At 35.0% G+C, this 57,671-nt stretch carries 48 protein-coding genes and 1 pseudogene (1 of these 49 running past the window's edge); 15 read left to right on the top strand and 34 right to left on the bottom strand.

The window, feature by feature from the left end; all coding sequences use genetic code 11:
* Positions 1–467: 467 nt before the first annotated feature.
* Positions 468–926, top strand: coding sequence for a hypothetical protein (locus FD26_RS00005; RefSeq protein ID WP_057866399.1), 459 nt, complete (start codon positions 468–470; stop codon positions 924–926).
* Positions 927–1,097: 171 nt separating this feature from the next.
* Positions 1,098–1,919 carry an SLAP domain-containing protein gene (locus FD26_RS00010; protein ID WP_057866400.1) on the top strand — a complete coding sequence of 274 codons (822 nt, stop codon included), beginning with the start codon at positions 1,098–1,100 and terminating at the stop codon, positions 1,917–1,919.
* A gap of 298 nt (positions 1,920–2,217) precedes the next feature.
* Here the strand turns inward: FD26_RS00010 and FD26_RS00015 are convergent, their stop codons facing one another.
* The 4 genes from FD26_RS00015 to FD26_RS00030 form a co-directional block, all read right to left on the bottom strand.
* Positions 2,218–2,466 carry a P8 family protein gene (locus FD26_RS00015; protein WP_057866401.1) on the bottom strand — a complete coding sequence of 83 codons (249 nt, stop codon included), beginning with the start codon at positions 2,464–2,466 and terminating at the stop codon, positions 2,218–2,220.
* Positions 2,467–2,821: 355 nt separating this feature from the next.
* A complete protein-coding gene (locus FD26_RS00020) occupies positions 2,822–4,243 on the bottom strand; it encodes a hypothetical protein (RefSeq protein ID WP_057866402.1) in 1,422 nt (473 codons plus the stop codon).
* Between the two features lie 81 nt (positions 4,244–4,324).
* Positions 4,325–5,764, bottom strand: a complete 1,440-nt coding sequence (locus FD26_RS00025) for an APC family permease (RefSeq protein ID WP_057866403.1) — start codon at positions 5,762–5,764, stop codon at positions 4,325–4,327.
* A 21-nt stretch (positions 5,765–5,785) separates the two neighbouring features.
* Positions 5,786–7,150 (bottom strand): aspartate aminotransferase family protein, encoded by a 1,365-nt coding sequence (locus tag FD26_RS00030; protein WP_057866404.1) that lies wholly within the window; start codon positions 7,148–7,150, stop codon positions 5,786–5,788.
* A 537-nt stretch (positions 7,151–7,687) separates the two neighbouring features.
* Here FD26_RS00030 and FD26_RS00035 point away from each other — a divergent pair.
* The gene (locus tag FD26_RS00035; RefSeq protein ID WP_057866405.1) at positions 7,688–11,494 is read left to right on the top strand and encodes a BspA family leucine-rich repeat surface protein; all 3,807 of its coding nucleotides are present in this window, start codon (positions 7,688–7,690) and stop codon (positions 11,492–11,494) included.
* Positions 11,495–11,595: 101 nt separating this feature from the next.
* Here the strand turns inward: FD26_RS00035 and FD26_RS00040 are convergent, their stop codons facing one another.
* Positions 11,596–13,317, bottom strand: a complete 1,722-nt coding sequence (locus FD26_RS00040) for a pyruvate oxidase (RefSeq protein WP_057866406.1) — start codon at positions 13,315–13,317, stop codon at positions 11,596–11,598.
* 195 nt (positions 13,318–13,512) lie between these two features.
* On the opposite strand from FD26_RS00040, the gene FD26_RS00045 reads away from it, so the two are divergent.
* On the top strand, positions 13,513–14,034 hold the full coding sequence (locus FD26_RS00045; protein WP_057866407.1) for a DUF308 domain-containing protein: 522 nt from the start codon (positions 13,513–13,515) through the stop codon (positions 14,032–14,034).
* Here the strand turns inward: FD26_RS00045 and FD26_RS00050 are convergent, their stop codons facing one another.
* Positions 14,035–14,403 (bottom strand): hotdog family protein, encoded by a 369-nt coding sequence (locus FD26_RS00050; protein ID WP_057866408.1) that lies wholly within the window; start codon positions 14,401–14,403, stop codon positions 14,035–14,037.
* A 112-nt stretch (positions 14,404–14,515) separates the two neighbouring features.
* Here FD26_RS00050 and FD26_RS00055 point away from each other — a divergent pair, with 112 nt between their 5' ends.
* The 3 genes from FD26_RS00055 to FD26_RS00065 all read left to right on the top strand — a co-directional run bounded on the left by FD26_RS00055 (position 14,516) and on the right by FD26_RS00065 (position 18,562).
* The gene (locus tag FD26_RS00055) at positions 14,516–15,973 is read left to right on the top strand and encodes an AMP-binding protein (protein WP_057866409.1); all 1,458 of its coding nucleotides are present in this window, start codon (positions 14,516–14,518) and stop codon (positions 15,971–15,973) included.
* Between the two features lie 775 nt (positions 15,974–16,748).
* The gene (locus tag FD26_RS00060; protein WP_057866410.1) at positions 16,749–17,174 is read left to right on the top strand and encodes a MarR family winged helix-turn-helix transcriptional regulator; all 426 of its coding nucleotides are present in this window, start codon (positions 16,749–16,751) and stop codon (positions 17,172–17,174) included.
* Positions 17,171–18,562, top strand: a complete 1,392-nt coding sequence (locus tag FD26_RS00065; protein WP_371862039.1) for an MDR family MFS transporter — start codon at positions 17,171–17,173, stop codon at positions 18,560–18,562. The genes FD26_RS00060 and FD26_RS00065 overlap by 4 nt, the downstream gene beginning before the upstream one ends.
* Here FD26_RS00065 and FD26_RS00070 read toward each other — a convergent pair.
* Positions 18,550–19,302, bottom strand: coding sequence for an alpha/beta fold hydrolase (locus FD26_RS00070; RefSeq protein ID WP_057866412.1), 753 nt, complete (start codon positions 19,300–19,302; stop codon positions 18,550–18,552). The genes FD26_RS00065 and FD26_RS00070 overlap by 13 nt on opposite strands.
* A 73-nt stretch (positions 19,303–19,375) precedes the next feature.
* Positions 19,376–19,651: a hypothetical protein gene (locus tag FD26_RS00075; RefSeq protein ID WP_057866413.1), complete on the bottom strand. Its 276-nt coding sequence runs from the start codon at positions 19,649–19,651 to the stop codon at positions 19,376–19,378.
* A gap of 597 nt (positions 19,652–20,248) precedes the next feature.
* On the opposite strand from FD26_RS00075, the gene FD26_RS00080 reads away from it, so the two are divergent.
* Together FD26_RS00080 and FD26_RS00085 are read left to right on the top strand one after the other, a co-directional pair.
* Positions 20,249–20,869, top strand: coding sequence for a hypothetical protein (locus FD26_RS00080; RefSeq protein WP_057866414.1), 621 nt, complete (start codon positions 20,249–20,251; stop codon positions 20,867–20,869).
* A gap of 35 nt (positions 20,870–20,904) precedes the next feature.
* Positions 20,905–21,702, top strand: a complete 798-nt coding sequence (locus tag FD26_RS00085) for a hypothetical protein (RefSeq protein WP_057866415.1) — start codon at positions 20,905–20,907, stop codon at positions 21,700–21,702.
* A 307-nt stretch (positions 21,703–22,009) separates the two neighbouring features.
* Here the strand turns inward: FD26_RS00085 and FD26_RS00090 are convergent, their stop codons facing one another.
* Positions 22,010–22,300: a hypothetical protein gene (locus tag FD26_RS00090; RefSeq protein ID WP_057866416.1), complete on the bottom strand. Its 291-nt coding sequence runs from the start codon at positions 22,298–22,300 to the stop codon at positions 22,010–22,012.
* A gap of 614 nt (positions 22,301–22,914) precedes the next feature.
* On the opposite strand from FD26_RS00090, the gene proB reads away from it, so the two are divergent.
* The 4 genes from proB (at position 22,915) to FD26_RS00110 (ending at position 26,050) form a co-directional block, all read left to right on the top strand.
* On the top strand, positions 22,915–23,724 hold the full coding sequence (proB, locus tag FD26_RS00095; RefSeq protein ID WP_057866417.1) for a glutamate 5-kinase: 810 nt from the start codon (positions 22,915–22,917) through the stop codon (positions 23,722–23,724).
* A gap of 24 nt (positions 23,725–23,748) precedes the next feature.
* Entirely contained in the window at positions 23,749–24,171 is a 423-nt protein-coding gene (locus FD26_RS00100; protein WP_057866418.1) for a MarR family winged helix-turn-helix transcriptional regulator, read from the top strand.
* A 183-nt stretch (positions 24,172–24,354) separates the two neighbouring features.
* Positions 24,355–25,602, top strand: coding sequence for a glutamate-5-semialdehyde dehydrogenase (locus tag FD26_RS00105; RefSeq protein ID WP_057866419.1), 1,248 nt, complete (start codon positions 24,355–24,357; stop codon positions 25,600–25,602).
* Complete coding sequence (locus FD26_RS00110; protein ID WP_057866420.1) at positions 25,583–26,050, top strand: GNAT family N-acetyltransferase; 468 nt, start codon at positions 25,583–25,585, stop codon at positions 26,048–26,050. Before FD26_RS00105 ends, FD26_RS00110 begins: the two co-directional genes overlap by 20 nt.
* Before the next feature lie 87 nt (positions 26,051–26,137).
* Here FD26_RS00110 and FD26_RS00115 read toward each other — a convergent pair whose 3' ends face one another.
* Both FD26_RS00115 and FD26_RS00120 read right to left on the bottom strand, forming a co-directional pair.
* The gene (locus tag FD26_RS00115; protein ID WP_147000165.1) at positions 26,138–26,473 is read right to left on the bottom strand and encodes a hypothetical protein; all 336 of its coding nucleotides are present in this window, start codon (positions 26,471–26,473) and stop codon (positions 26,138–26,140) included.
* A gap of 207 nt (positions 26,474–26,680) precedes the next feature.
* Positions 26,681–27,625, bottom strand: coding sequence for a D-2-hydroxyacid dehydrogenase (locus FD26_RS00120; protein ID WP_057866422.1), 945 nt, complete (start codon positions 27,623–27,625; stop codon positions 26,681–26,683).
* 336 nt (positions 27,626–27,961) lie between these two features.
* On the opposite strand from FD26_RS00120, the gene FD26_RS00125 reads away from it, so the two are divergent.
* Positions 27,962–28,681 (top strand): MIP/aquaporin family protein, encoded by a 720-nt coding sequence (locus FD26_RS00125; RefSeq protein ID WP_057866423.1) that lies wholly within the window; start codon positions 27,962–27,964, stop codon positions 28,679–28,681.
* Between the two features lie 531 nt (positions 28,682–29,212).
* On the opposite strand, the gene FD26_RS00130 is transcribed toward FD26_RS00125, so the two are convergent.
* The 3 genes from FD26_RS00130 to FD26_RS00140 all read right to left on the bottom strand — a co-directional run bounded on the left by FD26_RS00130 (position 29,213) and on the right by FD26_RS00140 (position 34,363).
* Positions 29,213–32,128, bottom strand: a complete 2,916-nt coding sequence (locus FD26_RS00130; RefSeq protein WP_057866424.1) for a glycoside hydrolase family 84 protein — start codon at positions 32,126–32,128, stop codon at positions 29,213–29,215.
* Positions 32,129–32,250: 122 nt separating this feature from the next.
* Entirely contained in the window at positions 32,251–33,474 is a 1,224-nt protein-coding gene (locus FD26_RS00135; protein WP_057866425.1) for an ABC transporter permease, read from the bottom strand.
* The gene (locus FD26_RS00140) at positions 33,467–34,363 is read right to left on the bottom strand and encodes an ABC transporter ATP-binding protein (RefSeq protein WP_057866426.1); all 897 of its coding nucleotides are present in this window, start codon (positions 34,361–34,363) and stop codon (positions 33,467–33,469) included. Before FD26_RS00140 ends, FD26_RS00135 begins: the two co-directional genes overlap by 8 nt.
* A 120-nt stretch (positions 34,364–34,483) precedes the next feature.
* On the opposite strand from FD26_RS00140, the gene FD26_RS00145 reads away from it, so the two are divergent.
* Positions 34,484–35,401, top strand: coding sequence for a DMT family transporter (locus FD26_RS00145; RefSeq protein ID WP_057866427.1), 918 nt, complete (start codon positions 34,484–34,486; stop codon positions 35,399–35,401).
* Positions 35,402–35,468: 67 nt separating this feature from the next.
* Here the strand turns inward: FD26_RS00145 and FD26_RS00150 are convergent, their stop codons facing one another.
* The 20 genes and pseudogenes from FD26_RS00150 to FD26_RS00240 form a co-directional block, all read right to left on the bottom strand.
* Entirely contained in the window at positions 35,469–36,821 is a 1,353-nt protein-coding gene (locus tag FD26_RS00150) for an ABC transporter substrate-binding protein (RefSeq protein ID WP_057866428.1), read from the bottom strand.
* Positions 36,821–37,651: a carbohydrate ABC transporter permease gene (locus tag FD26_RS00155; protein WP_057866429.1), complete on the bottom strand. Its 831-nt coding sequence runs from the start codon at positions 37,649–37,651 to the stop codon at positions 36,821–36,823. Before FD26_RS00155 ends, FD26_RS00150 begins: the two co-directional genes overlap by 1 nt.
* Positions 37,651–38,592: a carbohydrate ABC transporter permease gene (locus tag FD26_RS00160; protein WP_082596199.1), complete on the bottom strand. Its 942-nt coding sequence runs from the start codon at positions 38,590–38,592 to the stop codon at positions 37,651–37,653. Before FD26_RS00160 ends, FD26_RS00155 begins: the two co-directional genes overlap by 1 nt.
* Positions 38,585–39,673, bottom strand: a complete 1,089-nt coding sequence (locus tag FD26_RS00165; RefSeq protein ID WP_057866431.1) for an ABC transporter ATP-binding protein — start codon at positions 39,671–39,673, stop codon at positions 38,585–38,587. The genes FD26_RS00160 and FD26_RS00165 overlap by 8 nt, the downstream gene beginning before the upstream one ends.
* A 164-nt stretch (positions 39,674–39,837) precedes the next feature.
* Entirely contained in the window at positions 39,838–40,578 is a 741-nt protein-coding gene (locus FD26_RS00170) for an SDR family oxidoreductase (RefSeq protein WP_057866432.1), read from the bottom strand.
* A 17-nt stretch (positions 40,579–40,595) separates the two neighbouring features.
* The gene (locus FD26_RS00175; RefSeq protein WP_057866433.1) at positions 40,596–41,006 is read right to left on the bottom strand and encodes a cupin domain-containing protein; all 411 of its coding nucleotides are present in this window, start codon (positions 41,004–41,006) and stop codon (positions 40,596–40,598) included.
* Between the two features lie 17 nt (positions 41,007–41,023).
* Complete coding sequence (locus FD26_RS00180) at positions 41,024–41,311, bottom strand: carboxymuconolactone decarboxylase family protein (RefSeq protein ID WP_418235947.1); 288 nt, start codon at positions 41,309–41,311, stop codon at positions 41,024–41,026.
* Entirely contained in the window at positions 41,271–41,372 is a 102-nt protein-coding gene (locus FD26_RS11425; RefSeq protein WP_418235937.1) for a hypothetical protein, read from the bottom strand. The genes FD26_RS00180 and FD26_RS11425 overlap by 41 nt, the downstream gene beginning before the upstream one ends.
* Positions 41,373–41,557: 185 nt before the next feature.
* Positions 41,558–42,004 (bottom strand): MerR family transcriptional regulator, encoded by a 447-nt coding sequence (locus tag FD26_RS00185; RefSeq protein WP_057866435.1) that lies wholly within the window; start codon positions 42,002–42,004, stop codon positions 41,558–41,560.
* Positions 42,005–42,047: 43 nt separating this feature from the next.
* Positions 42,048–42,752 carry an SDR family oxidoreductase gene (locus tag FD26_RS00190; protein WP_057866436.1) on the bottom strand — a complete coding sequence of 235 codons (705 nt, stop codon included), beginning with the start codon at positions 42,750–42,752 and terminating at the stop codon, positions 42,048–42,050.
* Between the two features lie 15 nt (positions 42,753–42,767).
* Positions 42,768–45,283: pseudogene (locus FD26_RS00195) on the bottom strand (ABC transporter permease).
* Between the two features lie 10 nt (positions 45,284–45,293).
* The gene (locus FD26_RS00200) at positions 45,294–45,995 is read right to left on the bottom strand and encodes an ABC transporter ATP-binding protein (RefSeq protein WP_057866437.1); all 702 of its coding nucleotides are present in this window, start codon (positions 45,993–45,995) and stop codon (positions 45,294–45,296) included.
* Positions 45,996–46,244: 249 nt separating this feature from the next.
* Positions 46,245–48,179 carry a M13 family metallopeptidase gene (locus FD26_RS00205; protein ID WP_057866438.1) on the bottom strand — a complete coding sequence of 645 codons (1,935 nt, stop codon included), beginning with the start codon at positions 48,177–48,179 and terminating at the stop codon, positions 46,245–46,247.
* An 85-nt stretch (positions 48,180–48,264) separates the two neighbouring features.
* Positions 48,265–50,202, bottom strand: coding sequence for a M13 family metallopeptidase (locus FD26_RS00210; RefSeq protein WP_103429328.1), 1,938 nt, complete (start codon positions 50,200–50,202; stop codon positions 48,265–48,267).
* Between the two features lie 248 nt (positions 50,203–50,450).
* Complete coding sequence (locus FD26_RS00215; protein ID WP_057866439.1) at positions 50,451–50,915, bottom strand: universal stress protein; 465 nt, start codon at positions 50,913–50,915, stop codon at positions 50,451–50,453.
* An 18-nt stretch (positions 50,916–50,933) separates the two neighbouring features.
* Entirely contained in the window at positions 50,934–52,154 is a 1,221-nt protein-coding gene (locus FD26_RS00220; RefSeq protein ID WP_057866517.1) for a carboxylate--amine ligase, read from the bottom strand.
* Positions 52,155–52,505: 351 nt separating this feature from the next.
* On the bottom strand, positions 52,506–53,669 hold the full coding sequence (locus FD26_RS00225) for a BspA family leucine-rich repeat surface protein (RefSeq protein ID WP_057866440.1): 1,164 nt from the start codon (positions 53,667–53,669) through the stop codon (positions 52,506–52,508).
* 664 nt (positions 53,670–54,333) lie between these two features.
* Positions 54,334–56,244, bottom strand: coding sequence for an asparagine synthase (glutamine-hydrolyzing) (asnB, locus tag FD26_RS00230; RefSeq protein WP_057866441.1), 1,911 nt, complete (start codon positions 56,242–56,244; stop codon positions 54,334–54,336).
* A gap of 14 nt (positions 56,245–56,258) precedes the next feature.
* Entirely contained in the window at positions 56,259–57,428 is a 1,170-nt protein-coding gene (locus FD26_RS00235) for a metallophosphoesterase family protein (RefSeq protein WP_057866442.1), read from the bottom strand.
* A gap of 118 nt (positions 57,429–57,546) precedes the next feature.
* Positions 57,547–57,671, bottom strand: partial view of a GNAT family N-acetyltransferase gene (locus tag FD26_RS00240; RefSeq protein ID WP_057866443.1) — the 3' end only. Its footprint extends 400 nt past the window's final position; only the last 125 of its 525 coding nucleotides appear in the window; its start codon lies off the right edge, out of view — the gene reads right to left on this strand; the stop codon is at positions 57,547–57,549.

Consider the following 57,671-nt stretch of genomic DNA (forward strand, 5'->3'; position numbering starts at 1 on the left):
ATTCGGATTAAATTTGCAATCTACCTTATGATTAAGAATATTTTCTTTCATGGCTTCTTTTAAAGAAAAATACATAACCTTTTGTAATTGAAGATTAGTTATCGATAAATTATTGTCATTAGCAACAGCAATAATATGGTGTGCAAATTCATTCATTGACATAACTAATAAAGCCTCCTTTTTACTCATTCTATCACGTGAGATTACTTAGATGGTATAAAACCACACATTAAAATAGTATATATCCACCAAAATAAGTATATCATCTTTCACAAACGTATGTTCGATAGAAGCCGTTTTTAAAATAAAAAGTCGAACTTACATTATATTTGACCTTTTCATCGGTTTCTCTCACGGACAAATAATAACATGTTTAAATTTTTAAAGAAACCAGATCATCATTTATTCTAACGGCTAATAACGGCTATAATATTAGGGTTGAACAAAAATAACGAAGGGAAGTAATTATGTCTGAGGACAAACTAAAAAAACATACAACTCGTGCCATTTGGATTGCCTGTATTTTAATCTTGTTACTAGCTTTTGGCATTCCTCAAGTCTATCGCAATTATCATTCTGCCCCCTACTGCTATTCTTCGGGCAGCCAAATCACACTAGAAAATGATGACACTCACAAATTAAATAAATACCAAAAACAACAGTTTACCAAAATTGCTAAAATGGCTGTCGATCAAAAAGACGGTCCTTTCAACTGGAAAAACTATCGTAAGGTCTCTCTAGACGTCTACAAGATGAAGAAACCTTCTGAATATGGTTTAATTTACAAAATCAAACCTGTCATTCGTTCCAGACAGCACACCATAACTACTTCAATCATCGTCAAACTAAACAATCGAAATCTCAAAAGCTATCACAAGTTCACCATTAAGGGCTATTCTTCTGACTTTTCCAATTTCCTTGATTAATCAAAACTTCTTCATCGTTTTTTCATAGTTCTGAAATAAACTAAAATAGTAAAAATTTAATTCTAAAGAATTGATAATGTTTCTATTAACTGTTTCTTAAACCTATTGCGCAAATTGCTATTGCATTATAGGTTTACTATGAACCGCAAAATAAGACGAGGAGGTAAAACGATGAAAAAGAGAAAAGTTTTAATCGGCTCAGCATTAGCACTTTTAATTGCTCCAACCGTTCTGTCTAATTTGTCGCCTCAGACCGTAAGTGCGGCAGATACAACAGAAGTTTCTCTAGTAGGGACTGTTAATGGCAGTGGTGTTTTGGTCGATGACCAAGGTCAAGCTATTACCAGTACTTTTCTTCCAAACAATAGTGCTTGGAAACTTGGCAGCACAAAACAAATCAATGGCGTAACTTATTATCAAGTTGGTGCCAATGAATGGATTGCTGCTAATAATTTGAATATCACTAGTCAACAGGCACAGACTCAAGCTCAAGATACAACTTATAACAATCAAATTGCTAATTCTGGACAAACTGGAGTTGCTAAATGGAATGCTGCAGTTGTGAATAGTCAGGGACAAACTATTACTGGCGTAACCTTGCCAACTGGTAGTTCTTGGAACATTGGTTCAACCGTTACTATCAATGGTTCAAGTTACGTTCAAATCGCTACTGACGAATATGTTGCTACAAGCGACTTGACTATTGGCTCAACTGCCGCTGCCACAGAGCAAGCAGAACAACCAGTTGTTGGAACCATTGTTAATGGTCCAGCTAATGTCTACGATACTTCAATGGATTCTTTCTCAGGCCGTCAATTACAAGATGGCTCCCAATGGAAAGTTGGCCAAATGGTTCAAAATAAATATGGCTACACTTTCTATCAAGTTTCTAATAATGAGTGGACTCAAAGTTCCAATATGCAATTGAACCAAGCTGATGCTCAAAACAATGTTCAAAGCGAACCAGAATTTGCAACATCAGTCACTCAATAATTAGGTAGGTTGAGCTTTTTGTTGGTAGATTTCACATTTTCTTCACATTTACCTACTATTATATAAGTTGGTAAACAAGGATATGAAGTTTTACTAATATATAATAAACAAACTAAGACAATCTTCCTCCCTAATCACAGAAGATACTCGATCCCTCTAAAGTTAAACTTTAGAGGGATTTTTATATGGTCATAATTATTATCATGATATACATTTAATAAAGCTATTTATTTTAAAAAATTGCATAAAAAAAATCCTTTAGACGCCACAACTCGGAGTCTAAAGGAAAATTAAAGATTTATTTTTTAAGGTTTTTTTCGATAAAGTCGCGTACTTCTTCATCCTTCATATCGAGGAATGGTTTTTCAGCTTCTTCAGTCTTAACTGTATCGTGATTGTTGTTCTCCATGAAATAATCCCAGATTGCGTCACGAACAACTGTATCATCATCGCTCCAGTCGAAAGCCTCACTCATCTTTAGGTTTAATACTTCTGGTTCTTTTGCAATGGCTGCATCAGCCATCTTTGATGGATCTACTTCTGCCATAATTCAACAACCTCCTTAGTTACAAGACCTATTATAGTTCTAATCTGAAAAAGTGACACACTAAATGCCTATAATTTTTATCATTTTATTAATTGGCATCATCTTTTCACTAATAAAAGCCAATATCATCAAGATTTATAAATAAATAATACTTTTTATACAAAATGTACTACAAATTCGATTGAAATTTGAGTTTATTACTTGACAATATCATGATATACTTAGGACTCGCAACTGAATATAACTTATATTGTTAGTTTTCTCCTTACAATTGAGCTAACAATAAAGGGCCGCTATCTACTTTGATAGTGGTCCTTTTTTATTGTAATTTGCAAGAAACTATTTTTGTTTTCTTCTACTTATCTGCAATAACAAATTCATTTGTTGCCACACGGTAAGCTTTAATTGGATCTTTATAGCTTCCTAAGTATGCTACACGATCTACCTTCCAGTTTGTATTCGCAGCTAGAGCCCGATTTTTTACTGGTTCATTTTCTGAATTTACTAAGCTGGTTAATTTGGTTGTCTTATAAGTATCTGAATCTTTTTCATAGACGTAAGCATCACTAGCTTTGGCCCATTCATTTGTTGCTACTCGATAGTAACGTTTGCCATTAAAATTCAACATTTGATCCGTGAACCAATTACTATTTGGTGCCAACGCACGATTGGATATTTCTGTTAAACTGTTGTTTTCAAACTTATACAGTTTAACCGCCGGTTGATTTGGATGCGTCGAAATTGTTTGTTCAAGATAACCATAGCCTATATTGGTTTCACCACTAGACGTGGTACCGCCATTGCTATGCGTCTGATTTTTAGTATAGGTTACTTTTTGGTCAGGGTTTACGGTAATACCATCTCTAGTAGCTGTCGCTAAAACTGTCTTTTTATCCGCAGTATATCCCGAAACTTCGGGAACATTCACAGACACAGCAGTATCCCCAATTGTTCCTGTCACATCTTTTGCTACTTCATTGCCAAGATTAGAATCAATTGTTACATCTGCTGTTATTTTATCCTTGGAAGCAACTTCCCTTCCATCTATCGCTGATTCCACATATTCTCCATCCAAGTTGCTGCCTACATAATTAGAATCTTTCACAGGCCAGTCCAAGTCCTGTATCGACACATATTGAATAGATATATTATCATAATCTTGAGAGAGCCATTCATTATCTTTTTCAGACAAGCAAAAAAAATATTTTCCTGTTGACAAATCTCCTTGATTTGGCGACCTTGCAATATAGTTAATTCTCTGGCCAACGCCATACGTAACTTTACGACCTGAATCAGTAAAACTTGTTCCATTATAATTATAGGTTTCAAGGTTTTCACCACCAGACGTTGTAAACGAAGGGATTGCTCCTAGTTTTATTTCTGATGGAATTGTTATTTTAATTAAAGGAGCGCTTTTATACTTTCCTTCCTTATCTTCCTCTACTTTTGCCATAACTGTATCGCCAAGATCTCCAGAATAACTATATGTAAACACACCAAACTTAGTTGTAACTTCCAGCTTTCCTAATAAATTCATTCTTTCTACAGAAAAGTTTTTATTAAGTTCAATATCATATTTAACATCATTATCCAAAGTATAGCCTTTTATAATTTGTTTATAATCATCGTTACTGGAGGATGAAGTATCGTCATCTACCGCAACAGTTGACTGTGTTGCAGCCTGTACATTCATCTCATTACTTAATGACAGATTTCCAACAAATCCCAAAGCACAGGCGGCAACCAACAATCCCAAATACTTTTTTTCAACTTTCATTAATTTCCTCCTCAATAACTTCCATTAATTTAATAATAATACAAAAAAACACTTCTTATAAAAAAGAAGTGTTTTTTTGTATTATTTTTTAAATTTTTTGCCCAAGCTCGAATGATGCATGCCATAAGTGAAGTAAACAACTAAACCAATAGCAAACCAAATCCCAGCATACATTTTAGCCTGAATATCCAAGCCCCAGAAAATTACCAATGATCCAACAAATCCTAACGCTGGCAAAATTGGATAAAATGGAACTTTGAAATCTGGCATAGCAATATCTTTTCCTTCGCGTTTTCTCAACGGATAAATTCCTAAGGAAACAAACATGAAAGCAATTAAGGTACCTGCTGAAATCAACTGAGCTAAGAAAGCAAATGGGCAAAATGCACCAATTAAAATACCAACAACGGTTAAAACAAATAATGCATGATTAGGCAAACCTTTACTATTCAATTTACCTAGCCAACTTGGTAACATTCCATCGCGTCCAAATGAATAAACCAATCTAGAACCAGCCAACATCATTCCGATTAAAGCAGTAAACATCCCAACAACCGCAATGGCTTGAATCACGCTAGCAACAATCGGATGTCCTGCATGTCTCAAAGCCCAGCCAACTGGTTCGGCGTTATTAGCATATGATGAATATTTGAACATCCCCACAAGTACTAACGCTACGGCCACGAATAAAACTACGGCAATTAAAAGTGATCCTAAAATTCCTCGGGGCATTGTCTTACCTGGATTTTTAGCTTCAGCTGAATTAGCAGCAATAGAATCAAATCCAATATAAGATAGAAAAATCATTGATACACCGGCGTAGATACCTTGCCAACCGCCAAAGGCTGTTCCATCAGGATTAACATGATATTTAGGAATAAATGGTACATAATTCTCAATATGAATGGCCGTTAGACCAACAACAATAAATGTTAAAATTGCTACAACTTTTAAAACAACTAAAATATTTTCAACTTTAGCAGCTCCACTGGCACCATGAGAAATTAGCCACGCCACAGCTGCAATAACTAAAACTGCAACAATATCGACAATTCCACCATTATCGCCAAAGGTATTGGCAATTGCATTAGGAAAATTAATTCCCAAGGGTTGCAACAAACCTCGGAAGTTTGCTGACAACCCTGAACCAACAAAAGCTAAGGCAATGAAATATTCAGCTAACAAAGCCCAACCGGCGACCCAGCCAAAGAACTCGCCAAACATTACGTTGATCCATGAATACGCAGATCCAGCGAAAGGCATGGCGGCAGCCATTTCAGCGTAGGCAAAGGCTACTAAACCAGCGACGATCGCTGCAACAATAAATGAAAATACTACTGACGGTCCCGTATGTTGAGCGGCAACTACCCCTGGCAAAGTAAAGATTGATGTGGAAACAATCGTCCCAACACCTAATGCCAAGAAATCTTTAACAGTTAAAACTCTTACTAAATGTGAATCTTTATCTTCATAAATACTCGGATCTTCCTTTAAGGTTAAACGTTTAAAAAAATCACTCATAAAAAATACACTCCCCTTGATTTACCAACCAATTTTTTCGTTACTTGGAATAATTACTTGATTATTTTCTGCTGCGGCAAAAGCGTCATCCAATATATTCAACGCTTTGTCTAATTCATCACGTGTTATGACTAGTGGCGGCTGAAATCTTAAAATATTTCCCTTTAGCGTAATCATAACGACCCCATGCTGAAACGCATAATAAATAACTTTATTGGCAAAATCAGGATTAGGTTCTTTGGTTTGACGATCTTTTACTAATTCAATTCCACCATCAAGCCCATACATTCTCACATCCCCAATTTCTGGGTAATGTTTTTGCATTTCCAAGAATTTTTGCTCAGCATATGCGCCATCAATCGTCGATTTCTCAAGCAGATTTTCTTCTTTTAAAACATCCAATGTGGCTAGCGACGCTGCACAGCAAACCGGATTTCCTGCAGTCGTAAAAGTATGTGCTGGCGAATCTAGACTTTCCATAATTTCTTTTTTACCAATCGTAGCACTCAAGGGCATTCCAGAAGCTAAGGACTTACCAACGGACATCAAGTCGGGTTCGATGTCATTGAATTGTTGATAGCTCCACATTTTACCAGTTCGCCCCATCCCCTGATTAATTTCATCAACTGCAAAGAGGATTCCATTTTGATGACAGAATTCATAAACCAATTGCATAAATTCTTCCGGAGCTTTGCGAATTCCACCATCACCTTGAATTGGTTCAATTAAGACACAAGCCACTTCATCAGCTGGCAGGAAACTTTCGAATGGCTGTTTGAATTCATCAAAATATCTTAATGCGACATCATGTTCTGTTTCATGAGGATACTTTCGATACAAATCAGGATATGGAACATGTACAACTCCTGGTAACAAAGGGCCCATTTTTCGGGTCATATTCAAGCTAACGCCTGAAAGAGTCATTGAGCCAAAAGTCGAGCCGTGATATGAATCCATAAACGAAACGATATATGGACGTTCTGTATATGCTCTAGCAAATTTAATAATAGCATCATTTGCTTCAGAACCAGAGTTAGAAAAAGCCACTTGTTTATCCACCCCAGGAACTGACTTAGCTAAACGTTCAGCCAATTTTTGTCCAGGGCGATGATGAAAATAGGCCGGTGTGTAATGAATCAGTTCTTCGGCCTGCTCTTGAATAGCTCTGACAACTTTTTCATTCGTATGACCAACGTTAATAGCAGATGCACTAGCCAACAAATCAATATACTCATTTCCGTCAGCATCGACCAATGTCGAATCGTGAGCTGACTCTATAACGAGATCATAATAATTGATTCTTGAAGCACTTGCGTAGTACTTATTTTCATGCTTAATCAATCGATGATCCACCTCGTGATCATGATCTACTTTGTACGTCGTCATAACAACACCTCCTAAAATTATTTTATTAGTTGAAATATTGATATTCTAATTGTTTTTTAATTTAGTTGCAAGAACTTTTATTTGATTTCAATGTATACGAATAAGCAATTTACTTGAATAACAGCATTTGAAATCGCTATCTAAAAAGTCTAAAAATTAAATTGTTTTTAATTTTGCATACTACTATGAAACTGGAGGTAGAAAGTACACCACTAAAGAACCCTGTTCTCTATAATTATTTTCAAAACAAACAGCCAAGTCTCAACAATTGAGACTTGGCTGTTTTATGGAATTAAATTCAAATAATTGCTTAAAAATTAATTTAAAAATTAACTAAATTAACAGTATTTTTCATATTTATAACGATATTTATGGCATTATCACTTTCTAATAAATTCTATATTTAGAAAAAGAATGTTTTGCATTTTGAACCATTTCTAGAAAATATTGCTTATCATATCTGAAAAAGTCTCTCTTAAATCAATATTATAATTTTGATGTAATCATTATTGTATATGAGAGGATAGAGGAATAATTATGAGATTTGAACAGCTTAAGAAAAATTCTAATGTCATCGTTAGAAAAAAACTCGTTAAATCAAAAAAGAATTGGATCATCGTTTCAAGTTTATCAATTGTTGGAGGGCTCATGCTTTTAGGGTCAACTACCACTGACGTTTCGGCCGCTACTACCACATCGACCACTATTGAAAAAAGCGTTAATACTTCACCATCTGCATTAGCCACCCAAGATAGCAACAATAAAAAAAGCACTCCAGCATCAACTAATAATTCAACCACGGAGACATTACCAGCAACTTCTACAAACACCACAAACACTTCAACTACTACAGCCAAAACAACTTCCACAGTTCCAACTGAAACAACAACTGGCTCTACTACGGACACACCTAGCTCAGAAACAAACGTTAATAATTCAGCTCCAACAAATCCTACTTTGAATGACAGCGGACAAGCTGGCTTCACTAACTGGAACTTTGACAAAGGTAATTTATCAATCGACGGTGGCACTCTTCCCGAGGGCACTGGTAAGCCCGATGACACTCGCTGGGGTGGACATTCTCAAGATATCAGTTCTATTCAAATAACTAGTCCAGTTAAAGCCGCTAAGGACTCATCTTATTTATTTGCCAATATGCCTAAGCTCACTACTATCTCCGGCTTAGAAAATCTTGACACTTCAAGTACTACTAATATGGAAGGAATATTCAAAAACGACACTTCATTAGATTCTGTCGATTTTTCAAAGAACAATGTTCATTCCGTAAAAAATTTCAGTAAAGCTTTCGAAAACGACTCTAAATTAAAAAAAGTCATTTTTCCATCTGACAGTCACGCCAATGCTGCTCTAGTAAATGATACTAGACATATGTTTGCTAACGATAAAAGTCTTATTGATCCTGGTGTTAAAGATTGGCAAGTTCATCTATTATTATTCACAGCGGGAATGTTTAAGAACGACGATCAAATCCCCACTTTCGATATCGGAGGGTGGTTAATGAATACTTCTGTCAATACTGGTAATTCCTCAATTGGTGAGGGTATGTTTGATGGAACTAATTTCCAATCGATTATTTTCAATAATTACGCCGTTTTTTCTCCAGAAACAGCTTTAACATCTCAACGGGGCAACATCTGGACCTCTGTTGAACCCGCCTACACTGATGGCTCTGTCGCACATTTTTCCGGTATTCCCAATTCCTCAAGCGACAAAGGATTAGGGTCTTTATATAAACAAACCAATAATAATCTACAAAACTCTAAAACTTTTGTAACCAATAATCATCTTACCAAGTTAACTTACAATCCTACTGTAGATGACTCTACAACTAACATCCCTAATTTGATTACACTTCCTACTAATGTTGGCGATCAATCATTCGTCGCTATCGGTACTGTCGGCATAACTAGTTCAGTAGATGTTCCTCAAACTATCATCGTTGATGGGCACAAATACAAAACAGATACTAAGACCGTGACTGCCAAATTTGGTCAAACCACAGCAACCGCTGATCAAACGGTTACCTACACTAACGTTAAAGTTGCCGGCGGAACAGTTGAAATACCTACCAATAACGGTTCATCTGTTTCCCTAACTGTGCCAGATGGAAATGATGGCGATACAATTGACATCGACGTTCCAGTAGACCAAATTCCTAAGGGATATCACAGTATTCCTACTAAGGTAACGATTAAATATAGCGACGATTCAAGCAATCATTTACTACCAGATACTAAGGAAATTCAAATCTCCGGTGACAAAGCTCAAGGTGGCCCATATACTATTCCCACTTCAACTGCTAACAAAACAATTTCAGTTGTCATTCCTAATGGGGTCGTAGGTGGTTCTGTAACCATCAAATTACCTGATAAAACGGGCTATAAACCTGTGGACAATAAAGGCAATGAAAAAACCGAACTCACTGGTACTTTCGACGCCGATGGTACTTTTAAGCCTGATCAAAGTATTATCTATATGGGTCAGCCCGCTAAAGACACTACCGTTCATTTTAAATTGCCTAATGGCAACGATATTATCTCAACTCTTCCCAGCAACAGTAAAGTCGGCGATAAAGTTACGGTCAAAGTCCCTTCAGTACCTGGCTACGTTGCAGATGATGGCACCAACCAAAATATTACTGAGGTAACTGGTACGATTGATAACAATGGTAATTTTGCTCCTGACAAAAATATCACGTATACTGGCAAGCATCTAAATTCGATAAAAATTTCTGATACCAAAACTGACACTAATAAAGTTGAAGTTCAGTCAGTAGACGTTAAAGATAACGCTGCTATTAAGGTTGGCGATAAAGTCACTATTGCAGCTCCTAAAATTACCGGTTATAAACCTAATATTCAACAAATTAGCGGGACTTTACAAGCAGATGGTACTCTCGCCGATGCAACCAATTTAACTTATACACCTATCGAGAATAAGGCTATAACTCTGACCGTCAAAAAGCCTGATGGTACTACGACACAACTTACAGTTCCTGCTGGTCATTATAATGAAGATACAACCGGTAAAATTATCAGTCCTGATGAAATTAAAGGCTATGACAAAACTTCAATCTCTTATGTTTATGGAGCAGACGGCACGCCAATTTTAACTGATCTTCAAACCAATCAAACGATAACTTCTGACCAAACGCTAGAATATACGGCCAAAACAATTCCCACTAAGGTCATCTCTTTGCCATCTAATAGTCAAGGTAACCAAACACTAAAAATCCCTACTGGCAAAGTTGGCACTACTTCACAATTAGACGTTCCATCTATTCCCGGTTATACCGCCAAGAAAGTTAAAGTTAATTATTTGCCAGATGGACCAGTCGTTACCGACCTTAATGGCAAGGAAATTAGTGCTTCTAATCCTATTATTTATACTGGTGATCCAGTGCCCTCACAAACAATTTCGTTACCAAGTAGTCATGGTGAAAAAACTATTACAGTTCCAGATGGAGCGGTCGGCGATACTTTAGATACAATAGCTTTGCCTGATATTCCTGGATACGTTACTCCCAAAATAAAAGTTCACTACACCGTTGATGGTCCAATTATCCTAGATTCTGACAACAAGCAAATCTCCCAAGATCATCAATTGCAATATCTTGGCGTTGATAATCCAGCTTCAACTATTACCATTAAAAATCCCGATGGAACTACAACTAACATTACGATTCCAGACGGACATTACGGTGATAAAGATATTACTATTACCGCTCCTAAAATTCCTGGTTATAACGCCCCTACCCTTCAAGTTTCCTTTGGCAAGGATGGCAAACCAATTATTACTGATTCAAAGAAACACCAAGTAACAGCTAACGAACAAATCAGTTACACTCATATCAGCTCAGGTGGTCATTCAAGCAATACTAAGCCTTCTACAAATAACATTTCTAATAAGTTAGAACAGCAAAATATCACTATTGCCACATATAGCGATCAACCAGCAGTTAAATTATATGCCTTCAATAATTCAACTATGAGCATCGTTAAGAATCGTAAACTGGCTTCTCAATCAGATTGGTATAGTGATGAGAGCTTAACTTTAGATGGCATTGAATACTTCCGTGTTGCCACAAACGAATGGGTCAAAGCCAGCCAAGTTTATATCTATCAAGCAATCCAAAGAACAATTAGAACTTATCCTCAAGCCAATAAAATCTTGTACAAAGCCGAGGGAACTTCTATTTCTTATCGGGAGATCTCAGCCAATTCGGACTGGTACACTGATCAGATTGCTTACATAAACGGAGAAAAGTATTATCGAGTCGCTACTAATGAGTTCGTTAAAGTTAATGATGCTCATTTACTTTAAAATTTAATTATCGATTTTCAAAAAAATAAGGAACTGAAAAATTTGAGTATCAAAACTCATTTTTTCAGTTCCTTATTTAATTACTCTTAAAAATTATTATCTTATAGGAATGAACGAAGAATTTCCTTCATTGGTGGCAAGGCTGGTAGGGACTTTTTATCAATTACGTGACCCAAACCAAACTTAGCATATCCTTGTGCTTCATCCATCATGATCTTACCAGGAAGTGGTGCTTCGTCTGTTACCGCTACATCCAACAAAACTGGTTTGTCAGGATGACGATATTTAGTAATAGCCTCTTTGAATTCAGCATCTGTCGTGATTCTTTCGCCAATTCCGCCACAAGCCTCAGCAACTTTAGCAAAATCAATCTCTGGCAAACTAATACCGTAGTTTTGTTGACCAGCTGACTGTTGTTCATATTCAATAAAGGCTAACAGTTTGTTATTTAAAACGATATAAAGCATTGGCAAGTTATACTTCACAGCTGTAGCAAAGTCTTGCATGACCATTGATGTAGCTCCATCGCCGGCAATCGCATAAACTGGACGATCAGGGAAAGCATTCTTAGCCGCAATAGCTCCTGGCAATGCACAACCCATCGTTCCTAACCAAGCTGAAATTGTATAGTCTTGACTAGCCTTGGCAGTTAAAAATCTAGCACCAAAGGCTGTTGAAGTACCGACATCAATTGACCAAATTGTATCGCTAGGAGCAATTTCACTAATATTATGGAACATTAATGATGGCAAGACACCGTCGTGTTTCTTAGTATAAACATCATGCATCCAGCTACGCCATTGTCCCATCTTGGAAACAGCTGTATCTAAGAAGTGCCGTTCAGCTACAGGTTCGCCTAATTCATTTAAACGAGTTAAAACTTCCTTAGCATCTGCTTGCACAGCAATGTTTACATGACGACGTTTGCCTAGTCTGTCCGCATTAATATCAATTTGAATTGCATCAACTTTTTTATTCAAATATGGAGCATAAGGATAATCCGTTCCAATCATAATAACTAAATCAGCTTTTTGCATCATTTCAAACGCTGGCTTAGTTCCCAACTTACCTAATTGGCCCAAATTGTAAGGATGATTATCATCAACTAAACCTTTAGCAGGCATTGTTAAAATAACTGGCAACTTATACTTTTCAATAAACTCTTTGGTTTCTTTTTTAGCATCTTTGATACCCACGCCAGCCAAGACAATTGGATTTGAGTGAATCTTCATCATATCCAAAATTGCTTTGATTTTGGTATCGTCTATTTGATAACTTTCTTTTTCAATATCATTGTTTGGTGTGAAGTTATCCTTAATCATATGATCAGGAATATCATCCGGAATCGTCAAAACTGCTACGCCCTTTTTGGCAATGGCAGTTCTAATAGCTTCATCCATAATTCTTGGCAAAGATTGTGGGTCCATAATTATTTTGTTATAAACTGCCACATCGTCAAACAAAACATGAGTATCGACTTCTTGGAAATAATCCGTATTAAGCAATTTAGATTGTACCTGACCCAAAATTGCTAGAACTGGCGCATGATCCATCTTGGCATCATAAAGACCATTTAATAAATGAATTGCACCCGGTCCACCGATAGATAAACAAACGCCTAATTTTCCAGTTAATTTAGCATGAGCTGAGGCTGCTAAAGCAGCAACTTCTTCATGCAAGACATGGGTAAACTTTATCTTATTTTGAACCCGATATAACGCATCAATTGTTGTATCGACTGAATCCCCGGGCAATCCATAAATATTATCTACACCCCATTTATTCAAAACCTCTACCATTTTATCAGAAGCACGAACAGACATAATAATCCCTCCTAGTATCGTTTACTTATAACGTACCACACCCATTTCACAATTAAAGTATTTTGCTCATTAGCGATATCAGTGTGCGCTTATATCTTGATAAATAATTTTGTGAAATAATCGTTTATGATTAATTCTATTTATTGTTATTTCTGTTATCATTATATTATAGATTATTTAGGGGGAGCAAAAATAATGGTTCGACAGTTTCAACTGTATCGATGGTTACGTTTCATTTTTTTACTGGTAGCTGGGACTTTAATAGTTATTGCACCAATTAAAAGTTTGAATATTATCATCTATATTGTTTCTAGCTACATCGCCATTTATGGAATACTTTCTATTTTTGATGGTTTAAGCATTCGAAAAAGCACTGGAGAGAATAGTATTACTATTGGTTTGGGAATTGGCGCATTATTCTTAGCCTTGGGCGTACTGCTCTTCGCTAAATTTTTTGTTACCTTAGTCCCTCCAGTCTTAGGTATCATTTTATTAGTTAATGGAATTAACCAATTTCGTGATTCTCATGAGATGTCAAAAAGGGTTCATATTCGACCATACCTGGATTACTTTTACTCAGCACTCTTAATGCTGGCAGGTATCGTCTTCATATTGAACCCTTCTAAGACAATTATTTTTATTTATCAGTTATTCGGATTAAGCCTCGTAGTCCTAGCCTTTTTCGAAATTTTAAACTCCAGAATCTATCGCAATTAACTAGATCTGGATTTTTTTTAACGTTACAGTACTTAAACTGTTAGTAATTGCACTCTTTTCGTAGTGCGTTGTTGTTTGCCAGGTTTGAACATTCTCACCATTTCTTACAGAAATAGCCTCTACAATCAAGCAACCTAATTTGAGCGTATTCAAATTATGTAAGGAGACACCTAAAATTGCAGCCGAATTATTTTCGGTAAGATTTAAATTAGCACCAATACTTGCTGCAGTCTCTGAAAGCATCGCATTGATAATTCCTGTTTTATTTTTTTCCATTTGCAGATGTTCTTGGGTTAGATCCATTTGCAAAACCACTTTATGTCTACCCTGTTCAACTACTTCTATCCCCATATCTTTTAACAAGCTCATTTTATACCTCAATTTTTTTCAATAATTAGTATCTTTATCTTAAATAAATGTTTTACAATTTATATATGCTGTTTTAAGCGTATCAAATTTTTCAAAGAAAAGGGGTCAAATTTTGGAAAACTGGTTGGTCAAACGTGCAAAACTTAATCCTAACAAAATTGCACTCATTTTAGAGCATGCCGATTTCACCTTTGGAGAATTAAATTCAACCGTCCAATTATTTGCTAGTAAATTGTTTACCAGTGGCATTCGAAAAAATGACCCTGTAGCATTATTTTCTGACAACTGTTTTAATGGCTACGTTGCCATTCTAGCACTTCAACAGTTAGGAGCACGAACAATCTTCTTGGATACTGAATTATCCGAGAAAACTTTGAACTATCAAATTAACGACTGTCATCCTAAAACAATTCTAATTAGTGATTCGGCTAACGATAAGGAACTCAAAAACATTCCTGGAAATAAACTTCTTATGTCCGAAGTTTTAAGTCTTGAACCAGCTAAAGACTATCATTTTATTTCTGAATTTAATAGCAGCCAAATTGCTTCTATTTTTTACACGCCAAGCGCCGACCACAATGACACGGGAGTTATGTTAACCTATGGAAATTACTTTTACTCTGCCATGGGTACAACCTTAAATCTAGGTATCAATCGTCAAGATGCTTGGGTACTGACTTTGCCAATCTTCAATGTTCCGGGATTCTCTATCATCATGCGTTCTCTAATTTATGGTATTGGCGTTTATCTAATTGATGGATTCGACATTGAACAAATCAACAAAGTTTTAATCAATGAACGGGCTACAATTATTTCCTTAACTCCTCCTCTATTACGAGCCTTATTGAATACACTTCCCCAAGGAAAAAAGTATAACGATAATTTCCGGTGTGTCTTTTTAGGCACTGGACTGATTGATAATTGGACTTTGCTAAGATGCAACATGCTAGAAATCCCCGTATTGCATTCCTATGGCATGACTGAAACAACCTCTAATATTTCAGCCCTAAGCTTCAATGATGCCGAAATTAAAGCTGGATCTTGCGGACAGCCATTCTTCACGGAACAAATTCGAATAACTAATATTAATCAAGACAACATTGGTTCTATTGAAGTAAAATCTCCAACCATTGCTATCGGTTATTTAAATAAGCGTCCTCTCTATTTATCACGTTTTACCAAAGATGGTTTCTTTAAAACCGGCGATGTTGGCTACTTAGATGATGATAACTTTTTATATTTAAAGGGACGTCAAGCTGATTTAATTTATTCAGGCGATAAAATAATCTATCCTGAAGAAATTGAAAATATTTACCGAAGCGTGAATGGTATTTTGGATATTTGTATTGTCGGAATTACTGGGCCAGGAAAGAAACAGTTGCCTGTAGCCTACTTAACTGTAAAGGATAACGCCTTTTTAACCGGAGCTGACCTGAAAGAATTCGGCCAGCATAATTTGGTTAACTATCAAGTACCTATAGAGTATCGTCTGATTTCCGAATTTCCAAAGACTACTGGCGGAAAAATCATGCGTAATCGCCTATTTAATTTAAAGTACAAATTAATATAATAAAACCTACTAACACTTGAATGAATTTCAATCAAAGCTTAGTTATAGCGTGAATATACATAATTGATGTGGTTGAAATATGCCATCGTCCGCAAAAAATCTGTGGGCCACTGGAACGTGGTGGACACGACTTAGAGCTAATAATTCTACACTTCGTGTATAATTATGGATCTCTAAGCTCGGTCTTCTACTAACCTTGCTTCGCAAGCTAAGTAGAATATCACCACTGAGGGCCCACAGATTTTTTACTACCGATTAAGTCCTTGGTTCTAATATTATTGAATAAATTTGCAGTGTAGGGATTTTTGTCTCTGTATATATAGAAACTTTAAATAAAAAAACTGCCACTATTAGGTATTCCAGACATACAATTATGCTTGGATTCCTTAATAGTGGCAGTTTTTATTTGTTATTTAAAATTTACAATAATTAATGAATAAAGTAGGAGTCAGTCCGGAGCAAAAATTGGGAATGCGTTCAGCTATGAGATCATTGTTAGTGGCTTTGCCGGTTACAATGAGGCCGAGTTTGGAAATCCATTATTTTGCACAAAGTGTAAAATAATTAGTTTCAAACCGGCCCATAGCGTTCCAACAGCATTCCCAATTTTTGCGGAGGACGGGAATTTAAAATACTCATGCTATAACCAAACTTGAGAAAGAACCATTTTGTTCAAATATCAGCAGCTTTTTTATTTTTACTTGAAATCCAATTTTTTTCGGTGTAGCATAGTTAATCGTTAGTCAACTAACAATTTTTCAAAAGGGAGCTTTACATGGCAAAAAAATATACTAATACATTACTAAAAATAGCTTCCAATCGTATCTCTAAAAAATTCGATAATTTTGCTAAAGAATTCGATACGACTTGGATGCAAATGTCAGTTATTGATTACTTAAGCCGTCGTGGCGATCAAGAAACATGGCAAAGAGATATTGAAACTGAATTTTTCATTCAGCGATCTACTACAACCGTTCTTCTGCAACGAATGGAAAAAAAGGAACTCCTATATCGCACAGCTTCTACCCTTGATGCCCGTCAAAAATCCGTTCATTTAACTGATAAGGCTTTACAACTTGAAACTAAAATTAACGATTACATGAAACAGCAACAAGAAATACTGGAAGCTAATTTTTCAGGTGAAGATATTCAAACCTTTGAAAAAATTCTTAACTTCTATATTGATGGAGGTAACAAATAATGTCTCAACAGGAAAAAATCCCTTTAAAAGTACTACTGGCAGTCATTGCTACCGGATTGATGTCATTTTGCGGCGTTATCGTTGAAACATCAATGAATATTTCCTTCCCAACTTTAATGAAGGAATTCAACGTTACAACTTCAACCGTTCAATGGATGACTACAATTTATTTGTTAATTGTTGCCATTATTGTTCCGTTGTCATCTTTCTTCAAACGAAATTTTAAAACCAAAAGCTTATTTATCTGTGCCAATTTATTTTTTATTTTAGGTATTCTAATCGATGCCATTGCTCCAGCCTTTCCAATTTTATTACTTGGACGAGTAATCCAAGGCCTCGGAACTGGAATTGCTTTGCCATTGATGTTCAATATTATCTTGGAAAATGTTCCTGATAGTAAAATTGGTCTCATGATGGGAATTGGAACTTTAATTACCGCAGTCGCTCCAGCCATTGGACCTACTTTTGGCGGTCTAATTGTTAGTTCTATGGGCTGGCGCTATATTTTTGTAATTCTTCTGCCTATTTTAATTATTTCATTCTTCCTAGGTACTAAAAATATTCAACAAAAAAGTCAAATTCAAAAATCTAAATTTGACCTCCTAAGTTTAATTTATTTAATTTTTACATTTAGTGGTCTCATTTTTGGTTTCAGTAATATGAGCCAGTTTAATCTAGTAACTGCTTTGGCATTTATCGTCGGAATTATTGGTCTAATTGGTTTTATTCTTCGTTCTAACAAAATCGACAGTCCTATCATTAACCTAAAAGTTCTGAAAAATCATACTTTTAGCAGTCACGTATTGAGCTTTTTCCTTTTTCAAATTCTCTCATTAGGTTTTGCCTTTATTTTGCCTAACTATATTCAATTAGTTAATGGAGATTCAGCCACCATTGCCGGTTTAGCAGTCTTTCCTGCTGGAGTTATTGGTGCCATTTTAGCTCCCTTGGGTGGTAAAATTCTTGACGAAATGGGCGCTCGCAAACCAATTCTCTTTGGCGTAACTTGTGCCGATTTATCGTTAATTATTTTTACTATCTTTAGTTTGAAATTAAGCAATACTTTGATTATTTTTGTCTATATTCTCTATATGTTTGGAATGGGAATGTCCTTTGGAAATATTATGACCAATGGTTTGAAATACTTGCCTAACCAAAATCAAGCTGACGGCAATGCTCTTTTCAATACTTTGCAACAATTTGCAGGTGCAACAGGGACTTCGATCGTTTCCGCTATCATTGCCCAAAGTCAAACCAATTCACACCTTAGCACTAAGGTCTCTACAGCAATTGGTAGTCAACATGCCTTCATTGTTTTAACAATTTTAGGCCTTATTAATTTGCTTATTTTATTCAAAGCAATTCCTAAGGAAAATCATTCTAAATAGTATTCAAAAAAATTAGCAATTTTATCCATTAGTCTGGTTTCAACTAAATGACCTGCTTTATACCCGGTTATAAAGGCCACTTGTTGGGCATAGTCCTCCCCATGAACTCGATCAAAAAATCCTTTCGACATTGTATATGGAATTCGACAATCATTAGTTCCATGCCAAAATAACAGTGGCCGACCAGCGATCTTTTCAGGCTGCAAGCTTAAATCATAATTAGCAATCCAACTAGTCAATCGTTCTAAATCATCCGGTATATAAATATTTCGTTGCAAGGCATTAGTTCTAACAAGTCGGGCGTAACCACTCAAATCGGGTGTACCCATAATAATTGTGGCAGCTGTTATTTCTGGATGGGCAGTCAACAAAGCTCCAGTTGTCATGCCTCCCATTGAATAGCCGCCTACTCCAATCTTTTGGTCTTTAATCAATTTTTGAACATTATAATAATCTCTAATTAAAGCAAATTCTGCTAGATTTCCCTGAATACTATCCCAAAAGGTAAATGAAGGGATAGAAGAAATATCCGTCAATCTTTGGCCATGATTCATAGCATCGGGCAAGATTACACGGATATTTTTTTGTGCTAATTTACGTGCTTGAGTTAAAACTAACTCTTTACTAGAACGCCAACCGTGATAAAAGATAACCAACGGTAACGGTTTGTGAATTCCATTATTGGAAACCACTTCCAAAATAGGAACATCTTGTATTAAATGTTGATAAATTTTCACCATATTTCCACCTCATGCCAATAATATCATCACTTCCACAAAAAAAAGCAGGAATTAAAAATATTCCTACTTTATATTAAATATATGGAAGATTACGATTTTTGATTTTAAAAAGCAATTCTTCAACATCACGATTGTAGCGATGTCCTGTATTCATATCAAATTCGACTAACTCTTTTCGAAATTTAATCAATTCAGACTCTAAATTCTCATTATATTCTAGTAATTTTAAATGCTTAAAAACTAAATTAATTAGCGACCTTTCAGAACCCAAATTGAAAGACCCAACCGATTCTTCGACTGAGCGAATAAAGTTATCTCGCTCGACATCTGAAACTTTAACCTGTTTCAAAATGTTACCACCCTTCTATTTTTCTAACATCTACCCAATATGCATTTTTTTCTCATTTGTTACTGCTTATTATGTACCCTGGAGCTACAATTGTGGTTCCAGCTTTATATAAAATATTTATAGTTTTTTGAATTTGTAGTATACAAATAGCTATAAGTTTATTCTTAAATTATGACACGATAAATATTGCCTGTCATGCTTCTTCACAAAGTCAACAAAATAATATATTTATTAATCATCAAGTTTTTAATATCTTGCTATTTTAATCAAAATATTTTTTATTAATTATAGAAATGTTTTTGAATAGGCTTTATAATTAATTTGGTTATATAAGCGAGATGTATTAACCTAACAATATTTTCATTGTTATCCTTTTTAAAGTAGTACTCCTTCTCAACTGCTTAGGAATCAGAGTTAGTGGTAGGCTTTGATTTTAATTTCTCGCAAAATAAAGGCTAGTGGTAGGCCTTTATTTTTTTGTCACATTATGTCCTTAAATAGAAAAATATTCTTTAATCATGGAAAGAAACATAAACTTATGCTACACTATTGAACTTGTTAAGCATTCATTATCAATAAGTTTATATCGGGGGACATATGTTCAATAAATTCAATCAACAAGCAAAGAAGCCGATCACAATCATTGCATTTGTTGCTTCTTTTATTTATTTTGGCTTTTTTAGATTTTGGATGATTCCATCCGGGGACGACTATTTTTGGTGGGGCAACCAGGGAACTTACTTGCTTTACCACGGTTTCTACGGGCCGCAAGCCACTTATGGCGGCAGCAGCAATGGCCGTTATTTTGGAAATCTTCTGGAAATCATCACCATGCATCGACTTACCTTAGCGGTTTTAGCTTACGCTATTGGCTGGACATTATTAATCTGGTGTATTTGGAAACTATCAGGTAAAACTATTGCCTCATTGCTGCTTTCCCTTTTATTTGTTTTTACACTTCAAGGCGGATTCATTAACAATGTTTTAGCTTGGAATGCAGGTTTCGTAAATTATGTACCACCAATGATTTTAGTATTACTTTACCTAATTGTTCTAGAATGGGACATCCCTAGTAAAGTTAAACTTTTTATTCCAATCTTAACTTTATTATTAGCCTTTTCTGCCGGTCTGTTTGATGAAAATATGACAATTGCCTCAGTTATTTTGGCAATACTAGTCATTCTTTATTATCGTAAAAAACTAAAGCACTTCATATAACATACTTAATTGGTGCAATTCTATCAGCTGTCATCATGTTCATCCATCGTGGATATCATGAAGCTAGCATTTATCGGGTAACCACCTTTAATCCCAATAAAATTTGGCAAGATTACGGTACTGTAACTCACTTTTGGCTAGTAACTTTTAATATTGCACTAATCGTTGCTATCCTCTTAGCTATTTTTAGCTTAACTGTAAAATCAAATTTACCAGTCATCAGAAAATGGTTAACCGCTATCGTTGCCGCAATTTTTTTAGTCTATTACATTTTCATCAATATCTATTTAAAAACCATTCCATTAAATGACGGCTATAGCTACAACGCTTTGGATCCTAAACTGTGGAATCGTGAAGGAATAATTAGTGTAATTTTTATATTATTTATTGCTTACGCTATCTTTACCTTCTTTAAAACTGATCCTAAGATGTGGCTCTATGTCCTTTTGATCGGTGCTATCGCAGGACAATTATTATTCGTGGAATCACCAGTTAATCCTCGAGGTTATTTCTTAACTTATATCTTCATGTATTTAATAGCTATGAAGTTTGTCCTTAAAGCCCTAGATGCAATTAAAGTTAATCAGTACGTTATTAATCTTGCACTGTTACTTGCCCTAATCTTTATGGGCGGAAACTATCAAATTAAAGTTCATACCAATTATGTTGCCAATTTAGAACGAGTAAATCATCCTCAATTTTATAAACGTGGCGTTCTCTTTAGCAAACATATTCCCTATCGAGAATTTGTTTGGACCAATGATCTAACCAATCAGCAGAGTCCTACCTACTGGAACCTTTATTTAACAAAACACCATCTTATAAAAAACTAAAGTTACTCCCTTGTTCAATCGTATTTTACGGTTGAACTTTTTTAGTAGCCAAAATTAAAAACTATATCTTGATAAGAAAAGGGGCAAAACGAATCAAAGGGAGTTGGTTCATTTCGTACTATGCAGTTATCCTACCATTCACAATAATATATTCTTTTAGATGTCTATACATATCATATACATTAAAAGTTATTTACCAAAAATGATTTTTTCATTAATAATGTTTAAACATATTTTTAGAGAAAATTATATATAAAAATACAGAATAATTAAAATAAATTAGCTTATTCAATCATTCTGTATTTATTTATTCTTTATTTTCATTATTATTATATTCAGGGTCGTCCAGATCTTCAGCAATGTCGACGCCGTACAAATTATTGACTGCAGCATCCTTATCAGCTGGGTGAACAACAACGATGGCGATAGCACCCTTGCTGCTAACATATCCTACGAAAGTCGTTACCTCTTCAACATAGTATGGCAATCCATCGGAATGGATAATATATTGCCCTGCGACTGGCATGCTTTCGATGTAAACTTTGTTCATTCGGATATAATCGTCGCCGTCATGAAGCATAATTAATATTTTGTACATGAAATACACCCTTTTCTTATTCTACCTATTGTTCTATCGTAATAGTATTGGAAAATAATTACCACTTTAAAAATCATGGTTCTTAGAAAAGTTCGGTTACAACTAAAATTAACTAAGTAGTTTAAGAATGCCGTCGTCCGTGAAAGCTCTGTGGACGCTGGAACGTGGTGGGCACAGATTTAAGCCGATTGAAGTTCATAATCGTCTTAAATACTGGCCTTGTTCTAAGTGGTTGCACCACCAAGAACAATTTCACCACTGAGCATCCACAGAGTTTTCACTACCAACTAGTTTTTATTTTCTAACATTGCTAAGTAAAATTGTAGTATCTGGAATTCTTATAATTCTATATTAATTAAAATTTTATTATCCAGACTCAAAGATATTTAATACACTAGTCCGGAGCAACAAAGAAAATGGGCTCGGTAGTGAGGTTCTACTTAGCTTGCATAGCAAGGTTAGGAGAAGGCCGAGCTTGAAGACTGTTGGCAACGCCAAGAGGCTCCAAGTCGTGCCCACTACGTTCCAGCCCAGTTTTCTTTGTTGCGGAGGACGGCAAATTTACACTGTAACCGAACTTGAGTAAGAACCCAAATCACTATGAGGAAAAAAACATGCAAAATAAGCGCTCTATTTTTGCTGATCGAATCGTTGTCAAAATTGGTACCAGTACTTTGATTCGCCAAAACAGCAAAATCAATTTAACTGTTATTAAGGAACTAGCTCATGTTTTAAGTAAACTAAAACAAGCCGGAAAAGATGTTGTTCTTGTTTCATCGGGTGCCATTGGCGTCGGCATGGGCGTTTTAAATATCGAGAAACGTCCAATCAAAATTTCCAAACAACAGGCCGTTGCTGCCGTAGGTCAAGCTGAATTAATGCAAATATATAATGAAGCTTTTCATGAATACGGTATGTCAGTTGCCCAAATGTTGATCACACGTGATATAATCGATTATCCGGAAAGTCACACTAATGTGATGAATAGCTTTCAAGAACTACTATCAATGGATAACACTATCCCGATAGTCAATGAAAACGATACTGTTACTGTTTCTGAATTGGATCATCATACAAAGTTCGGCGACAATGATCAATTATCAGCTATTGTGACAAATTTAGTCGATGCTGATCTTTTAATCATGCTATCTGATATTGATGGTTTCTATTCTGCTAACCCACTTAAAGTTCCTGATGCTCATTTGGTTCCTCAAATTGGTACAATTAGTCCCAATATCATCGCTGCTGCAGGTGGTCATGGAACTAAATATGGTACTGGCGGCATGACAACCAAGTTAAAAGCAGCTGAATTAATTTTGAAACATAATCAACAGATGGTCCTAACCAATGGTAAGAATCCCGATATTATTTTTAATATTTTATCTGGCGAACCTATCGGAACTTTATTTTCAAAAGCACAATAATACTCAACTATTAGGAGGATAATAATGAAATCAGAATTTCCAATTGAAAAAGCCATTATTAACCTTATAACAAGTTATAAAAATTTAATTTCCAAAAAGATGCGACCACTTGGACTCTATCCTGGCCAAGATATGATTCTTTTAGAGTTACTTAAGCAGGATGGCATTTCTCAGAATAAGCTAGTCGTTGAGCTCTGCGTTGATCATTCTACAATTGCTAAATCAATCAATCGGATGGTCAAAAGCGATTTAGTCAAAACTGTTAAATCCACCAAGGACAAACGAGTGACTTTGGTCAGTTTAACTACTAAAGGTCGCAAAATGGCACAGCAGGTCGAAGCTATTTGGTTAGAATCAGAACAAAATGCTACCTCGGGTCTTAGCTCGGAGGAACAACAGTTATTTATTGAATTGATTAATCAGATAACTAAAAATTTAAACAAATAGCATTTTATGTTGACGGCAACATAAATAAATGGTAAATTAGCACTACGTTGACGGCAACATATTAAATCAGCGCTTCAAAAAATTAAATTTACTTAGACATTAATAGTGGATGCAGCCGTCCACTATTTTTTTGTACAATGCTATACTTAGAGATAATTAGAAAGCGTTTTAGGAGTGATAAAAATGACGAATCTTGAAAAAATGGGTCAAAATGGACAACGTGCTGCTTTTGAATTAGGTCAATTGGGTACGCAAAGAAAGAATAACGCCCTTTTAAACATGGCTAATGCTTTAGTCATGAATACGGACAAAATAATTGAAGCTAATAAAGAAGACATTGCCAATGCCAAAAAAAATGGCATCAAAGAGGCTATGATCGACCGTCTCCTTTTAACTCCTGATCGAATCAATGATATGTCAGATGGCTTACGTCAAGTCATGGATCTACCCGATCCTATTGGCAAAGTTGATCGTGGATGGGAAACTGTTTCCGGTTTGGATATTACTCAAGAACGAGTACCTTTAGGAGTTATTGGCATGATTTATGAGGCTCGTCCTAATGTTACCGTTGATGCTGCTGGTCTTTGTTTCAAAGCTGGTAATGCCGTTATTTTGCGTGGTGGCAAGGAAGCTATTAATTCTAATATCGTTCTCTCCGAAACTCTTCGCTCAGCTTTAAAAGATTCCAATATCAATCCTGATGCAATTCAATTAATTGACGACGTCAGTCATGAGACTGCACAAAAAATGATGGAATTGACTGAATATATTGATGTTTTGATCCCTCGTGGCAGCGGTAAATTTATTAAAATGGTCGTTAACAAGGCTAAAGTTCCTATTATCGAAACTGGTGCCGGTAATTGCCATATCTACGTTGACAAAGATGCTGATTTAGAAAAAGCTCTAAAAATAATTATCAATGCCAAGGTTCAACGTCCTTCAGTCTGCAATGCCGCTGAAAAAGTTATTTTGCATAAGGACGTTGCCAATAAATTTTTGCCAAAACTATTTGCTGCCCTTCAAGCTAACAATGTTGAAGTTCGAGGAGATACTTTGGCCAAGGCTATTGTTCCTGAGATTGTTCCCGCTACTCCAGAAGATTGGGGTACTGAATATGACGACTACATTATCGCCATTAAAATAGTAGATTCACTTGATGATGCTATCAAACACATCAATAAATATAATACCAAGCACAGTGAATCAATTATCACTGAGAATTATTCTGCTAGTCGCAAGTTCATGAAACAAATCGATGCTGCCGTAGTTTACTCGAATGCCTCAACTCGTTTTACTGATGGACAACAATTTGGCTTCGGGGCAGAAATTGGTATCAGTACTCAAAAGCTACATGCTAGAGGACCTATGGGTGCTAATGAATTAACTACAACTAAGTATTTGGTGCAGGGCGATGGACAAATCAGACATTAAAATAATTCCTTTCCAAAAAGCCACTGCTGAACACTATCATTTAATGTTAATGGCTGATCCTTCCAAAACAATCGTCAAGAGTTACCTACCACGTTCTTACAAATTTGAACTTGTTGCGGATGCAAAGTTGCTAGGATTAGTTTTATTAATTGATACTCGACCTGAAACGATTGAAATCGTCAACTTAGCTGTGGCTGAAGAATTCCAAAATAGTGGCTATGGGGAAAAGCTAGTCCACTTTGCACTCCATTGGGCTCAAAAAAATCACTATCATACTGTAGAAATTGGCACTGGCAGTACTAGCTTTGCCCAACTCTATTTGTATCAAAAATGTGGTTTTCGAGTTGTCAGCATTGACCGCGATTTCTTCGTTGATAACTATCATGAACCAATTATCGAAAATAAATTAGTTTTAAAAGATATGATCCGCTTAAAAAAGCAGCTGTAACAAAATTCATTGTTTAATTATAAAAGGGTGCAATATTCATAATACGAATATTGCACCCTTTTACATTAGTTACACTCTTATTTTTTATTAATTAGAGTTTTTTCTAGACAAAGCAACTGAATTTTTAATGAACTTATAAATATGTAAATCTTTAGCAATCAAGATCATATCGCCTACCATCACAGCAAATACAATTACTGAGAAGAAAAGGATTTGATTGAATGAGCCTGCATTTAGCTGAAAGCCTTGATATCTTAAATCAGTTAACAACGCATAAACTATATAGCCAATGATCAAAAATTCCAATAGTTCAAAAGGTCCTTGAAAACGAACGCCAAATTTTTGATTCAGTTTTTTGTCTAAAGTATTTAATTTTTCATCTGAAAAGAAAGATAATTCTATGATTGTGTTTCTCATGTTCAAAATTATTTCCAAAAGTAATAACAAAAGCCAGAATAAAAATACCAACATGAATCCTATAAAATAGTCACTAGATAACATCATTTTTCCTTTCATCTATCTAGCTTAATTTTAATACATCCTCAAAAATTCTCAACATACTTTTCCTTGAAAACGAAACCAAAGCCAATATATTATCCATGTATCTGACTTACTATTTATCTTTATTTGTTAATAACCTGTGGAATAATTAACGATATTTTCTACAACCTCGCCATTTTCAACATATGATTTCAAATTGCGTTTAAAGATATCGAAAGCACGCTCACTATAATGAACACTGTTTCCGGCATCGTGTGGAGTAATAATGACATTTTCCATATTCCACAAAGGACTGTCACTTGGCAGTGGTTCTGGAGTAGTAACGTCCAACCCACTTCCGGCAATCTCGTCATTCTTCAAAGCCGAAATCAAATCTTCCATATTGGTCGTCTTTCCACGACCAATATTAATGTAATAAGCTTTCTTAGACATAGCTTGGAATAATTCTTGATTGAATAGACCCATTGTTTCTTCAGTATCAGGTAGAACATTCACTACAAAATGTACTTCGCCAATTCTTGATTTCATTTCCGACATCGGAATCATTTCGTCAATATATTCGGCAGGACGATTGCTTCGACGAACACCGATCGTTTTCATTCCCAAAGCCTTAGCATAACGAGCAATAAGTGTTCCAATATGACCAACGCCTACAATCATAACGGTCTTATTATAAACTTCGTCATAGCCATCATCTTGTTTCCACTCTCTAGCATCTTGGTGTCTAGCCGTCAAATTCATTCGACGAACGAACATCAACATATAAGCTAAAGTTTGTTCGGCAATATTAATGGCATTAGCGCCAGAACCATTAGTTAAAATAACACCCTTATCAGCCAATTGACGCAATGGTAAAGCATCTACACCTGCGCGAACCACTTGAATCCAGTTTAAAGTTTCACTTTTCAAAACCGCATCTTTTAAATTATTAGACCAGCCATATAATACTTCTACTCCATCAAGGTCAGCTGCAACAACTTTTTTAGGAGAAACTACTTTAAGTTCAACTTCAGAAATTGATTCAATCTTTTCAGTTTGTTTTTTGGTTAAATTAACTAAGCTAAGAACTTTCATTTTTCTACCTCGTTTTAGAATTAGTATATGCTATTACTATATAGCAAAATCTAGTCGTTTTTTCTGAAAATGTCAAAAATATTCGGAATGTATGATACAATATTACTCGTTGCTCATTATTTGATTTATTTTACTTTTTATGTTAGTAGTTATTGCCCCGGATTGGTGGAGCAATTTTTTTATGTGAAATTTGGAAAATATTCACTCATAAAAGACAGATTATTACGAATTTATATGAATTAACCCATTTTTGAGTGAATTTTTAATATTCGTGTTTTGCTAACAAATATAGGTCATGGTGAGACAAATTAATTAAATTTAGGGGTAGTATTAATTATGCACTATACGTTGTTAGTTCGTTGTGTCGCCGAATTTATCGGTACAGCTATTATGGTTGCGCTTGGTAACGGTTCAGTTGCCAACGTTGAATTAAAAGGAACAAAAGGTTTCCACGGTGGGTGGATTTTGATTGGATTCGGTTATGGTATCGGTGTTATGGTTCCAGCCATGATGTTCGGTCCCATATCTGGTGGTCAAATCAACCCAGCCATGACATTAGCTTTAGCCTGCAATGGTCAATTCCCTTGGGCTGAAGTTGGTCCTTATATTATCGCTCAATTCTTAGGTGCCATTTTTGGTCAACTTATGATCGTAGCGGCCTACAAGCCTTATTATAATCAAACAGAAAACGTTGAAAGTATTCTTGGTACTTTCTCAACAATTGACGCTGAAAACAGTCGTCTTAATGGTTTTATTAACGAATTTATTGGTACTTTTATTTTAGTATTCGGTGCCGTTGCTTTAACTTCAGATCATATTGATTCACGTGCCGACTTTATCGGTTTAGGATTCTTAGTTATGTGTTTGGTTGTTTCCTTCGGTGGTCCCACTGGCCCAGCGTTGAACCCTGCTCGTGACCTTGGTCCTCGTATCTTACATGCATTGTTGCCTTTAAATCCTAAAGGTTCATCCCAATGGAAATACAGTTGGGTTCCAGTTCTTGCTCCAATTCTTGGTGCCATTGCTGCTGTTAAACTTTATGGAATTTTCTTTTAAACAATAAGCAAAAAAAGAGAAAGTCATCTTCTGATGATTTTCTCTTTTTTAGTTATAACGTAAGTAGGTTTAAATTTTCGCCATCCAAAAAAATTGGGAATGTTGTTGGAACTATGGTTCATTTTGAAACTAATTATTGTAAAATTTAAATAGCAGATAAAAACTGCCACTGTTAAGGAATTCAAACATAAACGTATGTCTGGAATACCTAATAGCGGCAGTTTTTTATTTACTATAATATTAGAACCAAGGATTTAATCGGTAGTAAAAAATCTGTGGGCCCTCAGTGGTGATATTGTACTTAGCTTGCGAAGCAAGGTTAGTACAAGACCGAGCTTAGAGATCCCATAATTACGCACGAAGTGTGAAATTATTAGCTCTAAGTCGTGTCCACCACGTTCCAGTGGCCCACAGATTTTTTGCGGACGATGGCATACTTCAACCACATCAGTTAGTATACTCACGCGTATAACCCAACTTGAGTAAGAACCTATTTTTATGCTTCTCTCTTTTTTTGTTTTCTAAATCTCTCTAGCTTAATCCAAATTCATTAATTACAAAATTACCCGTATTGCTATCCACTACTAACTTGATGCCATCAATTGAACCTGCAGGCAGAGTCATTTTATTCAATGATTGTTTGCTTTCAACTCTTCCTAATTCTTTCCAATTACCATCGACATTAACGTAGACCGTTCCACTTACCTTGCCTGCTAAATATAATTCATGCTTGTCGTTTACTGAAGCAAAACGTTGTTCAATAATTCCTGTCTTTTGACTATTCTCTAATTGACCTGTAAAAGCAGTCTGAACAGTACCATCAAAAATAGCCTGTGATGAACTATTATCAGTTCCTTTAATATTAGAGATATTCAATCCAGTTTTATCAAAAACCGAAATATCTCTTATTTGTAGCCAATTATCGGTATTACTTGTCGAAATAATAAATAAATATCTAGCTTTAACTGGTTGATTTAAATTCAATTGATAATTGCCGGTTGGTCCAACTTGTCCTACAGCCACTTTATCGCTGCCATCAGCTTCATTAGCCGTATAAATAACTGCTGATTGAAATAGATCGCCACTTGTAGCATTATCATCAGTTCCTTGGTGAATATCAATACGTTGAATCTCTTGAGTATCTTTCAAATCAACTTTAATTGAATCACCCTTTTTAATACTGCGGTTACTCCAAAACTTTGTATTCAAATTACCGTCATTCATATTAGCAGCCGCATAATCTTCATTTTGAGGAATGTCAGTTGATGCTTCACTGGATACTTTTTGAGCCGACGTTGTCAAAGCCACAGTTTCTAGCCAATTATTAATAGCCTCATATGATTTATTAATGAAGTTTTGGAAAACACCATCTCCAACTGAAGGCGTGATAACTAAATCAGGTTTGCCAGTTCTGCTATCAGGTACGGCTTTAACATTTGCTTGGTTAATCTGATCAGACATCATTGAAAAATCGTTACTTAACATGGCGCTTGTTGCTTGACCACTATTAATTTTATCTAAAATATTGATACTGGAAATCATAGCTTTAGCCCAATGACTAGCTGCATTGATCCATGGCAAAGAGTCATTATAGAAACCAGTGACCTTCATATTTTTCAAAGTTTCAGGCGTATTGGCAATAATATCGAGGCGCTCCAATAATTTAGCTTTATTTGTTTCATAATTGGCACTGCCGTAAGGGGACTCTTCAAAAGCATTGATAAAAGTCGATAAGATTGGTGCATGAACCTTGTCTTCAGTTGCTGCATAATCCCAATATTGATTAAGATCAACAAATGATTGCATAGCTACTAGAGCATCCGGATCATCTCCTGCCATTTCCCGAATTATATTATCCTGAGTTGCCAAAGGATTATAAGTATCAGCATTCCACATGTAATCTCCATAACCAGCTATTCCAAGCCAAGAAGCGTATGGCTGAATCATTGGATTGCTTGTAAAGCCATCCATAATCTTATATAGACTCTTACTTCTACCCTTTAAAGGATTCAAATATAAACGATCTTGATCAGAATCATTAACGGGGAAATTATCCCAAATAAAAATATGGTCTGAGTTATATGTCTTTTTAGCTTGTTCAACTGAATCATCAGTTATATCGCCAGAAAAAACTCCTTCGCCAGTCCATTGCAAACGAATATTCTTATCTAAAGCTTCACCTTGAGCCTCTTTAAAGGGATCTTGCTGCGATCCGCTGTAATTAGTTGGTACTAACCAGAGATCAGGTAAATTATTCTTTTTTATATATTCATTTTGAACTCGGTTAACATAATAAGCTTGCGCATCAGCCAAAGCTGACCAAGGATTATTAGGATAATTTTTAGTAGCATGATTTTTGAATACTTCTGAATCTGCTGATGTCATTCCCAAAGGAATATCATCCAAGGCAATATAAAATTGTGTAACTCCAATTTCTTTCAGTTGATTCAATTTAGCAACAGTTTTATCAAAATCTTCCTGACTTGAATAAGTAATATCGTTACCCGGAGATAATGTATAGACGAAAGAAACATGATTTTTCTTAGCTGCTGCTACTAAATCTTTAATTTGATCTAATTTATCTTGAGGATACAATTCTTTCCAATTATTTCTTAAATAGTCATCATCTTTAGGTGAATATATATATACATTCATTTTATGCTCACCCATAAATTTAAAAAGATCTTTTCTCGCTTGCTGTGACCAAGGTTCTCCATAAAATCCTTCTAGTACGCCACGGATCGACATTTGTGGAGATTCCGAAATATTAACATTTGTTAAATCTGATTTTTTATTAATTAAATTGTTTAAATTATTAATAGCATAAAATAATCCAGTAGCATCTTTTCCCTGAACCACAAGAGTTTTTTTATTATTAACTAAACCGCTCTTGATTAAATATCCATTGTCATTCAGTGTTGCCGCAGTTTCCGAACCAAGATTGTTCAACTGTCGATCAATCTCTTTATCCCCGGAGAGTCCAAAATATGCTTGATCAATGTCTACTTGATTTTGATTCATTTTTCTATCAGTTTGTTGGATTTCTTGATAAGTTTGTGTATCCTCAACTGAATTGCCAATTGTTGTTTGAGTCTGGTTAGGCTCGGCAACTGGTTGAACCGAAGCTGACGGTTGCGCCTGCGTTGCCTGAATCGATTGAGAGTTTTGTTGAGTCACACTATTATCCGATTTCTGATCTTCTTCAGAAGACTTAGTACTATCATTAGGAATATCTTTCGTTACAGAGTCATCTTTTTCATCAACAGAATTAGAAGATGTATCAGTTGATTCTGTTTGTGTAGAAACTATTTCTGAATTAGACACTTCGCTAGCATGTACTAATGTAGGCGCGTTAAAAATTAGTAAAGCGCCAAAAGTACTTACCCCTAACATGAGCAATCTTTGATTACTTTCGATAAAGCTACGTTGCTTTCCTTTTTCAGACATATTTAATACCCCTTTCCTATACAATATGGAGTATACATTCATTTGAAGCGCTTTCATACAATTTAAAGCTAAAAAATACCACTATATTTTTAATTTAATAATCAAATATAGTGGTATTAATATTATTTGTTATATGATATGCCTCGTTTAAATCTTTTCCAAAAACTAGAGTCATCAGTCTGAAGCATTAATCCTTGATAAATTTTTCCGATATACATCGATAATAAAATGATACTTACTATCAAAACAAGCAATGACAAGATTATTTCCATTCCACTAGCATCATTATTGATGATCCGCATTGGCATAAAATATGACGAGAAGAAAGGTACATAGGATAAAATTTTAACAATTATCGAGTCAAGATTATTTTGAAATGGGAAAGTAATAAAGAAAGCTAATAAATTCAACATAATTACTGGTTGAGCTGCCTTAGATGCATCTTCTGCCTTAGCTACCAAAGCACCGGAAAAGGCTGCCAAAACTGTATAAATAACTACTCCCAATAATAAATAAAGCAAATTAATGCTCAATATATTATGTAGAACTGATGTAATCAAGGCATTATATTGTTTCAAAAAGCCCTTTGTTAATGATGAGTTTTGAGCAAAAATATAAATTCCCCAACCACCAACTAAGTAAATTAAAATTTGAGTCAAAATGACTAATAAAATACCAAAAATTTTTTCTAAGAAGTACTTGATAGCCGTAGTACTAGAAAAAATTATTTCCATTATCTTAGTTCCTTTTTCAGAAGCTATCTCTTGAGCAGTGATTGTAGTATATGTAATCAGAATGATATAAACCATCATAACCGTGATCCAGTATGAAATAGTTTTAACTAAATTATTAGTTCCTGCTTTTTCCTGAATAGTTTCTTTTAATTGAGATTTCTGCTGCAACGACTGCAATTGCTGCTTGGATAATTGTGCGTTTGTTAAGTTCAATTGTTGTTGAATTTGGTTCAAGTAGCTATTTACTTTAACCTTCAAATTAGAACTCAATGATTTAGTTCCAAAATATTGACCGGTAACACGATTATTATCGATTTTTAATACTAAATAGCCGGCCAATTTATTCGCATCCATTTTTTTCGTAGCAGTTTTCTTATCGGTAACATTATTCATAACGACATCTTTATTTGCCTTAGCGAAACCATCCCGCAACTGTGATTGTTGACTGATAACAGCAATCTCATCACTAGTTCCGCCACTTTTACCACCTAAATAACCAGCTCCAACGGTTATTCCAAACATCAAGAAAGGCCCGATGACTAACATTACAAATCCCCAAGATTTAATTTGGCGCAAAAAGGTTTCAAATGTTACGATCCATAATTTATTCATGAGCTTCACCCACTTTCAAACGGAAAATTTCATTTAGGGTTGGTGGCTGCTGACTAAATTCCTCAATATATTTACCCTGCGTCAATTGATCAAATATTTCTGATCCGGCATCTTCATCATCAAGGCTAAGAATATAACGTTTTTCCTCTTGTCGCTCTACTTTTATCACATGTGGTAGAAGCTGCAATTGCTCCTGGCTCCAATCGGTAGTAACAGTAATTCTAATCCTACCAAAAGATTGTCTTACATCATGAACGGTTCCCTTCAAAACAACCTGACCATCCCTTAACATAACTAATTTGTCGCAAAGTTCTTCAACATTTTCCATATCATGACTAGAAAAAATAATCGCTGCACCTTCAGCTTTGGCAGTCAAAATTGCTTGCTTCAAAAGGTCCGCATTAACTGGATCCAACCCACTGAATGGTTCATCTAAAATGATTAGTTTTGGATGATGAATCAAAGTACAAATCAATTGTACTTTCTGTTGATTACCTTTAGATAGGTCTTTAATCTTGTCCTTCTCAACACCTTTGACAGCAAAACGTTTCAACCAAAGATCAATTTGTGGGCGAATCTCTTTAGCTGACTTATTTTTTAATCGTGCTAAATAAATTATCTGTTGTTGAATCGTCAACTTGGGCATTAAACTACGCTCTTCTGGCAAATAGCCAATTTTATCAAAGACTGTTTCATTAATAACCTGATCGTTCCAAGTTATTTTTCCTTGATACTTCAAAAAATTCAAAATACTATGGAACGTTGTTGATTTTCCGGCTCCATTTTGTCCGATTAAGCCTAAAATCTGACCATCATTTACAGTAAAAGAAACATCATTTAAGGCCTTCATATCCCCGAAACTTTTAGAAATATGTTCTATTCTAAGCATCATTATCACCTCTAATTGTTTTGATTATAACTGATATAAAATTAAAAATTCCCTTTTGCCCACTTTTCCATAAATATAATTGTGTTAGCATAATAATTAATATGTTTTAGGGGGATTCACATGACTGACAAACAAAAGGGCTTCTTCTATGCGATTACTGGCCCAGTACTCTGGGGATTTTCGGGCAGTATTGCACAATATCTATTTACGCAAGAAAGCATTCCAACTCAATGGATCGTTGGTATCAGACTGATCTTTGCTGGACTGTTATTGGTTATCTGGTGCTTTTTTATCAACTCCAAAGCTCTATTCTCAATTCTAAAAAAGCCGCGTTATGTTATCCAGCTATTGGCTTTTGGCTTACTAGGAATGTTGCCAGCTCAGTATACTTACTTTATGGCTATCAAGTATGGCAATGCTCCTACGGCAACAGTTTTGCAGTTCTTAGGACCGCTTTTTATAATTCTGTATTTGTCGCTTAGAAAATTACAGTTGCCTCGACGAATTGATATTATTTCAATTATTCTAGCCTTATTAGGAACCTTTCTACTTGTGACCCATGGTCATCTAAATCAACTAATGCTGTCGCCAGCAGCAATTATCTGGGGAGTTCTTGCCGGTGTGAGTCAAGCTTCATACACGCTTTTACCAAGAGAGTTGTTGAAAAACTTCGATGCTCGAATTGTAACTGGCTGGTCTATGCTTTTAGGTGGAATTGTCTTTGCACCATTTGCTGACTTGGGACATGTCCCTGAATTAACCCCTACAGCTTTACTTTGTATTATTTTCATAGTAACCGGCGGTACGATGTTCTCTTACTTATTCTATTTACAAAGTTTAAATTATATTACCCCTTCAACTACCGGCATGCTGAGTGCTTTTGAACCATTGACTGCTACTATTTTGGCTGTAACAGTTTTAAACACTAAAGTCAGCCCAGCAGAACTAGTGGGAGCGTTATTGATTCTTGGAATAACTTTCTTACAAGCGTTGCCTCCAAATTTGTTCAATTTGAAAAAAATGCAAAATAAAAATTAACAATACAAAAAACTCAGTATGAAATTCAAAAAACTTCATGCTGAGTTTTTTGTATACTATTGAAAAATCATTTGTAGCCATTAGCCTTATTCAACTGTGTTAAATTATCGTTGATATTTTTATCAGCTGTATTCAGAGCCTGATTAATATCGCCACCATTATAAACAGTTTCCATAGCTACCTCTTCTAGTTGACGGGTTAATTGCATCCCCTCCATCAAAATACCGGAATTAGAATAGTTTGGTTTGGCTGTAGCTAATTGTTGACCAGGAACCTTAGCCTCAGGATTCTTTGCATAAAGCTCTTTTAAAATACTTGTTTTCTGAGAATCCTTATTTAAAGCTAAATATCCTGTTGATTTTTGCCATTGAGCTTGAACTTCTGGTTTCAAAGTATATTTAATAAATTCAAATGCTCCACGTTGAACATCCTTAGGCTTGTCGTTAGAAATCCAAAGAGCTGCTCCACCAATTGCAACACCATTGGCTTTCTTACTGTCAGGATGAGGGAAATAAGTAATTCCTAATTCATTTTTATTATTTTGAGTTAACTGACCAATACTAGCAGATGATTGAATAAAAATTCCTACTTTATCAGATAAGAAACCAGCGGTTTGATTAGCACCTGCACTGGCTCCAGAACCATAATCAATAAAATCACCTGATTTAATGTTTTCTTTGATCCAATTTAAAAACTCAACTGTATCAGGGTTATTTATTTTTACTTTAGTAGGATTGCCAGTATGTCCATCATTTTGATTAGCTAGTTGAGCATTAGCATTAGCTAAAGCTTGTTCTAAAAACCAACCGTAAACTTGGATTGTCATTCCTTTAGTCTTGTGACCAGATTTTTCATAAAGTTCTTTAGCTACCCGAGTAATATCACTATATGAAGGTGAAACTGGAGGTGGAGTAATATTATATTTCTTTAGTAAGCTAGCATTGTAGTACAAAACTGGCTGCGATGTATTAAAAGGCATAGCTTGTTGCTTACCCTTATTTGCATAAAAAGCACGCGCTACGGAAGATATTTTACTGACATCATAGTTATCTTCATCGATGAAATTCTGTACCGGCGTTGTATATCCGCTATGCAACATTTGAGCGGTAGAAATATCAAACGCTTGGAAGACAGCTGATGAAGTACTTGTATTATGAGTCTGTAAAATCTTTTGAATTGCTTCATCATAAGTACCTTGATACTTTGGAATAACTCTATATTTAGTCTGTGATTTATTAAATCCATCTACAACTTTTTCTAACGCTTGTTCAGAAGGACCACCCATTTCGTGCCAAAATACAATTGGAATACGATTATCTTTAGTCGTTGACTGTGCTGAAACAGCTCTACTAAACAGGGCAGCGAATATAACCCCTAATAAAATAACTACCGGCAGAATAATTTTTTTATATTTAGACATTATTTAACAGCCCCCTCGTTCATCCCTGACTTAAAGTAATGTTGACCGATAAATAACACAATAATGGTAGGAATGACAATAATGGCTGCACTAGCTTGGATCATTCCCCAATCATTAAAGGTTTCTTCAGATTGCAATTGCTTTAAACCATTTTGAATAACTCGTGAATTATTACTGAAAGTTGTTAGCATAGGCCAAAGATATTGATTCCATGAGCCAAGAAAACTATATGCACCTAATGTAATCATGCCGATCTTGTTGTATGGCAAAACAATATTCCAATAAAATTGGAAATGATTCAAGCCTTCAATATCAGATGCTTCTTTTAATTCGCTTGGAGTTTGCATAAATGCTTGACGCAACATAAAGGTTCCAAAAGCTGACGTTAAAAAAGGAATAATCATAACTGCATAATTATCAAGCAATCCCATTTGTTTAACTGTCGCAAAATTAGGGATGATCTCTGCTTCAAAGGGCAACATCATCGTAATTAAAAATAACGTAAAAATTGTCTTTCTAAATCTAAATTTCAAAAAAACAAAAGCATATGCACTCATTGAACAAAAAATTAATTGAGCAATCATAGTAATCGTCGAAATAACCAAAGTATTGACTAAATACCTTAAAATAGGCGTTTTAGTAAAAGCCGCAACATAGTTATCCAATGAGATTTTTGTACTGAAGAAATTTCCCTTAGCAATATCCATAGTTGGTAAAAAACTTGTCCAAATTCCAATAAAGAACGGTGCCAAAATAATAATGGCCAGTAAAATTAACAGAATATAACTAAAAACCTTTTTTAAAACTGCACGTTCATCAAACTCAGCCATTAGTAATTCACCCGTTTCTCTAAAAATTTAAATTGTAATAATGTAAAGAAAGCAATAATGATAGTTAGGATAATAGCTTCAGCACTTGATTTAGCATAATTTCCACTATAAAAAGCATCTTTATAAATTCGATAAACTAGCATATTAGTGGCATTAGTTGGACCACCTTTAGTAATCAAATCAATTAGACCAAAACTCTTAAAAGCATCAATAATCGTAATTGTCGATACAAAGAACAAAGTCGGCGAGATCATTGGAATAGTAATGTGAAAGAACTGGAATCTAGCCGAAGCGCCCTCAACATCAGCTGCCTCATAAAGAGTATTTGGAACTGATTGAATAGCTCCTAGTAAAATCAAGAAAGTAAATCCTAAATGCATCCAAACAGTGGTAATAATAACTGCCCACATTGCATTCGCAGGACTAGTCAGCCAATTTACAACTGGTAAATTTAGCCAGTTGCTTAAAAGTACGAAGAATCCTGTCGAAGGATTAAAAATGAAAAGCCAGAAAATAGCAGCTACAGCTACTGATACTCCCATTGTTAAGGAATATAACGTTCTAAAAATACCAATCCCCGGCAACTTTTGACTCGCTAGGTTGGCTAATAGTAGTCCTAATGCAATCGTCAGAAGCGTCACAGCAACCACATAGACAAAGGTTACCCAGAGACTAGAAATAAAATCTGGGGATGCAATTAATCTGACATAATTTTCTAACCCAACATAGACAGTGGTTTTGCCCAATGTATTAGTTAAAAATGTACTGATATAAAGGGTTTTAAACATTGGATAAAATACGAATAATCCTAAAATCAATAGCGATGGTCCTAAAAATATTGAAGCGTAATATTTATCTTTAGCATTAAGTTGAAATCCATGGCGTTGTGTCGTTTGTACCTGCTTCTCCGAAACAGCGTCTGTCGTCGAAGTTTTAAGCATTGACCATATCCTCCGAATTCTTGGTAATATTAACGCCATCACTATTGAAGATTAATACATTATTTTTAGCAGAAACCTTGATGTTATCATACGGTTTAAATTGAGAATTACTGTCTACAATGGCTGCAATTTCAACATCATTGTGAGCCATCTTAGCATAAACAATTTTTTCATCACCTAAAAATTCAATTGTTTTAACTGATGCATTGGCAGTTAATTCGTCAGCTTCTTCAATTAATAATTCATTAGGACGAATTCCGACTTGAAAGTTTTCAACAGAGACTTGTTGGTTAATCTTCAATGTGAAATCATCGTTTGCATTAACGATACCCTCTTCGGTACTAATAGCAGGCAAAATATTGATTGGCGGAACTCCGAAGAAGCTAGCTACAAATTCGTTGGCCGGACTCTTATAAATTTCTGCTGGCGTTCCAATTTGTTGAACCTTCGAATCATGCAAAACCATAATATGATCGGCCATAGTCATTGCTTCCACTTGATCATGGGTAACGTAAATTAAAGTTAGGCCTAACTTTCTCTGCAAAGCATAAATTTCTTGACGCATTTTGATTCTTAATTGAGCATCTAAATTAGATAGAGGTTCATCCATTAAACAAATCTTGGCATCGCTGGCTACTGCTCGAGCTAAAGCCACACGCTGTCTTTGACCACCAGAAAGTTCTCGAGGTTTTCTGTCCTTCAAGTCCTCTAGACTAACCATTTTTAAAGCATCATTAACACGAGTCTCAATATCAGCTTGAGAAGTATTTTTTCTAGCTTTCAGACCGAATGCGACATTGTCCCAAACACTTAAAAACGGAAATAAAGCATAGCTTTGGAAAACCATTGTTAAATTACGGTCTTTAGGAGCCATATCATTAACGACCTTGTCATTGATACTTATTTCTCCATCAGTAATTGATGTTAACCCTGCGATCATTCGTAACAAGGTACTTTTACCACAGCCAGATGGACCAACAATTACAAAAAATTCTCCTGTCTGGATTTCAGCATTAACATCACTCAACACTGTTTTTTCCGAATCATATTGTTTAGAAATATTGGTCAAAACTGTAGCCATTATCTAATCCCTCCAATTAATTCATGGTTACAGTATGAAATTTAATTGTATATATCCAACCTATTTATTGTAAAATTTATGTAAATCTTATGTTGATTTACAAAAAAAACGTTCAGCCAATAATCAATTGTTGATTATTAGTTGAACGCTTATGAACTGAAAAATTACATCTGTTTAGTAGGATAAATTGTAAATTCATTTACATTAACATCTTCTGGTTGATCGACGGCAAAATTAACTACACGTGCAATTGCTTCAGGAGAAATTCCTACCTGTTTGTAAAAGGCATCCATATTCTTTTTAGTGTTGCTATCAGTAATAGTATGCAACAATTCTGTATTAATAGCAGCTGGATAAAGCGTAGTTGTTCGAATATTAGTGCCTTCTTGAGCACTTTCCATACGAATAACTTCCATCAAATTACGAACTGCAAATTTTGTGGCTCCATAAACGCCAGAACCAGCAAAACTCTTAATACCGGCAACTGATGATGTTGTAATGATATGACCTTGTTTGTTTTTAACAAAATCAGGCATAACAGCAGCAACGCCATTCAAAACACCCTTGATATTAATATCGATCATATCATTCCACTCTTTAGTATGTAGAGCACTGATTGGTGAATTAGGCATGATTCCTGCATTATTAAAAATAACATCTAAACCACCGAATTCAGATTTTGCTAAAGAAACTAAGTCAGCAACTTCCTTTGCATCCCTCACATCAGTTACTTTGTAAGCAGCTTGTCCGCCAGCATTTTCAATATCATTTACAATTTCTTGCAAACGATTCTCACGACGAGCACCTAAAACAACCTTAGCACCATTCTTAGCTAATAATTTTGCTGTAGCTTCACCAATACCACTTGAAGCACCAGTAATAACAATAACCTTATCTTTAATCATATAATTCTCCTTTAATTTTATAGCTTGGCGTAATCTTCATCAGATACAGGTTCAAGCCATTCTGATTTGCCTTTAGTTATAGCCACATGGCTGAACCAACTGTCCTTAGTTGCTCCATGCCAATGCTTAACGCCTTCTTTAATTACAACTACATCGCCTTGTTTAAGCAATTGAGCGGGTTTACCCCATTCTTGATACCAGCCTTCGCCGCCAGTAACTAAAAGAATTTGATAACCGTCATGATGAATGTGCCAATTATTGCGACAACCTGGTTCAAAAGTAACATTACCAACACCAAAATCAATATTGTCTTCTGGACTTACCATTCCTTTTAGATAACTTTGACCAATAAAATATTGAGCGTATGCATCATTTTTATCGCCAACAGGGAAAACTCCATTTGTTTTTAATTCTTCATTTTTAGCCATTTTTTCAAACTCCTTTATTATTTCCAAATTTCTTTAGCGCGGTTGAAAGCACTCCAAGCCTTAGGCCAGCCAGCATAAAACGCTAAGTGAGTAATTTCAGCTACAATTTCATCTTTAGTGATTCCATTTTGCTTACCAATTTTTAAATGTGCATCTAGTTGTTCAATATTACCAGCTGAAATAATGCTAGCAATTGTAATTAAAGAACGATCATGTGCAGAAAGTTCAGATTCTTTGCTCCAAACTTCTCCAAATAATACGTCATCATTTAATTTTGCAAATTGTGGAGCAAAATCTCCTAACATATCTTGTCCTGCTGTTTGTTTCTTTGCCATAATCAATTCCTCCTTGCTTCGATAAATACATTAAACAACTTAAAGTCGACTTTAAGTCAAGAAGAATATAAAAAAAGATTCAATAATTTTTTGAGAAACAATTGTTTCTAAGACATAACTCTTATATTTGCTAATTTTGCAGCAAAAAAGCGGAACAAAATATGTTCCGCTCTGATTTCTGTTTATAAATTTTTTTCTTAAATATCTAAGTAGCAGCTATCTTTCTTCTAAATAACCATGATTCATATTTTTTAGATAATCTGAAAATTGCTCATTATCTTCAACATTGCCACTCTCTTTGCCTTTATACCAATCTAACTTATCATTCAAAACAGTCCAGCTATCTTCTAACTGTTGAAATTCAACTTCAAAATTACGACGGACCTCTTCCAATAACTCAATCCGTTGATTGATGGTTGAATCGCCTTCCGCACGTAATTTAACATAGCGTTTCAATTGCTCAATAGTCATTCCGGTGCTTTTCAGATGTAGTAAGAATCTTACCCATTTAGCATCTTGTTCCGTATAATAACGAACGCCATTTTCAGTTCGATGTGGTTTAATGAGACCTTCTTTTTCATAATAACGAAGTGTAGGACTATTTAAACCAACCATTTCGGCAAAATCACCGATTCGATATCTTTTTTCTATTTCTACTGGCATTATTTCACCTTCTACTTAAAGTTGACTCTAATTGTAACATCATTTATAAATCGACACCACCGTCAACGCGTAAGACTTGACCTGTAATAAAATCATTCTCCATCAAATAAATATAGGCTGAAGCAACTTCATCCAATTTAGCAACTCGTCCTAAAGGCACATTTTCGGAAACATTGCTTTTTTGTTCCGCCAGCTGTTTAGAATTCATACTTCTCCACAAACCAGTTGGGGTCCATGTAGGCGAAACAGCATTGATCCGATAATCTGGTGCTAACTCTACTGCGACGCCTTGAACCATGGTATTAATGGCTTGATTGCCAATAATAGCTCCAGAGGCATCATAAGGGTGTCCTCCTGAACCAGAGGTTAAAATAATTGAGCCATTTTGTTTCAAATGTTTACTAGCTATCTGGACTAACTGTAAATTAGCAAAAAACTTATCTTCAATAGCCTTTCGAATATCTGCTACAGGGCTTTCCAAGAAACCTCCACCCATAGCACCACCCAGCATTGAAACAACATGATCGAATGAACCATACTTTGCAAAGAATCGTTTTATTTGTCCCTCATCTTGAGCATCTAACGAACTGCCTTGAATATTATCATCGTATCTTAATTTATTAACTCGATCCTGATCTCGTCCAATAACATAGACCTCAGCTTTTTTATGCTGTGCCATAATAGCAACTTCCTTACCAAATCCAGAAGTTCCCCCGATGACAAGAACTTTATCGTTTTCTAAACTCATAAATTCTACCTTCAATCATTCATTAGATTTTAAAGCACCAATCATATCTATATGTTGCAGTTTTTTATGTGTAACTAACATAACAATTGCTGTGAAAACTATCATTAATAACGTAGCAACTAAATAACCGAACCAGCTAATAGTAAGTGGGAAAATAACCTGTTCCGTTGCAGCTTGATTCAAAATATAGGCTGTTAATAGATTCCCCACGCCATAGCCAACAACGATTCCAACAATTGTCAAAATAATATTTTCTCTCACAATATACATGGTAACTTCATTATTATAAAATCCTAAAACTTTTATCGTCGATAATTCACGAATTCTTTCAGAAACATTGATATTAGTTAAATTATAGAGAACCACAAATGATAAGACACCTGAAAGCAATATAAAAATCAAAACAATTGGTTTCAAAGATGAAGACATTTTTGAAACAGTACTTAAAACGTCGTGCGTATAGCTGGTCCCCATTACCGCTCCAGATTTTAACAATTGATTAGCTAATTTCTTACGCTGCGACTTCGTCTGTTCTTTCAGATGCAATAACAACGTATTAGCTTTGGGAGACTTACCAAATTTTTGTTGATACATTTCTGGACTCAAATATACGAAATGACCGATAAAATTCTGTGAAATAGCACTGACTTTTAATTTAGTTTTCTTGCCATCTGTCATCGTCAATCTTATTGAATCCCCCGTTTTAACGTCTAACAGCTGGGCAATCTTTTTAGACAAGACCACTTGTTTCTTGTTCAAATTAAAACCTAAATGAACATATTTAGCAAAGTTTTGCACCGACTTTGGGGTATAAATATTAACATCATTAACTTGATTTTTACCTTTTATCAATTTAGCAGTAGAAGAATTGATAGCAGTACTATTTTGATACTGATCATTGTTATTTAAAACATTCTTAACTTTAGTAAAATCAGCCGATTGATTTAATTTTACTACCGCTTGATAATCAAAAATTTCTGAATATTGACGATTACCACTTGCTGCTATGGAATTTTGAATTCCAAATCCAGTTAAAATCAAGGCCGTACCACCAGCAATACCGATAATAGTCATAAACATTCGTGATTTAAAACGGAATAAGTTTCGATAACTAACTTTACTGTTAAAGCTCAAATGATTCCATAGTGGCTTGATTCGTTCCAGTAGAATTTTCTTAGCTGATTTAGGAGACTTAGGACGCATTAAAGCGGCTGGTCCTTCAACTAATTCTTTTCTGATAACAATAATTGCTGCTCCTAAAGTTGCTATTAATGCAAAAATTAACGCAATAAGGATTACTATCCACTGCAAACCAACAACCCAATCTAAGGCAATATATTGCTTATAAAGTGCTAAAACAATTCGTGGCAAAGTTTCATTACCAATGATAGCACCTAATAACGCTCCAATAACTCCAGCCGAAATTGCATAATAGTAATAATTTCGGGAGATTTCCCATTTAGTATAGCCGAGAGCTTTAAATGTTCCTATTTCACTTCTAGCTTCTTCAACCATTCTAGTAATGGTTGTAAAGGTAATCAAAGCGGCAATCAAGAAAAAGAAAACCGGAAAAACATTAGCAATCGCAGCAATTCGATCTGAACTTTCGCCATAAGCTGAAAATCCTGGCAGATCCTTCCTAGTTTGCCAAGTATAAGTCGTTTGAGCTTGTTTCAAAGCTTTAGTCCTAAAAGCATTTAACTTCGTCTGCTGCTGTGCAGCGGCTTGAGGATCAGCCTGTCGAGCTTGATCTATTAAAGACTGCTGAGGAGCAATCTTCTTATCGATTAGTTCTGTAGTTCTTTGATCGGCTCGATTTTTAAAAGCTTTCTTCAGCAAACTTACCTTTTTGTTTACAGCCTGCTTGTAAGATTTGCTAAAAGTATTTTTATTTCTTAATGATTAAAATGCAAATTCAAAACTGTTCCTACTGACAAATTCAATTGCTTTTGAGGTATGTAAGCAAACAGCTGTACTTGACCATCAGCAATATTAGTTGCCCCACGCGATTGATTATCAATATATTGTGGCGAATCTGCAAAACCTACAATTTTATAAGACTTCTGTTTTAAATTTGAATTGTTAGCAAATTTGAAAGTTTGTCCTAATTTATAGTCATACTTCGATCTAGCATTTTTATCCAAAACAATTTCATTGTTATTTTTAGGCAGCCGACCACTGCGCATAATTAAGCGATTTTGCTTAGCAGCGGAGTTATATCCATAAAGTGCTATTGCCACTTTATCTTTACCACCTATAACATACTTCAATTTTGTAGTTTCAACCTGAGCTCCAGGAACTTTTCGAGCTAATTTAATATCTTCTTTATCAAATCCTGTTGTTGATAGCACCTGAATATCAGAAAGGTTTTTATCTGCTACCGTTTTATTCAAAGAATCATTCAAACTAGGACCAGCTGCTTTAACTCCAACAAAAATCAAAACGCCTAGCATAATTATCAAAATAATTGCGATAAAGCGCCCTTTAGATTTTTTTATATCCTGAAGCATATTTTTCGTCAATGGATTCATCTTTATTCACCTACCATTCAATATCCTGAACCGGTATTGGATAAGGATTGTCGACAATCGATTGAATTTGGGCATCGTGAATCCGAATCACTCGATCAGCCATATTAGCCAAAGCCGAATTATGGGTAATAATAATGACGGTTTTATTATTAAGATGACTTGCGTTCTGCAACAAAGTAAGTACTTGTTTCCCAGTTTCATAATCTAAGGCACCTGTCGGTTCATCACATAAAAGCAGCTTAGGATTTTTAGCCAAGGCTCTAGCAATAGCAACTCTCTGTTGCTCACCACCAGATAGTTGCGATGGAAAATTATCAATACGATTACCTAACCCGACTGCTCGCAAAGTATTCGTGGCATCTAAAGCATCCTTAACGATAGCTGAAGCCAGCTCTACATTTTCCTTTGTCGTCAAGTTGGGAATCAAATTATAAAATTGAAAGATAAAACCAACGTCATTTCGGCGATAAGTTGTTAATTGTCGTTCATTGAATTGTGCAATATCAGTTCCGTCAATAATTACTTGTCCATCACTAGGTGTATCCATACCGCCTAAAATATTTAAAACAGTCGATTTGCCAGCACCACTCGGTCCCAAAATGACAGTTAATTTTCCTTGTTCAACATCAAACGAAAGATTGTTGTTTGCAAAAATTGTGGTATCTCCCATTTGATAACGTTTTGATTCATTTCTAACTTCAATATATGCCATCTGTTTTCACCCTTCCTCATTAATAACTATTATAGAGGAAACCGGATACATCATTAAGATATAAAACTCAAAATTATTTTAAAAATAATAAGTCCAATTCAATGATTCTTATTTAATATATTAATTATGACTACTGAGGCCATCCTAGCTCCGTTCCAGATTATTGTCTTTAAACGTGTAACAAAAGGCACAATATTCGTATTATGAATATTGTGCCTTTTATTGCTTAATTTTTATCGAAGGTATAATTTACCAAATATTAATTCTTTTGTCATTTTCTAACCACATACCATCGCCTGGCTGCACATTAAAAGCTTTGAAAAACTCGGTCATATCTTGAGAAATAACGTTAGCTCGCAAAGGTTGTGGCGCATGAACGTCTGTTGCCAATAGGTCTTCATTATATTCTTCGGTCGCTTTAAAACGCCATGATTTAGCCCACTGGATAAAAAACTGCTTAGCATCGTAATCTGATTCTAATTTTGCGGCTTCAATTGCACAACGCATTCCTCCAACATCAGCAATATTTTCACTGACCACTAATTTTCCATTAACTTTGCCACCGGCATACTTAATACCATTGAATTGATCAATCATCTGCTGCGTCAATTTTTTAAATTTTGCATAATCCGATTTTGTCCACCAATCATGCATATTTCCTAACTCATCGAATTGAGCTCCATTATTATCAAAGGCATGTGAAATTTCATGGGCAATTGTTGCTCCAATTCCTCCATAATTTTCACTGCTGGTCTGCTGCAAACTATAAAATGGCGACTGCAAAATTGCTGCTGGAAAAGTAATATCATTTCTAGATGGATCGTAACAAGCATTGACCATGTGACCTGGCATTAACCACTTGGAGCGATCAACTGGTCGATGGTATTCGGCCAATGAATCAGCAATAATAAGACGATTTAAATTAACCAAATTACTATATAAACTTTGATCTTCATCAATAATCAATTTTTTATAAATGGCTTCTGCTTTTTGGGGATAACCAACCTTTAAAACAATTTTTTGTAATTTTACAATTGCTTGTTTTTTGGTAGCTTCACTTAACCAATCGTTATCTTGCAAACGTTGCTCATAGATTGCAATCATTTTTTCAATCATGGCTCTTACATCGGCTTGAGCCTTCTCACCAAAATACTTTCGACCATAGTAAATTCCTACGACTTCACTAAACATTTTTTCTGCCAAATGATAACTAAACTTAGTCCGATCAGGTAGCTTTGCTGCCCCACTCAAGGCTAACTTATATTCGCCGAATATTTGTCGAAAATCTTCACTGATATATTCAGCATTATCCATCAGATATCGAATTAACATCCAAGCCTTAATACTTTCAAAGGTTTCATTATTAACTATTTTAGAAAGATTATTTAAATATCGGGGTTCTTCTACAATTACTTTTTGAGGAGTAGCTTGAATTTGTGCGGTTACCAAAGTCTTCAAATCTAAATTTACACTCTTTTGTCCAAATTCTTCAAATGACAATGGATTATAAATTTTAGTATAATCAGCCCATTCTTCAGCATTTTTCACGATTGGTATCAGAGACTTATCAAAAACCAAAGCCTCTTTAACTATTTTGGGGCTCAGCTCTTGACTATATCCTAATTTATTAAGTAATTCTTTTGCTACTTCAGCATATTTTAGGAGTAGTTTTTTACCTGATTCATTATCAGCCTCATAGTATGATTTGTCCGGTAAAATCAGGTCAGCCCCCTGAATATATACGACATTTTTTGTAGTATCCTTCATATCGGCATCAACATAGATAGAAATAGGTAAAGAATAATCATTTTTATCAAAATCAGCTAGATTCTGACTAAGATCAGCCAATGATTTAAGATTCTCTATTTTTTTCAAATCCTTCAAAAAATCTGTTGTTGCAGAATGATTTTGCAAAGCTACTCTATATAATTTCACCGCTTGCAAAAGCTCATCACTATTTACATTCTTTTCATTTTGAGCAAAGTTAGAAAAATCCTGCATTAATTGTTTTTCAATCATTAAATCCAATTCATCTGAGGCCCCAGCACTGGATTTATCAGCTGGTATCTTAGCTTTGCTCTGCCAAGTTCCATTAACAGCTAAATATAAATTATCTTTATAATCAGTCGGTTCGGTGGCAATTGCCAAATCACCCGCTCCACCGATAATTTTATTAATCTTCATTTTTATTCCACTCTCCACAAAAATAATCCTCAACGACTTTTAAATTTTAGTGCACACTCGTCATTGAGGATTATTTATTTATTTTTTACCAGATATTAACTCTCTTATCAGGATCAAGCCACATGCCATCTTTTTCTGTAACATCAAAGGCATCGTAGAATTCATCCATATTTTGAGCCATTACATTAGCACGCAATGGAGCTGGTGAATGAACATCAATCGAGAGGAACATTTCTGTCAATTGCTTAGTTGACTTATTTCTCCAAACTCTAGCCCAGTTAATAAAGAACTTCTTTACATCGAAGTCGTTTTCTTGTTTAGCAGCTTCTAAAGCACAACGAAGTCCACCAACATCAGCTACGTTCTCACTGACAACTAAAGTACCATTTACCTTACTGCCAGCATATGGAATTCCATCAAATTCATCAATCATCTTTTGAGTCAATTGCTTGAACTTAGCATAGTCTTCCTTAGTCCACCAGTCGTTCATATTACCGTACTCATCAAATTGAGCTCCGTTATTATCAAAGGCATGCGAAATTTCATGCGCAATAACTGCACCGATACCACCAAAGTTTTCACTGCTTGTTTGTTTCAAACTATAAAATGGTGCTTGTAAAATAGCGGCTGGGAAAGTAATGTCATTTCTTGATGGATCATAACAAGCGTTAACCATATGTCCTGGCATAAGCCATTTTGTTCGATCAACTGGCTTATGATATTGGTCCAAGGCATCTTGAGTAATGATCTTTTTAATACGGGAAACATTGTCATACAATGAATCATTCTCATTAATTTCAAATTTACTGTAAATATCATCAATTTTGTCGGGGTAACCAACTTTAATGACAATTTTATCCAATTTAACAATTGCTTTTTTCTTAGTATCTTCACTTAGCCAAGTATTTTGAGAAAGACGTTGTTCGTAAATAGAGATCATCTTTTTGACCATGCTACGGACATCTTCTTTAGCCTTTTCGCCAAAATACTTTTTACCATAATATGTACCAATAACTTGACTAAAAATACCTGCTGCAAAGTTATAAGCATACTTAGTTCTATTTTGAAGTTCCTTAGCACCACTAAGAGCTAAACGATATTCGCCAATTGTTTGACGGAATTCTTCATCAAGAATTGAAGCATTGCCTGTAATAAACTTAACCATGATCCATGCCTTGATATTTTCAAAGGTATCTTCATTAACTAATTGATTGAGATTCTTCAAATATCTTGGTTCTTCAATGATAACTTGATCAGGCGTGTCATTAATTAAGTCAACTACTAAACTCTTCAAATCTAAACTATCTGATTTAGTAATAAATTCACTGAATTTCATTGGATTATAGACTTTAGTGTAATCAGCCCATTCTTCAGAACTCTTAACAATTGGAACCAATGATTTATCAAAAGCTAGAGCCTTTTCAACAATATCCTTGGCATTATCCAACTTATAGCCGATCATTGACAGCAAGCGGCCAGCAACTTCAGCATATTTAGCCAATAATTTCTTACCTGATTCATTCTTTTCATCATAATAAGATTTATCAGGCAAAATTAAACCAGCGCCTTGAACATAAACAACATTCTTAGCTGTATCTTTCATATCAGCTTCAATTCCGATATCAATTGGCAAAGCAAAACCATCTTTAGATAGTTGAGCTAAATTATCGCTCAAGTCCTGCAAGGTTTCTAAGTCGCTGATACGTTGAATATCTTTCAAAATAGGTTGCTGATGGAATTTGCTTAAATGATCAACGTTGTTAGCCAAACGATAAAGTTTAACTGCTTGCAACATTAAATCATCGTTAATTTCATTCTCGTTATTTGCAAATTCATGGAAGTCTTTCATAAGTGTTTTTTCAACGCCTTCGTCCAAATCCATGAAACCGCCAGTACGTGACTTATCTGCTGGAATTTCAGCTTTTTCTTGCCAAGCACCATTTACGGCTAAATACAAATTATCTTTATAGTCAGCGGGTTTAGCATCAATCATGTCTCCTGTGCCACCGACAATTTTACTCATAAACAATATCATTCACCGCCATTAGTTTTAGTGACTACTATATCACTCTTTATATTTTATTAGAATAATTATCAACTTTTTGTTAATTAGAGATTATCATCCTGTATAGGAAAATTTTCGTAAAATTCAGTAAATATAACTTTGGAAAAAAATCTCAATTAAATCCGTAATAAAAAAGGAAAAACCTATATAACAGGTTTTCCCTCAATAAATGACCTTATGGGCCCTCATTTATATATTTATCTTAGTTATCTAATAACGCTAACTGAACAACGAGCGTTGTTAACAATCTTAGCTGCCTGTGAACCGATCGTATTACGAGTACGATTCTTTTCTTCAACTCCAACAATCACTAAATCAGGTTGAAAACTTGGAATAACTTTTTCAACGATGGTCGTACCTGGTGCTCCTTCAGTAACCATTAAATGAACATCTTTAACTCCAAACTCTTCAGCCTTTTGACCATACAAGCCCAAAAGCTTTTTAATTTCTGAACGACGTTCTTTTAAAACTTCAGGATCAAGCGACTGAAAGATATTTAAATCTCCAGTCTCCAAGACAGATACAATTCCTAGTTCAGCATCGTGATGTCTTGCCAACGAGCAGGCATAATTAAAAGCATTTTTTGATGACACAAAATCGTCTGAATCTACACAGATCAAAATCTTGGAATAGTCCACTTTTTCAACTTTGTAATTCTTTATTTCGTCCATCGGTAAAATCCTCCTAAATTACTTAAAATCGCGTCCTTTGTTCTCTTGGAAGTACTTATCAAATCTCTTTACATAATTATGGAACATGTATGTCAACAATAACCAACGTCTGAAGGAACGGTCTTTGTCATAGAATACAGTTGTTCCAACACGATCTTGTTTGATCAATTCATTGGCATAGTCTGTTGCATCGTTCTTAGCAGCATACTTTTTGAAGACTTTAACCGGAACACCTAGCCACAACTTATGTTGAGCTTTGTTCTTGTTAGCATAAACTGTTGGTTCGTTCTCAAGACTACCATCTACGTAATCTTCAACCACATATTTAGCCAAATTATAACCATTCAATGTTACAAAGAAGCTACTTCTACCTTGGCGTAAGTTGATTTCAAAGAACTTGAAAGTCTTATCACGTGAATCATATTTCATATCAAAATTGGCATAACCAGTAAATTCAATATCCTCAAGGAATTTTTGAACACGGTCATAAACATCTTGATTAAATTCAGGGATAATAGCTACGTAATTACCAATTGATTGTGGTGTAGGATCTTCCAAAATTGGATGACCTAAACACATCATTTTGACATGGTGATCTTGATCAACATATGCATTCAAAACACGCATATTAGAGTCATCGCCTGGAATAAAGTCTTGTAAAATTAAATCAGACTTGTATCCATTGTCATAAATTTTTCCAACGATACTCATATATTCATCTTTTGAGTGAATTGTGAAAGCCTTTTTACGACCTTCAAAATGAATATCCAACCATTCAACACTATTAGCAGGTTTCAAGGCAACTGGAAAATCAAATGGTACATCCATATCTTTATTATTTTCATACATGTCTTTTGTAATAATTTTAGTCAATGGATGTGGCAAACCATGTTCGTCAGCAACATGATAGAAACTTTCTTTATTATTCAATGATTTTAATAAGTCATAATCAACATATGGACAAACAAATGTCTTAGATAGTTCTTCCTTATGCTTACTAATAAGTTCGGCATAACCATCCCCACAACCAATTAAAATAACTGGTTCATCATGGTTTTGATAACTTTTAGCAATTTCACGCATTTTTTCAATAAAAACAGGATCTTCTGAAAATCCTTGGTGAAGAGTCAAGTCTAAGATTTTTGTATATCTAGTAGGTGCTAATTGAATATCGGCATAGGCTTTAACAGTGCCCCCATAAAGTTCATGGAAAGCCCGGGCCATTCCGTAAACATTCATATCACTACCTAATAATATAGGCGTGAATTTTTTTCCTGATTCAGTTTCGATAGGGATCAACCTCTTACTATATTAATTCTATTTTTAATTTTTCACACATTTCAACCAAAATTATACCATATTCAATTTATCACAACGAGTACAGCCGTGACATTTAATTGTAGAGGCTTATTATTTTCTTAATTTATGGCAAAGAAATGCCTTAATATCAAGTTATTTAAACGATCATTACCAGACTCAACTTGCTGAGTATTTTTTTAATTATGGTAACGCCATAACGCTCTAAAAGATTTCAAAATTAAATGTATTTCTAAAAAAAACGCCAATTCTTATTGAATTGACATTAATTTTTTAGGCCTTAACTAAGTCCACTTTGTCGGAATCTACAAATTCATTAGGACTTATTTGGTAATATTTATGATTATTCAATATTGCAACATTGGTAGTCTTCCAAGTACTAAAAGCACCCAATCCACGATTAACAATCGTTTGAGCATGACTATTTACCAATTCAGTAATAATAGCATCTCTAGTTTTAACTAAGTTCTTACTATTAGTACATTCATAGACATCACTTGCTTTAACCCAAGCATTGCTTGGTGTACGGTAGTAAATTTGACCATCAAGATCCTTTTGACGATTGCTGAACCAAGTATAATTTTTATCCAATATTTGGCTATCAATTTTCATTCCATTAGCATCATACAATTGAGCAAACTTCAAATCAGGATGAACTGTCACATATTTATTAAATTCTGTGATAGTCCCTTCGTCTTTATCGGATATTTCTTTCTTAGGTGCTGACTGTTTTTTATCAGCTACATAACTGACAACATCGGTACTAGAAAGTTTGTTCTCCAAGGCCATAACTGTCACGTTTTCCTTGTCAGCATGGTAGCCATCCTTTTGAGGAACGGGAATTGTAAACGTGCTGCCCACAAAATCTGGTTTAATTTCTTCAGGAACATTGACGACCAAGTTTTCAGTCAAATTAGAGTTGATTTGAACTGTTGAAGGACCATGATACTCTTTATCTGGTCTAACTACCCAATTTCCCCTATTAGACTGTGACAATAGTTCTTCAGAGGTAATTCCCTTTTTATCAGATGGTTTAGGATTATTCCTTGTTCCTTTGCCGACACTGACCCACATATGATCAGCCAATTTAAGATCTTCTTTTGGTTTAGCGGGCACCACAAATTTTTCACCTAATTTTAAAGACTTCAAAGCACTAGATGATTCAAACATATTTGACATAGTTTTAACTTTTTTCGTATCGAAGTTAGATAGATCAAGTTCTTCTAAAGTTTCACAGCCGGCAAACATTCCACTCATATCAGTTACTTTACTAGTATCAAATTTAGTTATATCAAGTGTCTGTAAGCCACTGCATCCGGCAAACATATGTGACATATTTTCCACTTGATTAGTCTTAAAATCTGAAAGATCAAGCTCTTTAAGTGAATGACAGTTTAAAAACATTTGGCTCATGTCTGTAACCTTACTTGTATCCATATATCTTCCCCCTAGGTTCTAAAATGATTTCCCCTGAAATCACTTTCAAATTAGAAAATAACAAATATACTATACCAGAATGAATTTAGATACGATTATTTTTAGTGATATTTTTATGTAATCTTAACTTTATTGATTATTTTGTTGTTTAAAAATGTCATCTTCCACTACGCTAGGAATGGTTTGGAACGCCATGGACGTCGTTTGAAACCAATTGAAATTCAAATCGTTTCCAAATCGAGTCTTATTCTAGGCCGGCAAAAATCGCCGACTAAGAATAATCTCATGACTTAGATCATCCTAGCTCCGCTCCAGATTAGTATATTGGTTGGTATTCATTAGCTTTAAACTTACTAAAATGATTCAATTTATTAATTTAAAACCATACAACAATTACACTAGTCTGGAGCAAAAATCGCAATTGGCTCAGCTGCAAAATTGTAGTTAGTGGGTTTCCCAATTAGTACAAGACCAAACTTGGAGACCGCAGGGCTCAATGTCATGTCTACAGCGTTCCAGCAAAATTGTGATTTTTGTGGAACGCGGCATACTTTAAAACCACAAAAAAAGAGCTAATAATAAATGTCATCAGCTCTTTCGTATTTAAATATTTAAAATCAAAAATCATACAACAATTATCTTTGTTGTGGAAGACGGCATTACTTTAAGCTTTTTCTGTTTCTGGAATAACTACTTGAGGATCAACGTCTGGTTTCTTACCATTTTCGATAAAGAAGACTTTATACCAAATCAAGAAGGTATAAATTGCCCAAACTTTACGACGATCATCGTTTTCACCCTTGTAGCAGCCATCAAGCATCTTCAAAATTGCATCTTGATCGAAGAATTCAGCTGCAAAGTCTGAAGCAAATAGCTTACGGAAATCTTCATAAACTTCTTTAGTTCTGATCCAATCACGAATAGGAACTGGGAAACCAAGTTTTTCACGTTTAGCCCATTCTTCTGGAAGAGCACGTTCAGCAGCAACACGAAGTGCATACTTGCTGTCTTTACTGTTCAAAAGATATTTAGTGGGTACTCCTGAAGCTACTTTGGCAACTTCCTTATCTAGGAATGGCACACGTAGTTCCATTGAGTTAGCCATACTCATACGATCGGCTTTAAGTAAGATATCGTTAGTCATAAATTGATGGAAATCAAGATATTGCATCTTCTTAACTTCATCATCATAATCGCTAACTTTGTTATAACTTCTCATAACAATATCTTTTACTGAACGTGATTTTTCAAATTCTGGTTTAACCAAATCGGCTGCTTCTTTTTCAGTAAAGATTTTAGCTTGTCCAATAAAGAACTCTTCTGCTTTAGCAGTTGATTCATACAAGTGCAGTCTTCCTGGGAAATTAGGCATCTTCTTTAGTCCATGAGCTAACTTATACTTAACGCCCTTAGGCAATTTCTTCAAATCTTCAGCAATTACACGAACTGCTTTGGAATGAGAATGGAAACCGTAGTTAGCATAGCCAGCAAACAATTCATCAGCACCTTCACCTGAAAGGATAACTGTTACATCACGACTAGCCAACTTCGTTAAGAAGTAAAGTGGCACACATGAAGGATTAGCATCAGGTTCATCCATATACCATTGGATCAAAGGAAGTGACTTAACGGCTTCTTCCTTAGTTACGATTCCACGAGTATTTTCCAAGCCTAACTTGTCAGCTAATAGTTTAGCTGCAGTTCCTTCTTCGTAAGTACTTGTATCAAAGTCAATTGAATAAGTATGTTGTGGTTTCAAAATAGCTGTAACATAACTTGAATCAACACCACTTGACAATAATGAACCAACTGGCACATCACTAATTTCGTGTTCTTTAACTGAATCACGTAAAGATTCGTCAATTATCTTAACGGTTTCTTCAAATGACAAGTGATTTTCTTTGAACTTCATATCCCAATATTTCTTGATGCTTAACTTGCCATTTTTAAATGTAAAGTAATGGCCTTCAGGAATTCTGAATACATTCTTAAAGAAAGTCTCATTCATAGCTGAATATTGGAAAGTCAAATATGGCTTCAAAGCGGCTTTGTTTAATTCCTTTTTGAAGTTAGGCTCTTTCAAGAAAGATTTGATTTCTGAACCGAAAATAAATGTACCTTCACGGTTGTAATAATACAATGGCTTAATACCAAAGAAATCTCTGGCACCAGTAATATCGCCAGTCTTCAAATCATAGATAACGAAGGCAAACATTCCACGAATTTGTTTCAATAAACCTTCGATACCCCATTCTTCAAAACCATGAAGCAAAACTTCAGTATCAGTTTCAGTACTGAAAATATGTCCTGCTGCTTTTAAGTCTTTTCTAACATCTTGATAATTATAAATTTCACCATTAAAAATAATGGCCTTTGATTTATCTTCGTTATAAATTGGTTGCATACCACTGTTAATATCAATGATACTCAAACGACGGAATCCTAAAGCAGTATCTCCATCGACAAGTTCACCGGAACTGTTTGGTCCACGGTGTTTGATTGTTTCCATCATAGCTTCAATTACAGGCTTCTTGTCTGCAATGTTTTTATCTACGAATCCGACGATTCCACACATAAAATAATTCTCCCTTATATTTCAAAACTTACATACCTTGTTGCGGCTCCGTAACCAAAAATCTGCAAGCGTAGTTTTCTTGAGTCAATATTAATAAAATACCCTGCTAATTCAGAGACCTCATTATATCGCCTATCCCACTTCTTGTTATAGTCGGTCGTTAATCCATGTTTCTTACCCATAAGGGCTGAACAATTTAATATTATATGATTAATTTCAGAAACTTTGTAGTTTTTTTCATAATGCATATGACCACAAATATAAGTTGTTACCTTAGAAATGCCTGTAGATGAGAAGTTATAGCAAATATTAACTCCAAAATCTCCAGTCAATTCATTTTTTAACTGACCAACATCCTTGTTATTGAAAGCGACTAACAACTGCTGTACTAAATCACCATTAAAGTTTAAAGCACTTCTTCCACTAGGACTAACAATATTAGCATGTCCCATTACAACAACGTGCTTATCAACTGTATTTTCTAGAATAGTAGTTAAATCTTCTAATTGCTGTTCTCTGACTCCTCTAACTTTCTTGAAGTCATACTTTTTCGAACCATTGCTTAAAATGTAAGGAATGTCACTGGTATCAATAAAAATAATACGAATATCGCCTTTATCATACCAGCCAATTTTAGAAACAGGATTTAAACGTAGAATTTCAGGTTGTTCAAAATCAGGTTTCGTTACTATTGAATCATAATCATCTCTATGAAATGAAGCAGTTTTAAAGAAGCGATGCTCATCGTACTTGTCATTCTCGTCATGATTACCCTCAAGAATAAAGAATGGCGGTTTGCTCTTTTGATAATTCTCAACAGCAAATTGTAAAATACCACGGCTAATCTCTGGTTTATCGCTGCCATCCATTAGATCGCCTAAATGGACATTGAGGTCTACTCCAACGTCATCGCTGACTTTATTGGCCTCAATGATATGCCGCATGCCGTTGATCCCATAATAGGAAGCACTGACAACAGCCTTCGCATGAGTATCAGTTAGAACAGAAATTGTAACTGTATCATCATTGACATTGGGCAAAACATTATTCTTGTATACGCCCTCAATATAATCAATAACAAACGGTCTAGGCTTTAATCTTCTCAAGAAATTATCAGTTTGAGTTGAAATAAACTCTGAAGGTCTTGGTGATAGCACCTTTCTTGCAATATTATTAAATTTCAATTTACTGTTCTCCTAATATCCGATACTGTGAATACAAATATATTAAAAAAACCACCTTAACGATGGTTAATTATGCTTCAATTATATATCAAAAATAGTGAAAATAATCTTTCAATGCTTATTTCAAAAGAATTTGATAAGCCAATCTGACACCATCGTCTTCATCCATTGTTATAGTGCCTTTTTCCTCAAATCCATTACTAATTATAATATGTTGCATTACCAAATTATCGGGATGCGTAT

Source organism: Companilactobacillus crustorum JCM 15951, from assembly GCF_001434585.1.
Lineage (GTDB): Bacteria > Bacillota > Bacilli > Lactobacillales > Lactobacillaceae > Companilactobacillus > Companilactobacillus crustorum.

Excerpts from the sequence above, each read along its gene's own strand:
- FD26_RS00125 (WP_057866423.1), top strand. The coding sequence starts at position 27,962 with ATGCACTATACGTTGTTAGTTCGTTGTGTCGCCGAATTTATCGGTACA.
- FD26_RS00030 (WP_057866404.1), bottom strand. The coding sequence starts at position 7,150 with ATGACGACGTACAAAGTAGATCATGATCACGAGGTGGATCATCGATTG.
- FD26_RS00070 (WP_057866412.1), bottom strand. The coding sequence starts at position 19,302 with ATGGTGAAAATTTATCAACATTTAATACAAGATGTTCCTATTTTGGAA.
- FD26_RS00025 (WP_057866403.1), bottom strand. The coding sequence starts at position 5,764 with ATGAGTGATTTTTTTAAACGTTTAACCTTAAAGGAAGATCCGAGTATT.
- FD26_RS00105 (WP_057866419.1), top strand. The coding sequence starts at position 24,355 with ATGACGAATCTTGAAAAAATGGGTCAAAATGGACAACGTGCTGCTTTT.
- FD26_RS00090 (WP_057866416.1), bottom strand. The coding sequence starts at position 22,300 with ATGTACAAAATATTAATTATGCTTCATGACGGCGACGATTATATCCGA.
- FD26_RS00100 (WP_057866418.1), top strand. The coding sequence starts at position 23,749 with ATGAAATCAGAATTTCCAATTGAAAAAGCCATTATTAACCTTATAACA.
- FD26_RS00210 (WP_103429328.1), bottom strand. The coding sequence starts at position 50,202 with ATGAGTAAAATTGTCGGTGGCACAGGAGACATGATTGATGCTAAACCC.
- FD26_RS00120 (WP_057866422.1), bottom strand. The coding sequence starts at position 27,625 with ATGAAAGTTCTTAGCTTAGTTAATTTAACCAAAAAACAAACTGAAAAG.
- FD26_RS00045 (WP_057866407.1), top strand. The coding sequence starts at position 13,513 with ATGGTTCGACAGTTTCAACTGTATCGATGGTTACGTTTCATTTTTTTA.
- FD26_RS00200 (WP_057866437.1), bottom strand. The coding sequence starts at position 45,995 with ATGGCATATATTGAAGTTAGAAATGAATCAAAACGTTATCAAATGGGA.
- FD26_RS00035 (WP_057866405.1), top strand. The coding sequence starts at position 7,688 with ATGAGATTTGAACAGCTTAAGAAAAATTCTAATGTCATCGTTAGAAAA.
- FD26_RS00150 (WP_057866428.1), bottom strand. The coding sequence starts at position 36,821 with ATGTCTAAATATAAAAAAATTATTCTGCCGGTAGTTATTTTATTAGGG.
- FD26_RS00145 (WP_057866427.1), top strand. The coding sequence starts at position 34,484 with ATGACTGACAAACAAAAGGGCTTCTTCTATGCGATTACTGGCCCAGTA.
- FD26_RS11425 (WP_418235937.1), bottom strand. The coding sequence starts at position 41,372 with ATGTATTTATCGAAGCAAGGAGGAATTGATTATGGCAAAGAAACAAAC.
- FD26_RS00220 (WP_057866517.1), bottom strand. The coding sequence starts at position 52,154 with ATGAATGTTTACGGAATGGCCCGGGCTTTCCATGAACTTTATGGGGGC.
- FD26_RS00130 (WP_057866424.1), bottom strand. The coding sequence starts at position 32,128 with ATGTCTGAAAAAGGAAAGCAACGTAGCTTTATCGAAAGTAATCAAAGA.
- FD26_RS00165 (WP_057866431.1), bottom strand. The coding sequence starts at position 39,673 with ATGGCTACAGTTTTGACCAATATTTCTAAACAATATGATTCGGAAAAA.
- FD26_RS00080 (WP_057866414.1), top strand. The coding sequence starts at position 20,249 with ATGTTCAATAAATTCAATCAACAAGCAAAGAAGCCGATCACAATCATT.
- proB (WP_057866417.1), top strand. The coding sequence starts at position 22,915 with ATGCAAAATAAGCGCTCTATTTTTGCTGATCGAATCGTTGTCAAAATT.
- FD26_RS00085 (WP_057866415.1), top strand. The coding sequence starts at position 20,905 with ATGTTCATCCATCGTGGATATCATGAAGCTAGCATTTATCGGGTAACC.
- FD26_RS00225 (WP_057866440.1), bottom strand. The coding sequence starts at position 53,669 with ATGGATACAAGTAAGGTTACAGACATGAGCCAAATGTTTTTAAACTGT.
- FD26_RS00010 (WP_057866400.1), top strand. The coding sequence starts at position 1,098 with ATGAAAAAGAGAAAAGTTTTAATCGGCTCAGCATTAGCACTTTTAATT.
- FD26_RS00175 (WP_057866433.1), bottom strand. The coding sequence starts at position 41,006 with ATGGCTAAAAATGAAGAATTAAAAACAAATGGAGTTTTCCCTGTTGGC.
- FD26_RS00190 (WP_057866436.1), bottom strand. The coding sequence starts at position 42,752 with ATGAGTTTAGAAAACGATAAAGTTCTTGTCATCGGGGGAACTTCTGGA.
- FD26_RS00020 (WP_057866402.1), bottom strand. The coding sequence starts at position 4,243 with ATGAAAGTTGAAAAAAAGTATTTGGGATTGTTGGTTGCCGCCTGTGCT.
- FD26_RS00155 (WP_057866429.1), bottom strand. The coding sequence starts at position 37,651 with ATGGCTGAGTTTGATGAACGTGCAGTTTTAAAAAAGGTTTTTAGTTAT.
- FD26_RS00170 (WP_057866432.1), bottom strand. The coding sequence starts at position 40,578 with ATGATTAAAGATAAGGTTATTGTTATTACTGGTGCTTCAAGTGGTATT.
- FD26_RS00185 (WP_057866435.1), bottom strand. The coding sequence starts at position 42,004 with ATGCCAGTAGAAATAGAAAAAAGATATCGAATCGGTGATTTTGCCGAA.
- FD26_RS00135 (WP_057866425.1), bottom strand. The coding sequence starts at position 33,474 with ATGAATAAATTATGGATCGTAACATTTGAAACCTTTTTGCGCCAAATT.
- FD26_RS00060 (WP_057866410.1), top strand. The coding sequence starts at position 16,749 with ATGGCAAAAAAATATACTAATACATTACTAAAAATAGCTTCCAATCGT.
- asnB (WP_057866441.1), bottom strand. The coding sequence starts at position 56,244 with ATGTGTGGAATCGTCGGATTCGTAGATAAAAACATTGCAGACAAGAAG.
- FD26_RS00160 (WP_082596199.1), bottom strand. The coding sequence starts at position 38,592 with ATGCTTAAAACTTCGACGACAGACGCTGTTTCGGAGAAGCAGGTACAA.
- FD26_RS00205 (WP_057866438.1), bottom strand. The coding sequence starts at position 48,179 with ATGAAGATTAATAAAATTATCGGTGGAGCGGGTGATTTGGCAATTGCC.
- FD26_RS00215 (WP_057866439.1), bottom strand. The coding sequence starts at position 50,915 with ATGGACGAAATAAAGAATTACAAAGTTGAAAAAGTGGACTATTCCAAG.
- FD26_RS00140 (WP_057866426.1), bottom strand. The coding sequence starts at position 34,363 with ATGCTTAGAATAGAACATATTTCTAAAAGTTTCGGGGATATGAAGGCC.
- FD26_RS00180 (WP_418235947.1), bottom strand. The coding sequence starts at position 41,311 with ATGTTAGGAGATTTTGCTCCACAATTTGCAAAATTAAATGATGACGTA.
- FD26_RS00015 (WP_057866401.1), bottom strand. The coding sequence starts at position 2,466 with ATGGCAGAAGTAGATCCATCAAAGATGGCTGATGCAGCCATTGCAAAA.
- FD26_RS00040 (WP_057866406.1), bottom strand. The coding sequence starts at position 13,317 with ATGTCTGTTCGTGCTTCTGATAAAATGGTAGAGGTTTTGAATAAATGG.
- FD26_RS00050 (WP_057866408.1), bottom strand. The coding sequence starts at position 14,403 with ATGAGCTTGTTAAAAGATATGGGGATAGAAGTAGTTGAACAGGGTAGA.
- FD26_RS00005 (WP_057866399.1), top strand. The coding sequence starts at position 468 with ATGTCTGAGGACAAACTAAAAAAACATACAACTCGTGCCATTTGGATT.
- FD26_RS00110 (WP_057866420.1), top strand. The coding sequence starts at position 25,583 with ATGGACAAATCAGACATTAAAATAATTCCTTTCCAAAAAGCCACTGCT.